The 56,194-nt window shown below is 60.9% G+C and carries 51 protein-coding genes, 4 tRNA genes and 1 pseudogene (1 of these 56 only partly in view); 37 read left to right on the forward strand and 19 right to left on the reverse strand.

Annotation, left to right across the window (positions count from 1 at the left end; translation table 11 throughout):
- Positions 1-740: the 3' portion of a 4-hydroxy-2-oxovalerate aldolase gene (gene dmpG / locus KGB07_RS15965; RefSeq protein ID WP_046042759.1), read on the forward strand. Its footprint begins 295 nt before the window's first position; the window shows 740 of its 1,035 coding nt (coding positions 296-1,035); the start codon falls outside the window, past its left edge; it ends in the stop codon at positions 738-740.
- A 62-nt stretch (positions 741-802) separates the two neighbouring features.
- Here the strand turns inward: dmpG and KGB07_RS15970 are convergent, their stop codons facing one another.
- From KGB07_RS15970 to KGB07_RS15985, 4 genes are all read right to left on the reverse strand, one after another.
- Positions 803-970: a hypothetical protein gene (locus KGB07_RS15970; RefSeq protein ID WP_185754840.1), complete on the reverse strand. Its 168-nt coding sequence runs from the start codon at positions 968-970 to the stop codon at positions 803-805.
- 135 nt (positions 971-1,105) lie between these two features.
- A complete protein-coding gene (nudE, locus tag KGB07_RS15975; protein WP_046042758.1) occupies positions 1,106-1,654 on the reverse strand; it encodes an ADP compounds hydrolase NudE in 549 nt (182 codons plus the stop codon).
- An 87-nt stretch (positions 1,655-1,741) separates the two neighbouring features.
- Positions 1,742-2,872 (reverse strand): helix-turn-helix transcriptional regulator, encoded by a 1,131-nt coding sequence (locus tag KGB07_RS15980; RefSeq protein WP_008048786.1) that lies wholly within the window; start codon positions 2,870-2,872, stop codon positions 1,742-1,744.
- 135 nt (positions 2,873-3,007) lie between these two features.
- Complete coding sequence (locus KGB07_RS15985) at positions 3,008-4,051, reverse strand: Rieske 2Fe-2S domain-containing protein (RefSeq protein WP_223465892.1); 1,044 nt, start codon at positions 4,049-4,051, stop codon at positions 3,008-3,010.
- Between the two features lie 146 nt (positions 4,052-4,197).
- On the opposite strand from KGB07_RS15985, the gene KGB07_RS15990 reads away from it, so the two are divergent.
- From KGB07_RS15990 to KGB07_RS16000, 3 genes are read left to right on the forward strand one after another with little or no spacing between them, the layout of a single operon-like run.
- Positions 4,198-5,037, forward strand: coding sequence for an SDR family NAD(P)-dependent oxidoreductase (locus KGB07_RS15990; protein WP_223465893.1), 840 nt, complete (start codon positions 4,198-4,200; stop codon positions 5,035-5,037).
- The gene (locus tag KGB07_RS15995) at positions 5,024-5,950 is read left to right on the forward strand and encodes an alpha/beta hydrolase (RefSeq protein WP_223465894.1); all 927 of its coding nucleotides are present in this window, start codon (positions 5,024-5,026) and stop codon (positions 5,948-5,950) included. Before KGB07_RS15990 ends, KGB07_RS15995 begins: the two co-directional genes overlap by 14 nt.
- Positions 5,947-7,056, forward strand: coding sequence for a 3,4-dihydroxy-2-butanone-4-phosphate synthase (locus KGB07_RS16000; protein WP_223457146.1), 1,110 nt, complete (start codon positions 5,947-5,949; stop codon positions 7,054-7,056). Before KGB07_RS15995 ends, KGB07_RS16000 begins: the two co-directional genes overlap by 4 nt.
- A 144-nt stretch (positions 7,057-7,200) precedes the next feature.
- Here KGB07_RS16000 and surE read toward each other — a convergent pair whose 3' ends face one another.
- From surE to KGB07_RS16015, 3 genes are all read right to left on the reverse strand, one after another.
- Positions 7,201-8,178: a 5'/3'-nucleotidase SurE gene (gene surE, locus KGB07_RS16005; RefSeq protein WP_223465895.1), complete on the reverse strand. Its 978-nt coding sequence runs from the start codon at positions 8,176-8,178 to the stop codon at positions 7,201-7,203.
- A 78-nt stretch (positions 8,179-8,256) separates the two neighbouring features.
- Positions 8,257-9,636: a DUF1329 domain-containing protein gene (locus KGB07_RS16010; RefSeq protein WP_223465896.1), complete on the reverse strand. Its 1,380-nt coding sequence runs from the start codon at positions 9,634-9,636 to the stop codon at positions 8,257-8,259.
- 23 nt (positions 9,637-9,659) lie between these two features.
- Positions 9,660-11,237 carry a DUF1302 domain-containing protein gene (locus tag KGB07_RS16015; RefSeq protein WP_046042749.1) on the reverse strand — a complete coding sequence of 526 codons (1,578 nt, stop codon included), beginning with the start codon at positions 11,235-11,237 and terminating at the stop codon, positions 9,660-9,662.
- Positions 11,238-11,503: 266 nt separating this feature from the next.
- Between KGB07_RS16015 and KGB07_RS16020 the strand changes: the two genes are divergently transcribed.
- Complete coding sequence (locus KGB07_RS16020; RefSeq protein ID WP_046042748.1) at positions 11,504-13,246, forward strand: FAD-binding protein; 1,743 nt, start codon at positions 11,504-11,506, stop codon at positions 13,244-13,246.
- Positions 13,243-14,121, forward strand: a complete 879-nt coding sequence (locus KGB07_RS16025) for an SDR family NAD(P)-dependent oxidoreductase (RefSeq protein ID WP_223465899.1) — start codon at positions 13,243-13,245, stop codon at positions 14,119-14,121. Before KGB07_RS16020 ends, KGB07_RS16025 begins: the two co-directional genes overlap by 4 nt.
- Before the next feature lie 249 nt (positions 14,122-14,370).
- Here KGB07_RS16025 and KGB07_RS16030 read toward each other — a convergent pair whose 3' ends face one another.
- From KGB07_RS16030 to KGB07_RS16055, 6 genes are all read right to left on the reverse strand, one after another.
- Complete coding sequence (locus KGB07_RS16030; RefSeq protein WP_046042746.1) at positions 14,371-15,951, reverse strand: FadD3 family acyl-CoA ligase; 1,581 nt, start codon at positions 15,949-15,951, stop codon at positions 14,371-14,373.
- Positions 15,952-16,023: 72 nt separating this feature from the next.
- Positions 16,024-16,770 (reverse strand): SDR family NAD(P)-dependent oxidoreductase, encoded by a 747-nt coding sequence (locus KGB07_RS16035; protein WP_046042745.1) that lies wholly within the window; start codon positions 16,768-16,770, stop codon positions 16,024-16,026.
- A 269-nt stretch (positions 16,771-17,039) separates the two neighbouring features.
- Entirely contained in the window at positions 17,040-18,122 is a 1,083-nt protein-coding gene (locus KGB07_RS16040) for a ferredoxin--NADP reductase (RefSeq protein WP_223465901.1), read from the reverse strand.
- A gap of 13 nt (positions 18,123-18,135) precedes the next feature.
- Positions 18,136-18,891, reverse strand: a complete 756-nt coding sequence (locus KGB07_RS16045) for a glucose 1-dehydrogenase (RefSeq protein WP_223465903.1) — start codon at positions 18,889-18,891, stop codon at positions 18,136-18,138.
- The gene (locus tag KGB07_RS16050; RefSeq protein WP_223465911.1) at positions 18,879-20,558 is read right to left on the reverse strand and encodes an FAD-binding protein; all 1,680 of its coding nucleotides are present in this window, start codon (positions 20,556-20,558) and stop codon (positions 18,879-18,881) included. Before KGB07_RS16050 ends, KGB07_RS16045 begins: the two co-directional genes overlap by 13 nt.
- A 9-nt stretch (positions 20,559-20,567) precedes the next feature.
- Positions 20,568-21,083, reverse strand: a complete 516-nt coding sequence (locus KGB07_RS16055) for a flavin reductase family protein (protein ID WP_046042741.1) — start codon at positions 21,081-21,083, stop codon at positions 20,568-20,570.
- A 1,194-nt stretch (positions 21,084-22,277) separates the two neighbouring features.
- Between KGB07_RS16055 and KGB07_RS16060 the strand changes: the two genes are divergently transcribed.
- Together KGB07_RS16060 and KGB07_RS16065 are read left to right on the forward strand one after the other, a co-directional pair.
- Positions 22,278-23,462, forward strand: coding sequence for a flavin-dependent monooxygenase (locus KGB07_RS16060; RefSeq protein WP_046043084.1), 1,185 nt, complete (start codon positions 22,278-22,280; stop codon positions 23,460-23,462).
- A 124-nt stretch (positions 23,463-23,586) separates the two neighbouring features.
- The gene (locus tag KGB07_RS16065) at positions 23,587-24,708 is read left to right on the forward strand and encodes an LLM class flavin-dependent oxidoreductase (RefSeq protein ID WP_046043082.1); all 1,122 of its coding nucleotides are present in this window, start codon (positions 23,587-23,589) and stop codon (positions 24,706-24,708) included.
- 8 nt (positions 24,709-24,716) lie between these two features.
- Here KGB07_RS16065 and KGB07_RS16070 read toward each other — a convergent pair.
- Positions 24,717-24,827 (reverse strand): annotated as a pseudogene (locus KGB07_RS16070) (outer membrane lipoprotein carrier protein LolA); the annotation flags it as partial.
- Positions 24,828-25,407: 580 nt separating this feature from the next.
- Between KGB07_RS16070 and KGB07_RS16075 the strand changes: the two are divergent.
- The 12 genes from KGB07_RS16075 to KGB07_RS16130 all read left to right on the forward strand — a co-directional run bounded on the left by KGB07_RS16075 (position 25,408) and on the right by KGB07_RS16130 (position 36,484).
- Positions 25,408-25,767, forward strand: a complete 360-nt coding sequence (locus KGB07_RS16075) for a DUF6124 family protein (protein WP_046043080.1) — start codon at positions 25,408-25,410, stop codon at positions 25,765-25,767.
- A gap of 272 nt (positions 25,768-26,039) precedes the next feature.
- The gene (locus KGB07_RS16080; protein WP_046043078.1) at positions 26,040-26,930 is read left to right on the forward strand and encodes a VOC family protein; all 891 of its coding nucleotides are present in this window, start codon (positions 26,040-26,042) and stop codon (positions 26,928-26,930) included.
- Positions 26,931-26,941: 11 nt separating this feature from the next.
- On the forward strand, positions 26,942-27,823 hold the full coding sequence (locus KGB07_RS16085; protein WP_102672752.1) for a CoA transferase subunit A: 882 nt from the start codon (positions 26,942-26,944) through the stop codon (positions 27,821-27,823).
- Positions 27,824-27,834: 11 nt separating this feature from the next.
- Positions 27,835-28,623 (forward strand): CoA-transferase subunit beta, encoded by a 789-nt coding sequence (locus tag KGB07_RS16090; protein WP_223465912.1) that lies wholly within the window; start codon positions 27,835-27,837, stop codon positions 28,621-28,623.
- Positions 28,624-28,646: 23 nt separating this feature from the next.
- Complete coding sequence (locus KGB07_RS16095; RefSeq protein ID WP_223465913.1) at positions 28,647-29,519, forward strand: enoyl-CoA hydratase; 873 nt, start codon at positions 28,647-28,649, stop codon at positions 29,517-29,519.
- A 2-nt stretch (positions 29,520-29,521) separates the two neighbouring features.
- The gene (locus tag KGB07_RS16100) at positions 29,522-30,589 is read left to right on the forward strand and encodes an NAD(P)H-dependent flavin oxidoreductase (protein ID WP_223465914.1); all 1,068 of its coding nucleotides are present in this window, start codon (positions 29,522-29,524) and stop codon (positions 30,587-30,589) included.
- Between the two features lie 29 nt (positions 30,590-30,618).
- Positions 30,619-31,374 carry an enoyl-CoA hydratase family protein gene (locus KGB07_RS16105; RefSeq protein WP_223465915.1) on the forward strand — a complete coding sequence of 252 codons (756 nt, stop codon included), beginning with the start codon at positions 30,619-30,621 and terminating at the stop codon, positions 31,372-31,374.
- A gap of 10 nt (positions 31,375-31,384) precedes the next feature.
- Positions 31,385-32,551 carry an acyl-CoA dehydrogenase family protein gene (locus KGB07_RS16110; RefSeq protein ID WP_046043068.1) on the forward strand — a complete coding sequence of 389 codons (1,167 nt, stop codon included), beginning with the start codon at positions 31,385-31,387 and terminating at the stop codon, positions 32,549-32,551.
- A 10-nt stretch (positions 32,552-32,561) separates the two neighbouring features.
- A complete protein-coding gene (locus KGB07_RS16115) occupies positions 32,562-33,617 on the forward strand; it encodes an acyl-CoA dehydrogenase family protein (RefSeq protein ID WP_223465916.1) in 1,056 nt (351 codons plus the stop codon).
- Positions 33,618-33,723: 106 nt separating this feature from the next.
- Entirely contained in the window at positions 33,724-34,872 is a 1,149-nt protein-coding gene (locus KGB07_RS16120; protein ID WP_223465923.1) for an acetyl-CoA C-acetyltransferase, read from the forward strand.
- A gap of 150 nt (positions 34,873-35,022) precedes the next feature.
- Complete coding sequence (locus tag KGB07_RS16125) at positions 35,023-35,898, forward strand: SDR family oxidoreductase (protein WP_223465925.1); 876 nt, start codon at positions 35,023-35,025, stop codon at positions 35,896-35,898.
- A 76-nt stretch (positions 35,899-35,974) separates the two neighbouring features.
- Positions 35,975-36,484 carry a DUF1993 family protein gene (locus tag KGB07_RS16130; RefSeq protein WP_046043063.1) on the forward strand — a complete coding sequence of 170 codons (510 nt, stop codon included), beginning with the start codon at positions 35,975-35,977 and terminating at the stop codon, positions 36,482-36,484.
- 186 nt (positions 36,485-36,670) lie between these two features.
- Here the strand turns inward: KGB07_RS16130 and sstT are convergent, their stop codons facing one another.
- Positions 36,671-37,903 carry a serine/threonine transporter SstT gene (sstT, locus tag KGB07_RS16135; RefSeq protein WP_223465926.1) on the reverse strand — a complete coding sequence of 411 codons (1,233 nt, stop codon included), beginning with the start codon at positions 37,901-37,903 and terminating at the stop codon, positions 36,671-36,673.
- A 345-nt stretch (positions 37,904-38,248) separates the two neighbouring features.
- Here sstT and KGB07_RS16140 point away from each other — a divergent pair, with 345 nt between their 5' ends.
- Complete coding sequence (locus KGB07_RS16140) at positions 38,249-39,409, forward strand: MFS transporter (protein WP_223465928.1); 1,161 nt, start codon at positions 38,249-38,251, stop codon at positions 39,407-39,409.
- Here KGB07_RS16140 and nhaR read toward each other — a convergent pair.
- Complete coding sequence (nhaR, locus tag KGB07_RS16145; protein ID WP_046043060.1) at positions 39,396-40,295, reverse strand: transcriptional activator NhaR; 900 nt, start codon at positions 40,293-40,295, stop codon at positions 39,396-39,398. The two genes, KGB07_RS16140 and nhaR, sit on opposite strands and share 14 nt — an antisense overlap.
- Before the next feature lie 135 nt (positions 40,296-40,430).
- Here nhaR and KGB07_RS16150 point away from each other — a divergent pair, with 135 nt between their 5' ends.
- On the forward strand, positions 40,431-40,673 hold the full coding sequence (locus KGB07_RS16150) for a hypothetical protein (RefSeq protein WP_008048837.1): 243 nt from the start codon (positions 40,431-40,433) through the stop codon (positions 40,671-40,673).
- A 29-nt stretch (positions 40,674-40,702) separates the two neighbouring features.
- On the forward strand, positions 40,703-41,452 hold the full coding sequence (locus KGB07_RS16155) for a TerC family protein (protein ID WP_223465930.1): 750 nt from the start codon (positions 40,703-40,705) through the stop codon (positions 41,450-41,452).
- A gap of 78 nt (positions 41,453-41,530) precedes the next feature.
- Here the strand turns inward: KGB07_RS16155 and KGB07_RS16160 are convergent, their stop codons facing one another.
- On the reverse strand, positions 41,531-41,698 hold the full coding sequence (locus KGB07_RS16160; RefSeq protein ID WP_185754846.1) for a hypothetical protein: 168 nt from the start codon (positions 41,696-41,698) through the stop codon (positions 41,531-41,533).
- 179 nt (positions 41,699-41,877) lie between these two features.
- On the opposite strand from KGB07_RS16160, the gene KGB07_RS16165 reads away from it, so the two are divergent.
- The 3 genes from KGB07_RS16165 (at position 41,878) to KGB07_RS16175 (ending at position 43,146) form a co-directional block, all read left to right on the forward strand.
- Entirely contained in the window at positions 41,878-42,612 is a 735-nt protein-coding gene (locus tag KGB07_RS16165; protein ID WP_223465935.1) for a peptidase C39 family protein, read from the forward strand.
- A gap of 94 nt (positions 42,613-42,706) precedes the next feature.
- Positions 42,707-42,913, forward strand: coding sequence for a DUF6021 family protein (locus tag KGB07_RS16170; protein WP_223465936.1), 207 nt, complete (start codon positions 42,707-42,709; stop codon positions 42,911-42,913).
- A gap of 17 nt (positions 42,914-42,930) precedes the next feature.
- Complete coding sequence (locus tag KGB07_RS16175) at positions 42,931-43,146, forward strand: hypothetical protein (protein ID WP_007977127.1); 216 nt, start codon at positions 42,931-42,933, stop codon at positions 43,144-43,146.
- 56 nt (positions 43,147-43,202) lie between these two features.
- Here KGB07_RS16175 and pbpG read toward each other — a convergent pair whose 3' ends face one another.
- Positions 43,203-44,141, reverse strand: a complete 939-nt coding sequence (gene pbpG, locus KGB07_RS16180; RefSeq protein WP_046043053.1) for a D-alanyl-D-alanine endopeptidase — start codon at positions 44,139-44,141, stop codon at positions 43,203-43,205.
- 238 nt (positions 44,142-44,379) lie between these two features.
- Positions 44,380-45,234, reverse strand: coding sequence for a bifunctional methylenetetrahydrofolate dehydrogenase/methenyltetrahydrofolate cyclohydrolase FolD (gene folD, locus KGB07_RS16185; protein WP_046043051.1), 855 nt, complete (start codon positions 45,232-45,234; stop codon positions 44,380-44,382).
- A 274-nt stretch (positions 45,235-45,508) separates the two neighbouring features.
- On the opposite strand from folD, the gene KGB07_RS16190 reads away from it, so the two are divergent.
- The 11 genes from KGB07_RS16190 (at position 45,509) to KGB07_RS16240 (ending at position 55,944) form a co-directional block, all read left to right on the forward strand.
- Positions 45,509-45,585 (forward strand) — tRNA-Arg (locus tag KGB07_RS16190).
- 32 nt (positions 45,586-45,617) lie between these two features.
- Positions 45,618-45,693 (forward strand) — tRNA-His (locus KGB07_RS16195).
- A gap of 56 nt (positions 45,694-45,749) precedes the next feature.
- Positions 45,750-45,834, forward strand: a tRNA-Leu gene (locus KGB07_RS16200).
- Positions 45,835-45,912: 78 nt separating this feature from the next.
- Positions 45,913-45,988 (forward strand) — tRNA-His (locus tag KGB07_RS16205).
- A 386-nt stretch (positions 45,989-46,374) separates the two neighbouring features.
- Complete coding sequence (tig, locus tag KGB07_RS16210; RefSeq protein ID WP_046043049.1) at positions 46,375-47,685, forward strand: trigger factor; 1,311 nt, start codon at positions 46,375-46,377, stop codon at positions 47,683-47,685.
- A 93-nt stretch (positions 47,686-47,778) separates the two neighbouring features.
- Positions 47,779-48,414: an ATP-dependent Clp endopeptidase proteolytic subunit ClpP gene (gene clpP, locus KGB07_RS16215; protein ID WP_015094302.1), complete on the forward strand. Its 636-nt coding sequence runs from the start codon at positions 47,779-47,781 to the stop codon at positions 48,412-48,414.
- Between the two features lie 112 nt (positions 48,415-48,526).
- Positions 48,527-49,810 carry an ATP-dependent Clp protease ATP-binding subunit ClpX gene (clpX, locus tag KGB07_RS16220; RefSeq protein WP_007982210.1) on the forward strand — a complete coding sequence of 428 codons (1,284 nt, stop codon included), beginning with the start codon at positions 48,527-48,529 and terminating at the stop codon, positions 49,808-49,810.
- A 160-nt stretch (positions 49,811-49,970) separates the two neighbouring features.
- The gene (gene lon / locus KGB07_RS16225; protein WP_046043048.1) at positions 49,971-52,367 is read left to right on the forward strand and encodes an endopeptidase La; all 2,397 of its coding nucleotides are present in this window, start codon (positions 49,971-49,973) and stop codon (positions 52,365-52,367) included.
- 150 nt (positions 52,368-52,517) lie between these two features.
- Complete coding sequence (locus KGB07_RS16230) at positions 52,518-52,790, forward strand: HU family DNA-binding protein (protein WP_002552737.1); 273 nt, start codon at positions 52,518-52,520, stop codon at positions 52,788-52,790.
- 233 nt (positions 52,791-53,023) lie between these two features.
- Positions 53,024-54,895, forward strand: a complete 1,872-nt coding sequence (locus tag KGB07_RS16235) for a SurA N-terminal domain-containing protein (RefSeq protein WP_223465937.1) — start codon at positions 53,024-53,026, stop codon at positions 54,893-54,895.
- A gap of 203 nt (positions 54,896-55,098) precedes the next feature.
- Positions 55,099-55,944, forward strand: coding sequence for a DUF2242 domain-containing protein (locus tag KGB07_RS16240; RefSeq protein WP_223465938.1), 846 nt, complete (start codon positions 55,099-55,101; stop codon positions 55,942-55,944).
- The last annotated feature ends 250 nt before the right edge of the window (positions 55,945-56,194 follow it).

The raw sequence follows: 56,194 nt of genomic DNA on the forward strand, positions 1-56,194 counted from the left end.
AAATGGCCCATGAACACGGCGTGTCGACCATTCGTGTGGCGACCCACTGCACCGAAGCGGACGTGTCCGGCCAGCACATCGGCATGTCGGCGAAGATGGGCCTGGACACCGTCGGCTTCCTGATGATGGCGCACATGGTCAGCCCGGAGAAGCTGCTGGAGCAGGCGCGTCTGATGGAAAGCTACGGCGCCAATTGCATCTACTGCACCGACTCGGCCGGCTACATGCTGCCCGATGAAGTGACGCAAAAGATCGGGGCCCTGCGTGCCGGCCTGAACGCCGGGACCGAAGTCGGTTTCCACGGCCACCACAACATGGGTATGGCCATCGCCAACTCCCTGGCCGCCATCGAGGCCGGTGCTGCGCGCATCGACGGCTCGGTTGCGGGTCTTGGCGCGGGGGCGGGCAATACGCCGCTGGAAGTGTTTGTCGCGGTGCTGGAGCGCATGGGCGTCAACAGCGGTGTTGACCTGTACAAGATCATGGACGTGGCCGAAGACCTGGTGGTGCCGATGATGGACCAGCCGATCCGCCTCGACCGCGATGCACTGACCCTCGGTTACGCCGGGGTCTACAGCTCGTTCCTGCTGTTCGCCAAACGTGCCGAGCAGAAGTACGGCATCGCTGCTCGCGAGCTGCTGGTGGAGCTGGGCCGACGCGGAACCGTGGGTGGCCAGGAGGACATGATCGAAGACCTGGCGCTGACCCTGTCGCGGGCCAGGGGTGTACTGCCTACCTGATTATTGCGGCCATAAAAAAACCACCGATCCGGTGGTTTTTTTATGGCCGGTGGAAACTGTGCTCAAGGCAGCAGGTTGCGCACCACGGGCGGATAGCAATTGATCGCCGTGCTCGAACAGCTGAAGTAGGCGGTGGTCGGTCGGTAGGCTTCGTTCTTGAACAGCTGGCACAGACTGGTGGAAGCACCCGCACAGAGGATGATGAACAGAGCACAAGTAGTTTTGCGCATGATGAGTCTCGACACGGTTTTATTGTTGTAGAAACAGGTTATGGCGGCGGTTCGCGACTGACTTCGTCCGAATGGACTAGCTGATGACATTCCATTGTTCTGTGATCAATTGTGGCGAGTCATTCGAGACTGGCATCAGTCGCGGCGGGCGAGGGCGCCCATGGCCATGAACAGCGCCGCAATCGCCCGGGCTTCATGCAGTTCACCACGGGCCACCAGTTCGGGGATCTGTGCCAGAGGCACGCGCAGGCATTCCAGGGGTTCGGGTTCGTCGCCTTGCAGTTGGCAGGGGCTCAGCTCTTCGGCCAGCACCACTCGGTAGCGATGGCACAAGTGCCCGGGTGCCAGTGTCAGCTCGCCCAGCTCGGTGAGGCGTGCTGCGCGCATTCCGACTTCTTCGCTCAGTTCGCGCTGCGCCGCCTGCAAATAGTCTTCATCGGGCTCGGCGCCGCCCTTGGGCAGGCCGAGAATGGTTTTTTCCACACCGACCGCGTATTCGCGCACCAGCAGCACATGCGCAGGATCAGGCATCGCCACCAGCATCACCGAGCGATAACCGGTGCCGCGCAGGCGTTCGTAGACCCGCTGTTGGCCGTTGCTGAATTGCAGGTGCAGGGCTTCGATCTGAAAGTGGCCGCTTTGCGCCAGCAGTTCAGTCTTGAGGATGGTTGGGCAGTTGCGCATGGGGCAGTCCCCTCTTTGGGATAAAGACACTGTGCGCTGTACAACGGGAGCCGCCATCGTCCGAGCGGACGAGGGCGGCACTGAGGGTTAACCGAGGGTCGCCACGCTGCGCAGGATCAGGCGCACGAGCATGGTCTGGCGGGTCACGCCGGTCTTGGAGAAGGTCGAGCGCAGGTGTGCCCGCGAGGTGTTGCGGCTGATCCCCAGCTCTTCCGACGCTTCGTCGAGGGTCAAGCCGTTGGCCAGCAGCATCGCCAGCTGGGTTTCCGCCGGGGTGAAGTCGAACAGTGCGCGGACGATTTCCTGCGGTGCGGTGGACTGTTGCTCCGGATCGCTGATGAAAATCACCACGGTCGGGCACTGTTTGCCTTCGCTCCAGTCGGTCAATGGCACCGAGCGCACGATGATCCCCAGGTCCGCTTTGCCGGACGGCCGCTGCACGCGCAGGGCTTCGACCACCGACGGGTTGCTGCTCTTTTGCGACAGCAGCGACTGTTTGACCAGGCGTCGGAACTCTTGGGTGTCCCGGGCCGTACCGACCTGCAGGCCATCGTTGACCAGTTTGATGCCGTCCTTTTCCTGGATCAGCCGGTCGGCGACCTGGTTGGTCTGCAGGACCTTGCCGGACTCGTCGAGGATGATCGTGCCGACCGCCATCTGGTTCACCGCGCCGGCGTACAGATTGCGTTCGGCTTCGATGCGGTTGAGTTGCATGTGGATCTTGATCGAACGTTCCAGGTGCGCAATGAAATGCGTGAGCATGGCCTTTTCTTCATTGCCGAAAGGCTTGTCGTCACGTCCGCGACTGATACGAATGCGGCACTGGGCGCCGTCGACGGTGTTGATGTCGGCACCGAGGATGTGGAACACGTCCACCGGTTCAAGGAAGTTCTTGTAGAACTCGGAATTCTGCCAGTCGTCGTTGGAGACGAACTCGGCGAGGGTCACGACCTGGCGGTTGGGCAGGTCGACGAACGGGTCAAGGCTGAAAAAGTGTTTGTTGTACGACGCGGTCGCCTCGGTCGAAGTGCCGGTGGTGTTGACCATCAGACCGTCCACGTGGGCGCTGGGCGGACGCAGGATGAAGGTCACGTACTTGCTGTTCAGATGCACATTGAGCTGATTGAGAAAAGTCGCCCAGGGAATGGTTTCCAGCGGACCCTGATAGAGGTTGCCGATCAAATCACTGAACGTATCGAGGCTGAGGCTCTGCTGCATAGGGAAAACCGTTTTTATTATTAGCATTGGCGGTGGCCGAGAATAAGCGCCGGTATCGACTCCTTGCAACGCTTGGGCTCAGGGCCTGACAGGCGGCTGCCGATCAGGCCCGGGGCGGGCGAAAAGCCGCTGGCGTCAGACCCGTTCGCTGGCGCGCACGACAAACTTCTTGTGTTCGGCAACGTCGGCCGACAGCGCTTCCACATCGGTATAGAACTGCTCGTACCAACGACGCAACTGGTAGACCGGACCGTCGCCGTCACACAGCAGCGGGTTATCGACGCGGGTCTTGCTGTGCCAGATGGCCACGTCCTCGTAGAAGGCTGCCTGGGCCTGCGCGACGTAGGCCTTGGCCATCGCCTGGTTCTGCTCTTCGCTGAGCCCCGGGATCTTTTTCACCAGCACGCCGTAGCGCAGGGTGAAGCTGTCCAGATCGATCGGCACGTGGCAGTTGAGCAGGATCGAGTGAATCGGCTGGCCGTTCATGGCGCCGTTCATTTCGGTGATCTGATAGGCCGGGCCGAAGTAGGTGGCTTCGGTGGTCAACACGCTGTCGCCGGACAGGCGCTCACTGCGGGCGCGCATGATCTGGGTGGCCAGGTGGCCCTGGAAAATGTTGATGAACTCTTCGACCGGCGCACCGTGCACAGTGCCGAAGTGCGCCATGTCGGCGATGTTGTCGATCAGTTCGCGGCAGTTGGTGCCAATCTGCAGCTCGGCGACTTCCCACGCCGCCCATTCGTCGTTGTAGCAGGCGTCGATGCGCGGAATGCGTTGTTCCGGCAGTGGCGGGTTGCCTTCGGGATCATTCCAGACGAACAGCAGCTGGTTTTCTTCCATGATCGGCCAGCTTTTGATCTTGGCCCGTGGCGGGATGCGCTTGGCATAAGGGATGTCATCGCATACGCCATCGGCGCCCCAGCGCCAGGCGTGGAACGGGCAGCGGATCGAGTTGCCTTCAACGCAACCGGTGCTCAGGTCGGCGCCCATGTGCGGGCAGTAGCCATCAAGAATATGCAGATCGCCGTCTTCACCCTGGAACGCCACCAGACGGGTGCCGAACACCTCCAGGCGATGGGCCTTGCCGTCGCGGTATTGCGCGGCCAGGCCCAGGCAATGCCAGCCGCGGGCGTAGCGGTCTTCCAGCAGTTTGGCTTCGATGCGGTGCAGGGTACTCATCTTATTATTCTCCCAAGGGATCACGGGTTTGGCGCATGTAAGGGATTCTGCCGCCCCTGTAAAAGCGGGCATCGTCTGAATGGACGATGGCCGCTTCAAGTAGGCCCGCTCTACTGGCGCCATTGGACCCATGGCAGGAGTTGGCGATGAGTAATGAACAAGGGCCGGTAGCGCTGATTACCGGGGCCGCCAGTGGTATTGGCCGCGGCCTGGCCGAACACGCGGCGACGCTGGGCATTCGCCTGGTGCTGGCGGATCGGGATGCAGCGGGCCTGCAAGCCCTGTGCGACGAATTGCAGGCCAGCGGTGTGCAAGCGATTGCCTGCGTTACCGATGTCGGTGATGTAACGCAGGTCGAGCGCTTGCGTGACCGGGCTGTGGAGCACTTTGGCGGGGTCGACCTGCTGTTCAACAACGCCGGGGTGATGCAAACCGGCTTCAGCTGGGAAATCACCGAGGCGCAATGGCAGCGCATGCTGGACGTCAACCTCAATGGCGTGATCAACGGCATTCGCACCTTTGTGCCGCTGTTGCTCAGCCAGGGCCGGGCCGCCCATGTGATCAACACGGCGTCCCTTGCCGGGCTGGTCAGCAGCCCGCTGATGGCGCCGTACAACGTGACCAAGCAGGCCGTGGTTGCGCTCTCGGAAACCCTGCATTACGAACTCGCCATGATCGGTGCGCCGGTATCGGTTTCGGTGCTGTGCCCGGGGCCGGTGGCCAGTGAAATCATGGCGTCGAACCAGGTGGTGGACACCGCCGGATCCGACTTCAGCCAACTGCTCGACAGCACCATTCGCCAGGGCATGACCCCGGCGGAACTGGCCGCGCAAGTGTTCGCCGCCGTCGCGCAAAAACGCTTCTGGATCCTGCCCCACAAGGGTTTCAAGCCGGCCCTTGAGCGCCGGGTACAAAGCATCCTGGGCGAGACCAATCCGCAGTTTCAAATGGCCGACGTAGAGGACGATGCCCATGCCGCTCGATAAGCAGATCGCTGGGGTTCTCCAGCAGTTTCGCGACATCCCGGAGCCCGATTTCAGTCAGGTCGATGCCGCTCAGTACCGGCAGTTCTCCGACAATATGCTGCCGGCCATCCCCGGCGAACCGATGAGCGAGGTGCGCGACCTACGGGTGGCCGGCGCGGACGGTGAACTGGACGCACGGCTGTACCGGCCATCGGAAGAACCCGACCTGCCGTTGCTGGTGTTTTTCCATGGCGGCGGCTTTGTCATGGGCAATCTCGATACCCACGACAATCTCTGCCGCTCATTGGCTCGCCAGACCGAAGCGGCGGTGGTGTCGGTCGCGTACCGACTGGCCCCGGAAAACCCGTTCCCGGCGGCACCCCTCGATTGTTATGCGGCGACCTGCTGGCTGGTCGAGCACGCGGCTGAACTGCGCGTCGATGGCAGTCGACTGGCTGTGGCCGGGGACAGCGCCGGAGGCAATCTGGCGCTGGCGGTCAGTCAGTTGGCGGTACAGCGCGGGGGGCCGAAGATCAGTTATCAGTGCCTGTTTTACCCGGTCACCGATGCGGGTTGCGACAGTCAGTCCTTCGAAGACTTCGCCGAGAGCTATCTGCTTTCCGCCGGGATGATGCGCTGGTTCTGGCAGCAGTACCTGCAAGATGTCGGGCAGGCGGATGATCCTTTGGCCTCGCCATTGCGCGCCGAGAGCCTGGCAGGCTTGCCGCCGACCACATTGTTCACCGCCGGGTTCGATCCGCTGCGGGACGAGGGCGAGGCATTGGCCGAGTACCTGCGCGAAGCCGGTGTGGCGGTGCGCGTGCAGCGTTACGAAGGCATGATTCACGGCTTTATCAGCATGGCGCCGTTTGTTGAAGCAGCAGCACAAGCGTTGACAGAAGCTTGCGCCGATTTGCGCGGGGCACTCAAATGAGCGGCCTGGTTTTCAACACGGTGCCGCAACTGATCGAGGCCATCGGCGCCGGTCGGATGGTGGTGATCACCGACGACGAGCACAACGGCGAAGGCTCGCTACTGATGGCCGCCGAACAGGCCGGGGCCGAGGCTGTCACCTTCATGGCAGTGCAGGCACGCGGGCTGATTTGCCTGGCCCTGACCGAGCAGCGCTGCCGCGCGCTGGGCCTGGACCTGATGGTGCCCAACTCCCGGGCGCAACATGGCGTGGGTTTTACCCGCTCGATCGAAGCCGCCACCGGGGTGTCCACCGGCATCTCGGCGGCGGACCGGGCGCGGTCGATCCAGGTGGCGGTCGACCCGGCCAGCGTTCCGACGGACCTGGTGCAACCGGGGCATATCTTCCCGGTGCAGGCCTTGCCCGGTGGCGTGATGCAGCGGGCCGGCCATGTCGAGGCCGCTTGCGACCTGACACGACTGGCGGGGCTGCAACCGGCGGCAACCCTGGTGGGCATTCTCAACGAGGACGGTGAACTGGCCCGTGGTGCCGAGCTGCATGAATTCGCCCAGCGCCATGGCTTGCGGATCGGCACCATTGCCGACCTGATTCACTACCGCATCCTGCATGAAGGCACGATCGAGCGCGGCGGCGAATATCCGTTGCAAACCCGTCACGGCGAGTTCCAGGTGACCACCTATCAGGACACCTACCAGGGCTCGTTGCACCTGGCGCTGGTCAAGGGCCGGATCGACAGCACGCAACCGGCGCTGGTGCGGGTGCAAAGCATCGAGACGTTGCGTGACGTACTGGGCTGTGAAAGCGAAGGCGGGCCGCAACAGTGGACCCTGGAACGTTCGCTGGCCAGTATCGCGGCGGCCGGTAGCGGTGTGCTGGTGCTGCTGGCGCAAAAGGAATCGGCCGAGGGCGTGCTCGAACAACTGCGTCAGCGCAGTGGAGGCAAACACCGGGCGCCACAGTTTCCGCAACGGACTTTGGGCATCGGCGCGCAGATCCTGCGGGACCAGAACGTGCGCAAAATGCGCCTGATGAGTTCGCCGGTGCCGTACACCGCCGTTTCCGGGTTTGACCTGGAAGTGACGGAATTCGTGCCGTTTCAACCGTGACTTGAATTGACATACACCTGTGGCGAGGGAGCTTGCTCCCGTTCGGCTGCGCAGCAGTCGTAAAAATCTTACGGCCGCTTCGCGCCCGAGCGGGAGCAAGCTCCCTCGCCACATGTTTGTATTTTCCACAGGTTCCGTGTTGGCTTAAGGCTTGATCCCGCGCAACATCTTCTTCGCCTGATCCTGCACCGCCTGCGGCGCGGTCATGTTGCCGTCGATCACGGTGATCACCGCGTGGCCTTGCCACAGTTGATAGGCATCGGCCTTTTGCTGGGCTTCGGTCGGTGTCGACGGCGGGGCCAGGTTGACGTGGACCACGCCATCGGCGCCGCGCTGTGAGGTGAAGTTCACGCGGTCCCAGTTGCCGATAGGCGCAAAGCTCACGCCTTTGACTTCATCGGGTTTCAGGGGCGGGTAGTTGAGGTTCAGGCCGCTGGCACCCGGCAGGCCGAGCACGTTCAAATCACACTGATGTTTGTTCCTGGCGCAGGCCTGTCTGGCTTCTGTACCGGCCAGGCTCGCCTGTTCGATGACCTTCACGGCAAAGCGCGCCGTGTCGTCCATGGCGCCGAGGGTCTTGCGGTAGCCGGCCTGCTGGTCGCGGATGATCAGGTCCATGTCGATGGCCGTGGACACCGCCACCGCCGGAATCCCCTTGAACATGGCGCGCACGGCGGCGTTGAGGGTGCCGGACATCTGCGTCAGCGGGCCGACGTTTTCACCGAAGTTGCTGCCGGACACCACCAGGTCTGGCGGCGAATCCTTGAGGATCACATCGAGGCCGACATTGACCGCATCCACAGGCGTGCCAATGGCGGAGGTCTTGCCGGCAGGTGGGCTGTAGCCCTCTGGCGGCCCGACGCAAAACCGGCCCGGCGCCAGTTCGGTCACCGCCAGGGCCTGGCCGGGTACGACCACGCTGGCGGCGCTGATGCCGCTGCTGTCGTTCAACGGGCCGACCAGGGTGACCTTGTGCCCGGCAGTGGTCAGGGCGCGGTACATCGCATCGATGCCGGGTGCGCGGCAGCCATCGTCGTTGGTCAGCAGGATGTTCAGGGCGTTGGCTTGCATCGACAGGCCAACGCTGGCCATGGCGATGATGCCGGTGAGGAATTTGTTCATGGGGAGTCTTCCGTGGGAGGCGCGGATTTTACAAAGCACAACGCCCCGACCGAATGATTCGGTCGGGGCGCGGTGAGTTTAGCGGGTGCCGAGTTTGCGCAGGTTGCCAGGGGTGAATTCGTCTTCGGTGAAGGCGGTGGCATTGAGCTTGGCCGGTTTCTGATCGATCAGCATGCGGTCAACCAGGTAGGAGCCGGCGATCAGGTCGTGGTAGATCCCGAGGCGAGCGTGGTAGCGCTGTATCTCGTAGGCGTAGATCGAGGTCTGCATGTTGGTGCGCCACAACTGGCCACGGCTGTCGTAGTTGTCGGCCATGGTCGCGGACCAGGTGTCCTCGTCGAGGTACAGCACGCGCTTGGCGTACACGTGGCGGGCACCTTCCTTGAGGTTGGCCTGCAACACCCAGACGCGGTGTTTCTCGTAGCGCATGTACTGCGGATCGACGTGACCGGTGGTGGCCAGGATCTGGTCGGAGGTCACGCTCGGGTCGTCGATCTTGTAGTTGTGGTACGGAATGTAGATCTCTTTTTTACCGACGATGGTCCAGTTGTAGCGGTCTGGCGCACCGTTGAACAAACGGTCTTCGTCGTACACACGAAAACCTCCCGCACCGGTCGGCGAGTCATAGCCCACGGTCGGCGCGCGACGTACCCGGCGTTGGCCCGGGCTGTACTGCCAGGCCTGGCGCGGAGAGGCGGTCGGGTTGATGAATTCGTGACCGACCACGATCTCGCCTTTCTTGCGCACCGGTTCCAGGGTGGTGATCAGGAAGTTGGTGAGCACGCCGTCAGCGGTCTCCAGGGTCTTGTCCGGGCTCGACCAGATCGAGAAGATCTTGTAGTTGACCTCTTCGAGTACCTTTTCCTTGTTGGAGTAGATCACCGCCTGGCCGTAGTTGGCTTCTTCGGTGTTGGCACGCCCCTGCAAGGTGTGGTTGAACATCAACTCGCTGCCGTTCTTCGGGATCGGGAACGGCGAGGCACCCCAGGCGTTTTTCGTGTCGTTGTTGTCATTGTCGAGTTCGGCAGTGACGGCGTTTTTCTTGATCAGGTCTTCCAGCTTCTGATCAAGGCGGAAGTCGCGATGGCTTGGGTACACCGGGATCTTGAAGGTGTCAGGGTAACGCTTGAGCAGCGCTTTCTGGCCATCGGTCAGGTTGTCGGCGTACTTGTCCATGTTCTTCGAATCAATCACGAACAGCGGTTTTTCCGCCGCGTACGGATCCGGGTACGGCGTGCCGGGACCGGCGTATTTGAGACCAGGTGGCAGACCGCGCCATTTGCCGGACCAGGCCGGGATGCTGCCGTCGGCGTTGCCGGCTTTTTCGGCGCCCATCGGGGTCAGGTCCTGGCCAAGGCGGTTGGCTTCTTCGGGGCTGACCTTGGCGTAGGCCAGGCCACTGCCGAGCAGGCCGACGGTCAGCGCCGTGCTCAATATGGTTTGGGTGAATCTGGACATGCTGTGCTCCTCCGACAGGGGAATCAGAACCGGTACTTGAAGTTGAGCGCGACGTTGTCGCGGTCGGCCAACGGGCTGTTGTTGGCATTGCCGAGGTAGGCGTTGTAGCGGGCCTCGACGGTGAAGTTGCCCAGGTAGCGCCACGAACTGCCGATGCTGGCGCGGTTATCGTTCTGGCCGGCGTTGATCGAGCCGACCATCGAGCTGTCGCCGTGAGCGGCGGCGCTGAAAGTGACAGGCACCGACATGTCCCATCCGCTGAACACGTCGTTGTAGTCAAAGTTCGCCTGCACCGTGTAGCCCCAGGCATCGCGGTCATAGACCAGGCTGTCGGTTCCCGGCAGCGCGAAGCCCGGCGCCAGGGTCACCGGTTGCGACTTGTCGTTGCTGACCACGGTGTTGTAGACCACCTCGCCAGTCAGGCTGGTGTTGTCGGCGAAGGCGGTCGGGCCGAGCACATAGATCATCGACGTCTGCGCTTGTACGGTCTTGCCACGCACGGGGCTGGAGAAACCGTTGTTGACCATCACCGGCGTGCCGTCGCGGTAGCTGACTTCACCAGCCCAACTGACGTCGCCCAGCACGGTGGCGAAGCTCGCGCCGAACAGGTCGATGTTGTCGAAGTAGCGCACCTGGTAGCGGCCCAGGTTTGTCGCGAAATCCAGCGACGGCGTCTTGTCGTGATAGCGCGAGTAGAAGAGGCCGAACTCGGTGTTGTTCAGCGACTCGGCGGCGTAGGTGAAGGCGACACCGTACTGGCCGCTGTCGCTCGGTTTGTCGTCCTTCAGACGGGTGACGAAACCGGAGGCGTCGTTGAAGCCGCCCTCATCGATGAAGTCGGTGGTGGAGAAGTAGCTACCCACGCCGAACAGCTCGGTCTTTTCCCACTTGTATTGGTAGTAGGCCTGGATACCCAGGCTTTCGGTCAGGGCAAACTGGGTGAACAGTTGGCCGACCGGCAGCAGAATTTCCTTGACCTCGACGCCGGGGGTGGTCGCCTTGGTCGCGTCCACCGGGCTCTGGGCCGCGGAAATACCCGGATAGAACAGGCTCTCACCCCAGCTCACCACCTGGTTACCCAGGCGCGCGTTGAAGGCATGGCCGCCCACGTCCCAGGTGCCATAGGCATAGTAATCGAGCATGCGCAGTTCATTGCGGTGCTGGTCGATGGTGTCCTGGGAGAAGCGGTCAGGCTGACTGCAATGGCCGCCGGCGAAGCAGTTGGAAGTGCCGGTGGTGTTGTCGTTGTCCTGATCGTAGACGTTGTCGTAGAAGCCCGTCGCCCGGACAAACACGCCGTAGTCGTCTTGCCACTTGATGTTGGCTTCGGTGAGAAAGCCGCTGCGGTTGTTGATCAGGCTGCCTTTGTCGAACGCGTTGTCGCCGTCGTTGCCGTTGGCATTGGCGGTCAGTTTGTGATCGCGTGACTCGGTCCGCCAGGCGAGGCTGTACGTCAGTGTGGTGTCCCAGTCGATGCTCAAGTCTTCGCTTGGCTGAAAGCTCATGGCGTTAACGTGAGCGCTAAGTCCGCCAGCCAGCATCAATAGAACAAGCTGTGTGCGAGGGTGCTGTGTTGGTGGGGCGATTATTGTTTTTATCATGTCGTCCTCATGGCCCAGGTCAGACCTGCCCGACCTGCATTTCAGGGGGGTGATTGGTGCTGTGGGCGACTATGGAGTCACGACTTGCGCGCAACATCGTCCAAGCGGACTAAGCGATTTGTACAGGGCGGCAGCCGTCCTGGCCTTAGTCTTATCGGACGATGAACACCCGGCGCGCGCGGCGAACAATCCCGAGACCGACTGCACCGGGCGAAGATCCGGCGGTGGCGGTTTCTGCCTGATGGGCGCTGAACAAGGGTGATCGCATGAACGCTGCCGGGATCAAATGGGACGAGTGCTGTGATGTGTTGGTGATTGGCTCGGGAGCCGGGGGCATGACCGCTGCGCTGCGCGCCCACGACCTGGGCCTGAATGCGCTGTTGATCGAAAAGAGCGGCGAGTACGGCGGCACCTCGGCAGTGTCCGGCGGCGGCATCTGGATCCCCAACAACCACCGGATCAATGCGATAGGCGGCAGTGATTCTGCGGCCGAAGCGATTGCCTACATCCGCGCCGTGACCCATGGCGAGATCGACGACGGGCGCATCGAAGCCTATGTCGAGCACGGCCGGGAGATGGTCGAGTACCTGGAACAACACACCCGCGTGCGCTTCGAAGCGCAACCGCGCTACGCCGATTACTATCCGGAGGTCGAGGGTGGAAAACCGGGCTATCGCTCGATGGATCCACAACCGTTCGATGCCGCTGAACTCGGTGAAGAATTTTTGCGCATGCGCGCTCCGTCCCCCGGCACCCTGATGATGGGGCGCATGGCGATGACCATGAAAGAGGCGCAGGTGCTGCTGTGCCGTGGCCCCGGCTGGTTGCGCCTGACCTTGCGGGTGATGTGGCGCTACTGGCGTGATCGCGAGGGGCGGCGCTTGTCCCGTCGCGACCGTTTCCTGACCCTGGGCAATGCCTTGATCGGTGCCTTGCGCTGTTCGTTGCAGGATCGCGGCAAGTCGCTGTGGCTCAACTGTGCGCTCGAAGAGCTGCTGCTGGTCGGCGACCGGGTCGGCGGGGCGCGGGTCAATCGCAACGGTCAGTTGCTCAACGTCAAGGCGCGCTACGGGGTGATCATCGCCGCCGGTGGTTTCGAGCGTAACCAGGCGATGCGCGAGCAGTACCTGCCGCAGCCGTCCCGGGCCAACTGGAGCGCCACGCCGCCCAACAATACCGGCGACGGCATCCGCGCCGGCCAGGCCCTTGGCGCGCGGACCGCGCTGATGGAGCACAGCTGGTGGGCGCCGACCACCTACGTCAAGGGCGAAGAAAAACAGCGCGCGCTGTTCGTTGAACGCACCCTGCCGGGGTGTGTGATGGTCAACGCGGCGGGGGAGCGTTTCGTCAACGAGGCCGCGCCCTATACCGATATCGTTTACGCGATGTACGCCAACAACCGCGAAGGCGCCGCGAGCGTGCCGTGCTGGATGGTGTTCGACGCCGAGTTCCGCCGCAAATACCCTTGCGGCGCCTTGCTGCCGGGTTATGCCCAGCGCGATTGGCAATTGCCCGAGCACCTGCGCGACTACTTCCACAAGGCGTCGAGCCTGGAAGAACTGGCGACGAAAATCGGCGTCGACGCCGACGGGCTGGTGCGCACCGTGCAGCGCTTCAACGGCATGGCCGTGCAGGGTGTCGACGAGGATTTCCACAAGGGTGAATCGCTGTTCGATCGCTACTACGGCGACCCGAACGTGCAACCCAATCCGTGCCTGGCGCCGTTGCTCAAGGGGCCGTTCTACGCCGTGCGCATCGACGCTGGCGACATCGGCACCAAGGGTGGCCTGCTGACCGACGTGCACGCCCGCGTGCTGCATGAAGACGGCGAACCGATCAACGGCCTGTACGCCATCGGCAACAGCGCGGCCTCGATGATGGGCCGCACCTATCCGGGCGCCGGTTCGACCATCGGCCCGGCCATGACCTTCGGTTACCTGGCCGCCAATCACATCAAGCGCCAGAGCGAAACCGCTTCGGCGAAAACCTTGTTCGGGAGTGTCGAATGAACAACCAGCATCCACAGTTCGCCGTAGTGACCGGCGCCAGTCGCGGAGTCGGGCAGGGTATTGCCCTGGCCCTCGGGGCGGCGGGCATGACGGTGTATGTCACCGGTCGCGCCCCGACGCAGGGCGGATCGAATTTGTACGGGCATGCCTTGCGCGGCTCGCTGGAGGACACCGCCGCCGCGATCACCGCTGCCGGTGGGCGTGGTATCGCGGTGGTTTGTGATCACGCCGATGACGCGCAGGTTCAGGCGCTGTTTGCCCGAGTAGAAGCAGAGTGCGGGCATCTGGATCTGCTGGTGAACAACGCTGCGTTCATCCATGACCAGTTGATCGAACCGGGGCCGTTCTGGGCCAAACCGCTGGACCTGGTGCGCATTCTTGACGTCGGTCTGCGCTCGGCCTACATCGCCAGCTTCTACGCCGCGCCGCTGTTGCTGAAGAGTGCCCAGGGGCTGATTTGCTTCACCTCGTCGTTCGGTGCCGGCTGCTACATGCATGGCCCGGCGTACGGCGCGCAAAAGGCCGGCGTCGACAAGCTGGCGGCGGACATGGCGATCGATTTCGAAGGGCAGGGCGTGGCGGCGTTGTCGCTGTGGCTTGGCCCGCAACTGACCGAACGCACGAAGATTGCCGGTGAGCAGCATGGCGAGCAGTACCAGGCGTTTCTCGCCCACGCCGAAACCCCGCAATTCAACGGGCGGGTGATCCATGCCTTGCTCAATGATCCGCAGTTGATGGCGTTGTCCGGGCAGACCCTGATCACCGCCGAAATCGCCCCAGGCTACGGCATCAGCGAAGCCGAAGGTCGCCAGCCACCATCCCACCGCGCCATGCTCGGCGACCCGCGCCAGCAGCATCCGGCGCGGGTGGTCTGACTCGTCGGTAAAACTCAAAACCTGTGGGAGCGAGCTTGCTCGCGATTGGGCCAGATCAGACAACAGTGATGTTGAATGTTCTACCGCTATCGCGAGCAGGCTCACTCCTACAGTTGAACTGTGTCGGGCGGGAAATTTTTGTGCACCCCCGAACCCTGTAGGAGCGAGCCTGCTCGCGATGGTCTATCAGTTGCATTGATGTCGACTGACACACCATCGCGAGCAGGCTCGCTCCTACAGGGATTGCGTTTAGTCGGCGGGCTGCAATGCCCACTCGCGCAACACATTCTTCGTCACTTTCCCCGCTGCATTGATCGGCATCTTCTGCAGCACCTGCACCCGGCGCGGAACCTTGTAGTTGGCCATCTGCTCACGGCACCAGGCGAGGAACCGTGCCTGTTCGATTTCCATCCCCGGCGCGGGCAGCAGGAACGCCATCGCCACCTCACCCATGCGCTCATCGGGAATCCCGATCACCGCTGCCTGGGCCACACCCGGATAGGTCAGCAGACACTGTTCGATCTCCGCCGGGTACACATTGAAGCCGCCAGTGATGAACATGTCCTTGAGGCGGTCGGTGATGCGCAGGTAACCCTGTTCGTCGAGCATGCCGATGTCGCCGGTATGCAGCCAGCCATCGGCGTCGAGAATCTCCTCGCTGGCTTCGGGGTTGTTGAGATAACCCTGCATCAGGTTGTAGCCACGAATCTGCACTTCACCGGGAATGTTCGCTGGCTGGCTGCGGCCGTTGTTGCCGACACAGCGTACTTCTACCCCCGGCATCGCCCGGCCACTGGTGTTGGCGACCAGTTCCGCGGAGTCGCCGGCGCGGCAGATCGTGGCGAAACCGCAGACTTCCGTCAGGCCATACGCGGTGACGATGGTGGCGAAGCCGAGTTCGTCGCGCATGCGGTGGATCATCTCCACCGGGATCGCCGCCGCCCCGGTCACCGCCACACGCAGGGAACTCAGGTCGAAGTCACTGCGTTGCGGATGGGCCAGCAGTGACTGATACAACGTGGGTGGCCCCGGTAACACGGTGATGCGTTCCCGTTGCACGCATTCGAGCACGGCCTGCACATCGAACACTTGCTGGGGCAGGAGGGTGCAGCCACGCATCAAGGCGGCCAGCCAACCGGCCTTGTAGCCGAAAGAGTGGAAGAACGGATTGACGATCAGGTAGCGATCGCTTTCGCGCAAGCCGACGATATCGCTCCAGTCCCGAACGATTCGCAGGTTCTGGCCGTGGCTGGTCATCACGCCTTTGGGCTTGCCGGTGGTGCCCGAGGTGAACAGCACGTCGGAGAGGGCCTGCGGAGTTACGCTTTGTTCGCGGGTGCGCAAGGCCAGGTGCGGCACGTCGACGCCCAGGTCCATAAACCGTTCCCAGGCCAGGGTGCCCGAATTGGCGCCACGCACGCTGACGATGTGACGCAGCTCAGGCAGGTCTTCCGACGCCAGCATGCCGGGGTAGTCCGTGCCGAGGAATTCGCCGATGGCAAACAGTACGCAGGTGCCGCTTTCGCGCAGGATGTAGCCGGCCTCGCTGCCCTTCATCCGGGTATTGAGCGGTACCAGAGCGGCGCCGACACTTTGCAGGGCGCCGGCGGCAACGATCCATTCCCACACGTTGGGCGCCCAGATTGCCACGCGGTCCCCGACCTGTACGTCGAGGGCCAGCAGTGCGCGGGCAGCCTGGCGACGCAGTTGGTCCAGTTGTCGATAGCTGATGACGTGGCCCGCGTCCTCGATGGCCGGGCGGTCGCCGTAGGCCTGGGCAGCGTTGGCGAACAGTTGAGCGATGGTCAGTGCGGTGGCGACAGGCGGCATGGGGCCTCCCCGGTTAGAAGACAAGTACGAAAAAGGGAGTAGGCCGGGCAGGGCGCCCGGCCGGATTGCGAATTACTGGGCGGGCGGGGCGAAACGGCGACCGGCGGAGAAACCACCGTCCACGGCGATCATCTGGCCGCTGACAAAGGACGCTTCGTCCGAGGCCAGGAACAGCGCGACGTTGGCCACTTCTTCCGGTTGCCCGGAGCGGCTGAGCATGTGCTGCGAGGCGAAAAACGCGTGGAACGCGTCATTGTCACGGACCATGCTGGTCATCGGCGTTTCGATCAGGCCCGGGCACAGGCCGTTGACGCGAACGTTAGCGTAGCCGTAGTCGATGGCCATCGAGCGGGTCAGCTGATTGATGCCGCCCTTGGACACGTTGTACGCCACGTTGCCGTCGCAGCCTTGCAGGCCGAAGATCGAACCGACGTTGATGATCGAGCCTCCGCGTTGCGACACCATCGATTCCAGCGCGTATTTGCTGGTGAGCATGCTGCCGGTCAGGTTGATGTCCATCACCCGTTGCCAGTTGGCGGTGGTGGTCTGGGTCACGCTGCCCTGGTCGGCGACACCGGCGGCATTGACCAGTACATCGATGCGCCCGAAGCGGCTGATGACTTCTTGCATGACCTGCTGCACCTGCGCCTCGTCGCGCACGTCCAGGGTCATGAACAGGCCGGGAAAGTCTGCCGGTGCACTGCCGATGTCGAGCCCGACCACTTGCGCACCTTCGGCAGCGAAACGGCGCACACAGGCCAGACCGATACCCGAAGCGCCGCCGGTGACCACCGCGACCTTATTCTGCAAACGAGCCATAACTGCACCTCTTTTATTGTTGTGGGCTAATGCTGGGGCCGAGTCTAACCGCAGACCGGGCCCGAGTGATCGTCCGTTGAGACTAAGGCGACAAAGCCCCGGCCACGCAATGTTGGCCAGTCAAAAGCGACCTGTGGCGAGGGGGCTTGCCCCCGTTGGGCTGCGAAGCGGCCCCAAAATCTTAAAGCGACGACTGCTTCGCAGCCGAACGGGGTGGTGCGGCATTCCGACAAGCCCCCTCGCCACAGGTACAGTGTTTGTCCTGAATATCAGTCAGGGAATTTCAGGTGTACCCGGGCACCCGTCGGTCGGCTCTGGCAGGCCAGCGTCCAACCGTCGGCGAGTTCCTTGGGCGTCAGCACATCGTTGCGCGCCAACTGAACCTCTCCTTCCTTGACCACGCACATGCAGGCCCCGCAGAAACCTTCTTCACAGGACGAAGGCACGTCGAGGCCGGCGGCCTTGCAACTTTGCAGCAGGGTGTCGCCGGGCTGGCAGGCGATTTCGTGTTGTTCGCCATCGAGCTCGACGATCATCGCTTCGCACTGCGACCCCATCGCTGCCTCGCGGGCGTGGGCTTCTTCGGCCAACAGTTTGTCGGGGTCCGGTGGCGAGACGAAACGTTCGACATGGATCCGCTCGGCCGCTTCGCCCAGTGCCAGCAGGGTGCGCTCCACGGTGTCCATGAACGGTCCCGGCCCGCAGATGAAGTAGTCGCCGCCGGCCGATCCGCGCAGCAGATGACGGACCTGATGGTCCGTCAGGAAACCCTGCACCGAATCGAGGACGTGCACCACGTGCAGTTGATCAGGATGCGCCTTGATCAACTGGCACAGCTCGTCCTTGAAAATCACCGAGGCTTCATCGCGGTTGGCGTAGATCAACTTGATCGGCCGCCGACTGCTGTGCAGCACCGACTTGAGAATGGAAAACACCGGGGTGATGCCCGAACCGCCACCGAACAGGACCAGGGGCTTTTCGGTGTCCGCCTGCGGGTCCAGGCAGAAAAGTCCGGCCGGTGGCAGTACTTCCAGCCAGTCGCCGACCTGCACTTCGTTCATCCAGTTCGACACTCGGCCGCCATCGACCCGTTTCACCGTGACCTTGGGCAGCGCATCCGCGAGGGGTGAGCTGGCCATGGAGTAGCAGCGGGTCAACAGTTTGCCGGCCAAGGGCACGCGAAAACTCAGGAACTGGCCCGGTTTGTAGCGAAAGCGCTCACGCAGGGTTGGCGGTACGTCCAGCACCAGCGAGCGCGCATCGGCGGTCTCGTCGATCACCGCGCACACTTGCAATGAGACGCTTCCTGTCGTGTGTTCGGCCGGGGTCAGGTTCTGTTGTTGCGTGCCCATGTTCACCTCGACCTCAGAGCCCGCTGATCAGCTGGGCGTTGTCGACGCGGATCTCGGCACCGTTGACGAATCGCGACTCGTCGGTGGCGAGGAACAGCACCACGTTGGCAATGTCCCGTGGCGCGGCCATGCGGTTCATCGGGTCCTGGTCCAGCGCTTCCTGCGGGATTGGCTGACCACCGGCCAGGGCCTGGGTCATCGGCGTGTTCACGCCATCGGGGTGTACGCTGTTGCAGCGGATGCGGTAACCCTGCTGCTTGCAGTGCAGGGCAATGGAGCGGGTCATCGCCGCCACTGCGCCTTTGGACGCCGAGTAGGCGCAGAACATCGGCATCGCGCCCAGCGCGGCCACCGACGACATGTTGATGATTGAGCCGCCACCGCTTTCCTTCATCGCCTGGATGGCGTATTTGCAGCCGAGGAAGTAGCCGTCACCGTTGATCTTCTGCACTTTCTGCCACAGTTCCAGGGTGGTGTCTTCGATGCTGCCCAAGGCCAGGATCGCGGCGTTGTTGACCAGCACGTCGAGACGGCCGAAGTGTTCGACGGTGGTCTTGACCACGTGTTGCCAGTCGCTTTCGTTGGCGATGTCATGGCGGATGAACAGCGCGTTGGCGCCGATTTCTGCAGCCACCTGGCGACCGGCCTCTTCATTGAGGTCGGTCAGTACCACTTTGGCACCTTCACGGGCCAGCAGCAGGGCGTCTTCGCGACCGATGCCGCTGGCGGCGCCGGTGATGATGCAGACTTTGCCTTCTACACGTTGCATTGTTGTTCTCCTGATCGTGCGGTTTGAAGTGCGAATTGGTCGGCCACGTGGGCGGCAGCCCGGCGACCGGAGTAAATGCAATCGGCCAGGGACAGGCCGGAGACATACAGGTTGGAGGCGACCCCGACCGCATTGCGGCCGGCGCTGTAGAGACCGTTTATTGGCTGGCCGGCGTGGTCCAGCACACGCCCGCTGTCCTCGCAGACCTTCAGCCCGCCCAGGGTGATGACCGGGCAGGGGAAGAGTTTGCTGTCGAAAGACAGGTCGAGGGCGTACCACGGACCCTGGTCGAGGTTGGCGAGCATCGCGGCGGACTTGCCGAACTCGTCGGCGACCTCACCCCGTGCCGCACGGGAATAGCGTTCGACACTCTGGCGCAGCAGTTCGGGCGGCAGATTGCAGCGCTTGGCCAAGCCGGCCAGGCTGGTGCTGCGTTTGGCGTTGAATACCAGATTGAGCAGTACCGGCAGGCGCTGGAAATTCCACACCTTGCCGGGACCGACCTGACTGAGTGCTTCTCGAACCAGCGCCCGATTGAGAATCAGAATGGCGCGACCATCCTGTTCTTCGACCATGGCGTGGCCGAGGGTTGCGCCGTAGATTTCTTCGTTGGCATAACGTTGTCCGCGGGCATTGACGATTAGCCCGCGCGCCCAGGCCAGTGGCGGATTGATGAAACGCCAGGCGCTGACCTTGTCCATCCGCGCCACGCTGCCACCGACGCTCTGGCCCAGGGCGATGCCGCTGCCGTTGCACCCGGTAGCGCCTAGTGGCAGGCCGGCCAGATACTGCGGCGCGTGTTGGCGCACCAGATCGCGATTGAAGATAAAACCACCGCTGCTCAGCAACACCGCCTGTTCGGCGCGAATCAATTGCCGAATGGCGCTGGTCTGTTCGATGCGGCGCTGACGGGCGCGCAAGCGATCGGCCAACGCCGGAGCGTACATATGAATGGCAGCGGCCCAGCGTGACAGACGCGCATGTTGTTTGGCAGCGCGGCTACCCGACGGCAACTGCCAGGCTTCGACGCCAATGACCTTGTCGTCGAGGTCGAGCACCAGTCGCCGCACTTCGCACTGGCTGCGCAGGCGTGCGCCATGACGCAAGGCGCTGGCCTTGAGCGGGGCGAACAGACTGGCGCCGGACATGCCCGGACCTTTGGTGCGATGACCGCGGGGCGCCGGTTTGGCGCTGGCGGCATAGGCCGGCACGGCTTCGTTGCCGGAGTAATAGAGGTAGTACTGGTCACTCGGGTACGAGGTTTTGTGCGGTGGCACGCTGGCCTCGAAGGCCGCGCCTTGTCGCTCCAGCCAGGCCAGTTGCTCGCGGCTGTCGTCGCAGAAATTGCGCAATGTCTCGTGGCTGACGGCTTCGCCGACTTCCTGACGCAGGTAATTGAACATGGCTTCGCTGCTGTCTTCATAGCCAGCCTGACGCTGATACGGCGTACCACCGCCGGCATACACCACGCCACCGCTGAGCGCCGTGGCGCCGCCGCCTTCGAAGCGATCCAGTGCGAGCACCGACAGGCCGCGAGTGCTGGCTTCGATGGCGGCACAGGCGCCGGCACCGCCAAACCCGATGATCAGCAAATCGCAGCGGTCATCCCATGGCAACTGGTCGGCGCTGTTCACTCGCAACGCCGTCAACCGGTTCAGGCTGTCCATGTTCGGGCCTCAGCCAGCAGCAGCGAGAGAAGGTGCGGGTTTGGCGGTGGTGGTGTAGCTGCCGTCGAGGTAGACCAGCGGGGTGATGGCGTCGGTGGTGTGAATCTGCAGGATGCGCCCGATGAACACGGTGTGGGTGCCGTAGCTGAAGTGGCCGTCCTGGCGGCAGAGGATCGCCGACTGCGCGTCACCCAGGTAAGGAATGCCGCCGGGGCTGGTCAGCCAGTTGCCCCGGTCGAAGCGTGCTTCGCCCTTGATCGCGCCGCTGCACAGGTTGGCGAGGTCTTGTTGTTCGACGCCGAGGATGTTGACGCAGAAGTCGGCGCCGGTTGCCAGTGCGGCGTGGGGCGAGGCGGTCTTGTTCACGCAGATCAGCAGCGATGGCGGCTCGGTGCTCAGCGAGTCGACGGCCGTGGCGGCCATGGCGAAGCGTTCGGAGCCGTTGCTGGTGCTGATAATGGTGACTGACTTGGCCAGGCGGCGCATGGCCTGGAGCATGTCGGCTTTGAGATTGACGTCGTTCATCGCACTGGGCCTTTTTGTTGGTTGGGGAGTGCGATGGATTCTTGCTCTGACGTCCAGTCGTCACATCGTCCGAGGGGACTAGGCCTTGGCGGCCTCTGGGCCGACCAGGCTGGTGGTTTGGGTTGAGTACATATCCATTTCTGCGGTAATGGCGGCTTACGGTTCCGCTCTTACAGCGGGTCACTTTTGGCAAACGCCCCAAAAGTAACCAAAAGGTCTCGCCCCTTACGTACGGCCCCTCGCTAAGGCTCGGCGTTCCTTCGCTGCGGTATTCATCCGGGGGCATTGCCCTCCGGTCGGCTTCGCTTCGACCTACATGCAATGAGTTCGACTGCGTCGAACGGCGCTGCGCGCCAATCCCCGGATGAACACCTCCACTCAGCCTGCCGAGGGGGCGGGTGGATCAAGATCAAGAGCTGCAGGCGAGCTAACGCTCGGCCTGATGAGTGGTGAAAAGCGGCGCAGTGTGGGCTGCTCTGCCTTTGCTCTTCTGTGGGAGCGAGCTTGCTCGTGAAGGCGGCCTGACAGCCGACCTGGTATTTGCAGATGTCCGCAATCCCTGTGGGAGCTGGCTTGCCTGCGATGGCGGCCTGTCAGCCGACCAATTTCTTTCGAATGTACCCAGCTCAACTGTAGGAGCGAGCCTGCTCGCGATGACGGCCTGCCAGCCAACCAATTGCTTGCAGATGTACTCAGTACCTGTGGGAGCGAGCTTGCTCGCGATGGCGGCGGGCCCACGGAGCAGGACCGGAGCGAGGGCATGCCGAGCCACAGCGAGGCACCGAATGTCAGGGGCAAGAGCCCTTGGTTACTTGGGGCTTTTCCAAGTGACCCGCTGTAAGAGCGGAACCCTAAGCGGCCGTTACCGCAGAAACGGATATGTACACCCTCAAAAATCCATGCCGCCTGACACAAAGCCATCGCGAGCAAGCTCGCTCCCACAGGGATCTTCAGTGGCCATAAGTCCCGAGTAAAACCGGGGGACCAATGTGGGCCTGCCTGCGAAGACGGCCTGCCAGCCAACACATCACTTTCTGATACACCCCCCAGATACCTGTTCCCCCAATCCCACATGGTCCGTTTGAGGGATGTCCCCTGCGTTGTGCATTGCTTGAATGCGAGTGTAGGGGCGCTACACCCGCCCCGTTGCACGCGCGCCCCGGCGGATGGGGTGAACAAAGGAGAACAATAAAAATGCTCAACCAAGACCTGATTCGCCAGCGTCTGAGCCAACGTGCCCGCGAGTTGGTGCCGATCCTGCGTGAACGCGCCCTGAATGCCGCGCAAGCAGGCCAGTTGCCTGAAGAAACCCTGAAGGATTTCCAGGACGCCGGGTTCTTCCGCATCCTTCAGCCATCCCGTTGGGAAGGCTATGAACTGGAGCCCAAGGATTTCTTCGACGTACAGATGACCCTCGCCGAAGGCTGCATGTCCTCGGCCTGGGTGCTAGGGGTGGTGGCGATCCACAACTGGCAACTGGCGCTGTTCGATGACCGCGCGGCCCAGGATGTCTGGGGCAGCGACTCCAGCGTGCTGATCTCGTCTTCCTATATGCCGGTAGGCAAGGTCGAGCGGGTCGACGGTGGCTTCAAGTTGAGCGGCCGCTGGGGCTTTTCTTCCGGCAGCAAGCATTGCGACTGGGCGTTCCTCGGTGCGCTGGTGCCGCCGGCAGAGGCGGGCGGGGCGCCGGATTACCGGACGTTCCTGGTGCCGCGCAGCGACTACCAGATTATCGACAACTGGAACGTCATGGGCCTGGAAGCCACCGGTTCCCACGACATTCTGGTCGAGAACGCTTTCGTTCCAGAGTACCGCACTCATCGCTCCCTGGACGGTTTCATGCAGAACAGTCCGGGTAACGCGGTGAACACTGCACCGTTGTTCCGCCTGCCATTCGGGCAGATTTTCGTGCGTGCGGTTTCGTCGTCCGCTATCGGTGCCCTGCAAGGCGCGGTGGATCAGTTTGTCGAGCACAACCGCGCCCGGGTCGGGGTCAATGACGGTCGCAAAATGGTCCAGGACCCGGCCGCGCAAGCGGCTCTGGCCAATGCCATGGTCTGCGTCGACGAGTGCAAGACCGCGCTGCATCGCAACTTCGCCCTGATGCTGGAGCGTGCGCAAAAAGGCGAGCCGTTGAGCATGCCGGAGCGGGTGAAGATGCGTTACGACTCGGCGCTGGTGGCCGACAAGTGCGCCAAGGCCGTTGGCGACCTGATGTTCAACAGCGGTGCTTCGACGATCTTCCGCAGCCATCCGATCAACCGTGCGTTCCGCGACATTCACACCGGTCGCGCCCACGTCGCCAACAGCCCGGCCAAGTACGCCTGGAACCTGGGTGGCGTGAGCATGGGTCAGGACAGCAGCGACTTTTTCCTCTAACGCTGGCGTACAAATCGGCTAGTCCGTTTGCGTGATTCGAGCGCCCCGTCGATGCACGAGCATTGACGGTAAGGCGAAGGTCTACGGCGCCGACTGCGCATCCAAATAAGCACAAGGATCAACCATGAAATTTTCCCTGATTTACGAAGCACAGACGGTGGATTCCAGCCGTGAAGGCGACCGCAAGATTTTTGAAGACACCGTCGAACAAGCTGTGCTGGCCGACAAGCTGGGCTTCGACACCTTCTGGTGCGTGGAACACACCGCGCTGAGTAACTACTCGCACATGTCCGCGCCGGAAACCATGCTGGCGTTCGTTGCCGGTAAAACCGAACGCATCGGCATCGGCCACGGTGTGGTCTGCCTGCCGCCGGCGATGAACCACCCGGTGAAGGTCGCCGAGCGCATCGCCACCCTCGACCTGTTGTCCAAGGGCCGTGTGCACTTTGGCGTGGGCAAAGGCGGCACCCAGCAGGAAGCCGGCACCTTCGGCTACGACTTGGCGACCTTGCAGCCGCAGATCGACGAGATGATGTACCTGATCCCGAAAATGTTCGTGCAGGACGAGATCGAGCACAACGGCGACTTCGTGCAGATCCCCAAGCGCCCGATCCATCCAAAGCCTTACCAGGATCCGCACCCGCCGATGTACCTGGCGTGCACCAACACCGAGTCGCTGAAGAATGCCGGCGGTCGTGGCATGGGCGCTCTGGTGCTGGGCTTCGGTGGCCCGGAAGAAATCGCCAAGAAGGTCGAGGTGTATCACACGGCCTACGACAACCGCGATGAGAAGAAGCAAGTGGGCTTCCGTCCTAACCGCCACATTGCCGCGCTGTGCCCGGCCATCGTGCTGGATGACAACGAAGAAGCGCGCCGCATCGGTATCCGTGGTCAGCGTTACTTCATGGAATCCCTGGGCTACTGGTACGGCGGTGGTGAGCGTCCGGACCCGGAGAAGTGGAAAGACGACACCTTCGTCGACGGCAACGGCCAAAGCGTGATCAAGTCGCGCTTCGCCTCCGAAGAAGTCAGCGTCGACTTCTCCGACCCGACCATGGCGATGATGAACCCGAACCACGCCTACGGCACCGTCGAGGATTGCATCGGCTACGTGCAGCGCCTGATCGATGCCGGCGCCGACGAAATCCTGTTCATCTGCCAGATGGGCACCGTGCCGCAGTGGGCGCAGCTGGAGACCTTGAAGAACATTGGCGAGAAAGTGATTCCGCATTTTCGCAAGGCGTGATGCCCCGCTGTAGGAGCGAGCTTGCTCGCGATAAACCGAAGAGCGCCGCGTGGCGTCAGGCTTGCAGCGTTATCGTTGACGACCATCGCGAGCAGGCTCGCTCCTACAGGTGATCGCATTTCAGGCCTGGCATGGACGTCAGGCCACCTTTCCAACGGGTCCCCAAGGCCCGTTTTTTTATGCCTGCCAGATAAGATTGAACACCGCCTACCCCTTGTAGGAGCGAGCCTGCTCGCGATAAACCGGAGAACGCCGCGGGGTGTCAGGTTTTCTGCGTTATCGTTGACGACCATCGCGAGCAGGCTCGCTCCTACAGGTTATTGCGCTAGTTCGCGCCACCGATTTGGCCTTTGAATAGAGCCTGTTTAACGGCTGTCAGCGTTACTTGATGAAAGCTACAACGCCTTGCGTCGTTGCCTACAGGTACGCCAGAATCCGCCGGCTTGTGCGCCTTGGGGCCCCTCGGTAACTTGATTCGCATCACTGCTCATCAGTGATCGGGTTTAGCAGCTCGGGTATAACCTAAGTCGTACGACGCTTCTATCAGTCAGGTTTTGTGCCTGTATTTTGATGGTGGCTGTACGCAGGGCGCCCTTGGGCGCGCCGGCTTCTTAGGTTCCCCGGTCTGCTAACCTGCGTGCAGCTGCCACCCTCTTCGTTTAGCAGCAGGAGGTTGGCACATCATTAGGAACCTGAGATATGTTCAAGGTCACACCAAACCCGCCGGACACCGATCCAGCATCCCCGTACGAACCCGATTCAAAAAAACTCAACGAGGCCGCCGAGCGTGCCCTCGCTTACCACTTCCCCTCGACAGCCGACATCAAAGCCACCCCTCGAACAATCAGCACACTGTTTACCGTCGACCCTGAGGCCACGACCGAAACCCTGGTGGTCTATCTGGTCGAGACCCTGGCCTCGGTGGATGTGATGGTGCATCAACTGGTGGATCATCTGGAGGGCGGTGATCGCAATGCCCTGCTGGGTATTTCCAATAGCGTCATGCTGGCCGAAATCACCGCGAACCGCGTGCTCGATCAAATCGACCCGCCTGCATAAACCCGCAACACCACATCCCCCCTGTAGGAGTGAGCCTGCTCGCGATAGCGGTCTTACATTCAATATCAATGTTGACTGTAAGGCCCTCATCGCGAGCAGGCTCACTCCTACAGTTTTTAATGCGTGTACCCCGTCATTTCCGCTAGTCCCATTGGACGATGTTGCCCCTCCCCGAACCCGTTTGAATAGCTCCTACATATAGCCCCTACATAAAGTCTCCCCCGGCACCAGCCGAAGGGCGGCACGGCCTGAGTAAAACGAGGAGTGCATCCATGGATATCCGTGGTCTGGGTTACGTCACCCTGTTATCCAGCGACCTGGCGCAATGGCGCCACTACGCAAGCCAGGTGTTGGGCATGATGGTCAGCGGCGACGATGAGCTGCTGTACCTGAAAATGGACGAGCGTCATTACCGCATCCTGGTACAGAAGCACGCCGAGAACGGATTCGGTGCCTGCGGCTGGGAAGTCGCCGGCAAGGCGGCGCTGGAACAGGCGGTCAGCGAACTGCAACAGGCTGACGTGCAAGTGACCCGTGGCACCGCCGCTGAAGCGGAGCTGCGCAAGGTCCAGGAACTGGTGCACTTCAGCGACCCGGATGGCAATCGCCACGAACTGTTCTGGGGCCCGTTGCAGGACTTCGCCCGTTTCGTCTCGCCGGTGGGCGTCAAAGGTTTTGTCACCAACGACCTCGGCATGGGCCACGTCGTGCTGCCGGCGCCGGCCTTCGAACGCTGCCGCGATTTCTACGAACAGGTGATGGGTTTCGGCCTGTCGGACCTGATGAAAGTCCGTTTCACCCCGGACCCGGCCGAGCCGCAAAAGCGCATTCACTTCCTGCACTGCAACAACGGCCGGCACCACTCGCTGGCGATTTTCGAGTGCCCGATGCCCCACGGTTGCGTGCACATGATGGTCGAGGTCAACGCGCTGGACGAAGTCGGCCGTGCGCTCGACCGCGTTCACGCCAACGGCGTGAAGCTGTCGGCCACCCTCGGCCAGCACACCAACGACCAGATGATTTCTTTCTATATCAAGACCCCGTCCGGGTTTGACCTGGAGTACGGCTGCGATGGCCTGGTGGTCGACTGGGACCGCCACACGCCGTTCGAAAGCACCGTGGTCAGCCACTGGGGCCACGACTTCAGTGTCGGTCGCCAATGAGGAACAAGACGATGGACAAGCAAATGACCACTGCCGAGATTGTCGGCCAACTGCGTGACGGCATGACCATCGGTATCGGTGGCTGGGGCCCGCGCCGCAAGCCGATGGCGCTGGTGCGCGAGATTCTGCGTTCGGACCTCAAGGACCTGACCGTGGTCGCCTACGGTGGCGCTGATGTCGGCATGCTCTGCGCGGCCGGCAAGATCAAGAAACTGGTGTTCGCCTTCGTTTCCCTGGACTTCATTCCGCTGGAGCCGTATTTCCGCAAGGCGCGCCAGGAAGCGGCGCTGGAAGTGATGGAAATCGACGAAGGTATGCTGCTGCTCGGTCTGCGGGCGGCGGCGATGAATGTGCCGTTCATTCCGACCGCCGTGGGTCTGGGCACCGATGTGCTACGCCACAACCGCCAGATCAAGTTGATTGCCTCGCCCTATGCCGATGGCAAGGACTGGGTGGCCATGCCGGCGCTCAAGCTCGACGCGGCGCTGGTCCACGTCGACCGCGCCGACAAACGCGGTGTGTGCCAGATCAGCGGTCCGGATCACTACATGGACGACCTGTTCGTGCGGGCCGCGACCCACAGCTACGTGACCTGCGATGAGTTGGTCGACAGCGAGTATTTCCATCAGGACAGCGCCCACGCCCATCAAGTGTTCTGGGAGCGCAACCTGACCACCGCCGTGGCCCACGTACCGGGCGGGGCGCATCCGTCTTCGTGCGCGCCGCTGTACGGTTTCGACGTCGCGCATTTCAAGGCCTACAACGCCACGGTCCAGGTGGCCGACGGCTGGCAGGGCTATGTCCGCGACTATGTCGACTGCACCCACGAACAGTATCTGGAAAAGGTCGGCGGCCTGGCTGCGATCCGTGAACTGCCGTTGCCGATTTTCTAAGGAGCCTTTCGATGAGCACTACTGATTACAGCCTCGCCGAGTTGATGATCTGCGCGGCCTCCGAAGCCTGGCGCGAAGACGGCGAGGTTCTGGCCTCCGGCATCGGCGTGATCCCGCGTCTGGCGGCATCGCTGGCCATGTTGACCAGCAACCCGCAACTGCTGATGACCGACTCCGAAGCCTACATGGTTGCCGAACCGGTGCCGTTGGGCGCGCGCAAAGGCTATGAACCCAAGCGTGACAGCTGGATGGGTTTCTCGCGGATTTTCGACAACGTCTGGGGTGGCAAGCGTCATGCCCTGGTCGGCCCGACCCAGATCGACCGTTACGGTCAGGCGAACATTTCCTGCATCGGCGACTACGCCAAACCCAAGGCGCAGATGCTTGGCGTACGCGGTTTCCCCGGCAACTCGATCAGCCACGCCAACTCGTTTTGCGTGCCGAGCCATAACCGCCGAGTGTTCGTCGAAGGCGAGGTCGATATGGTCGCCTCGGTCGGCTACAACCCGGCTCGCCTGGCGCGGGGCTGGTCGCTGGACGACATTGACATCCGCCTGATCATCACCGACCTCTGCATCCTGGACTTCCAGGGCCCGCAGCGGCAGATGCGCATCCGTTCGCTGCACCCCGGCGTGACGGCGGCGCAAGTCCAGGACAACACCGGCTTCGAGCTGCACGTGCCGGACGATTGCCCGACCACGGCAGCACCGACGGCCGAGCAGTTGCAGCTGATTCAGCGTCTGGACCCGCACAACCTGCGCGCCCTGCAACTCAAAGACAACCCGCCAGGCCAACGCTGAGCAACGCGTTGCGGAGAAAAGTGATGGCTGAACATAACGATAACAATCAGGCCGAGGTGGTGCTGTACGAGGTGCGTGGCGCGGTGGCCCTGGTCACCATGAACCGCCCCGAGTTCCACAACGCGCAGAACTCGCAGATGACCTATGCGCTGGACGCGGCGTTTCGCCGGGCCTGCGATGACGATGAAGTGAAGGTCATTGTGCTGCGTGGCGCCGGCAAGCATTTCTCCGCCGGGCATGACATCGGCACGCCCGGCCGCGACGTCGACAAGAGCTTCGACCGCGCCAGCCTGTGGTACGACCATGTGAACAAACCGGGTGGCGAGTTTCTCTATGCCCGGGAGCAGGAAGTCTATCTGGGCATGTGCCGTCGCTGGCGCGAGATGCCCAAGCCGACCATCGCGATGGTCCAGGGCGCGTGCATTGCCGGTGGCTTGATGCTGGCCTGGGTCTGCGACCTGATCGTCGCCAGCGAGGATGCTTACTTTGCCGATCCGGTGGTGCGCATGGGCATTCCGGGGGTGGAGTATTTCGCCCACGTGCATGAACTGAACCCACGCATCGCCAAGGAGTTCCTGTTCCTCGGCGAGCGCATGCCGGCACCGCGTGCCTATCAGATGGGCATGCTCAATCGGGTGGTTGCTCGCGACGAGCTGGAGCAACAAACCCTCGACATCGCCGGGCGCATCGCGCAGATGCCGCGCCTGGGCCTGCAGCTGAGCAAGCAAGCGGTGAACAACGCCGAAGATTTGATGGGCAAGCGCGCGACCATGGACATGGTGTTCGGCCTGCATCACTTCGCCCATGCCCACAATGAACTGGTGTCCGGCGACCGCCTCGGCGGTTACGACGCCAAGGCCATGGCCAGTTCCCAGCGCAAAACGGGCGAGGCGTGAGCATGGCGATCTCGTTGAATACCCGTTTGACTGAACTGCTCGGTTGCCGCTACCCGATCATCCAGACCGCGATGGGCTGGGTCACCGACCCGAAACTGGTGGCCGCCACGGGCAATGCCGGTGGTTTCGGTTTTCTCGCCGGGGCGACCATCGAACCGCAGCAGATGGAAGCGGCGATTATCGAAACCCGGCGCCTGACCGATCAGCCGTTTGGGGTGAATTTCCATATGTACCAAGCCAATGCCAGCGAGATCGTCGAGCTGGTGTTGCGCCATAAAGTCCGGGCGGTCAGCTACAGCCGTTCGCCGGGCAAGCAAATGATCAGCCGCCTGAAGGATGCCGGCGTGGTGTGCATTCCCACAGTGGGCGCGCTCAAGCATGCGCAGAAAGCCGTGGAAATGGGCGCCGATGCGGTGACCGTACAGGGCGGCGAGGGCGGGGGACATACCGGTTCCGTACCGACCTCGATGCTGCTTGATCAAGTGGTCAATGCCGTGTCGGTGCCCGTGGTGGCGGCCGGTGGTTTCAAGGACGGCAAGGGCCTGGTTTCGGCCTTGGCCTACGGTGCTGAAGGCATCGCCATGGGCACGCGGTTCCTGATGTGCGCCGACAGCCCGGTGCCGCAGGAAACACTGGCCCGTTACCTGGCGGTCAAGGACCCGGCGGCGATCATCATCAGCCGCGCCATCGACGGCATGCCGCAACGGATGATCCGCAACGAATTGCTCAATCAGCTGGAAAACAGCGGCGGCCTCAAGCGCCTGTTGCTGGCCTTGCAGAGTGGCCTGGCCTACCGCCGCCACACCGGCATGAGCCTGACCCAGTTGTTCACCAGCGCGCTGAAGATGCGCGGCAGTGGAGAGTTGACCGCCGCGCAAAGCATCATGGCCGCCAACGCGCCGATGGTGATCCAGAAAGCCATGGTCGACGGGCAACCGGCCGCGGGCGTGTTGCCCGCCGGGCAGATCGCCGCATCCATCGACAGCTTGCCCAGCTGCGCCCAATTGATTGAACAGATCGTCCGCGACGCCGAAGCGCGCCTGGGCGAGCTGTGCCGCCGTGTGTCGTAAGGGGCCATGCATTGTGAAGGAAGGAAACCATGAAACCATTTAGCGTCAGTATCGATAACGGCATTGCCGAACTGGTCTTCAACCGACCACCGGTCAACGCCTTCAATTGCCAGGGCTGGGCCGATATCGCCAGCGAGATCGAGGGCCTGGGTCGCAACAGCGATGTGCGGGTGATCGTGATCCGTGCCGAAGGCCGCGGCTTCTGCGCCGGGGTCGATATCAAGGAACTGGCCGCCGACGGCAACCTGATCGTCGCGGTGAACAAGGGCAACTACGACAGCTTCAAGGCCATCCACCGCAACCCGAAACCGGTGATCGTGGCCGTGCACGGCTTCGTGCTGGGCGGCGGCATCGGTATCTGCGGCGCCGCCGACATCATCGTCGCGTCCGAGTGCGCCACCTTCGGCGTGCCGGAAGTGGATCGCGGGGCCATGGGCGGCGGTGCGCATTTGCAGCGCCTGTTCCCGGTGCAGAAAGTCCGCCACATGTACTTCACCGGCGAGGCCATCGACGCCGCAGAAGCCTACCGCCTGGGCGCGGTGGAGCGGGTGGTCAAGCGCGAAGACTTGCGCGAAGCCGCGTTGCAGATCGCCCGCACCATCGCCGCCAAGAGCCCCGGCATGATCAGCCTGGCCAAGGAAGCGCTGAGCGGCATCGAAGACGGCAATCTGGAAGACAAATACCGCTGGGAGCAAGGCTTCACCCTCGAAGCCTATCGCTCACTGGACTCTCAGGAAGCACGCGACTCGTTCGTCGAGAAACGCGATGCCCGATTCAACGGCTGAAGGCATATCCATGGACCTGACTTATACCCCGGCCCAGCAGGCCTTTCGCGCCGAGGCGCGGACCTGGCTGGCGGCCAATGTACCGAGTGAACCGCTGCAATCGTTCGACACCGAGTCTGGCTTTGCCCAGCACCGGGCCTGGGAAGCCAAGCTCAATGAAGGCCGTTGGGGCATGGTCACCTGGCCGACCGAACTCGGCGGGCGCGGCTGCGACCTGATCGAGTGGCTGATTTTCGAAGAGGAATACTACCGTTCCGGGGCACCGGCACGGGTCAACCAGAACGGTATCTTCCTGCTCGGCCCGACCCTGATGGAGTACGGCAGCGCAGAGCAGAAAGCGCGATTCCTGCCGCGCATGGCCACAGGCGAAGACATCTGGGCCCAGGCCTGGTCCGAGCCGGGTGCCGGTTCCGACATGGCGGCGATCCGTTCCAAGGCTGAACGGGTGGGTGACCACTACGTGATCAACGGCCAGAAAACCTGGTCGACCCGTGCGGTGTGGGCGGATTGGGCGTTCGGTATTTTCCGTACCGACTCGCAGTCCCAGCGACATCACGGCCTGACCTTCATCCTGCTGCCGCTGGACACGCCTGGCATCACCGTGCGGCCGATTCCGCAGCTCAACGGTTTGCCGGGTTTCGCCGAGATCTTCTTCGACGACGTCAAGGTGCCGGTGGAGAACGCCCTCGGTGGCGAAGGCATGGGCTGGCATGTGGCGATGTCCACCGCCGGTTTCGAGCGCGGCTTGTTGCTGCGTTCACCGGCGCGCTTCCAGGAAACCGCCAAGCGCCTGGTGCAGCTGTACCTGGCCAATCGTGAGCACGCCGACCGCGATCCGGCCATTGGTGAGGCCGTGATGCGCGCCTGGCTGGATGCCGAGGCCTACACCCTGAGCACCTACATGACTGCTTCGCAACTTGTGCAGGGCGGCAAGATCGGGCCGGAGTCGTCGACCAACAAGATCTTCTGGTCCGAACTTGACCAGCGCATGCACGACACCGCCATGAGCATTCTCGGCTTGCGTGGCGAACTGCTGCCCGATGCCCCGGCGGCCGGTGACGTCGGCCATTGGCTGGAAGGTTTCCTGTTTGCCCAGGCCGGGCCGATCTACGCCGGCACCAACGAGATCCAGCGCAACATCATTGCCGAACGCATGCTCGGCATGCCGCGTGCCTGAGGAATAGACCATGGACTTTAGTTTCAGCCGCGACCAACTGCTGTTTCAGGACAACGTCCGCAGCTTCTTGATCAACGAAGTCACTCCGGAACGCATTCGCGAACTGTGGCAGAGCGACAGCGGGCGCAGTGATCAGCTCTGGGCACAACTGGTGGAGCTGGGCCTGACCGCCCTGACCGTGCCCGAGGCGCAGGACGGCATGGGCATGAATGAGCTGGACTTCGTGCTGATTGCCCAGGAATGCGGTTACGCCGGGCTGCCCGAACCGCTGGTGGACACCATGCTGGTCGGCGTTCCGCTGCTCGCCGCACTGGATGAGCAACAAGCGCCACTCAAACAAAAATGGTTGTCGCGAGTGGCCGAGGGCCGAGCGCGTCTCGCGGTTTCCGAGCCAGGTAATCCGCTGGTCAGCGATGCCCACGTTGCCGATCTACTGTTGCTGGCCAATGGTGACGAAGTGCATGCCCTGGAGCGTGATGCCGTGCGCTTGACCCGCAACGAGTCGGTTGATCCGAGCCGGCAGTTGTTCCAGGTCGAGTGGACGCCAACACCTGCCACGTGCGTGGCCAGCGGTGAACAAGGACGGCAACTGTGGGCGGCCACCTTCAACCGTGGCGCCCTCGCCAGTGCTGCGCAATTGCTGGGGCTGGCCAAGCGCATGGTCGACCTGGCAGTGGACTACACCTTCGAGCGCAAGCAGTTCGGTAAACCGGTGGGCTCGTTCCAGGCGGTCAAGCACTTGATGGCCAACGTCGCGGTGCAGATCGAGTTCGCAAAAGGCCCGCTCTACCGTGCCGCTTATGCGCTGGCCGAGCAGCAGCCGGGGCACGACGTGCTGGTGTCCCACGCCAAGCTGGCAACGGCGGAAGCGGCAATGCTTGCGGCGAAGAACACCATCCAGGCCCATGGCGCCATGGGTTACACCTGGGAAGTCGACCTGCATCTGTTCATGAAACGCGCCTGGGCGCTGGACAAGGTCTGGGGCGACCGTGGTCATCACAAGGGGCGGATACGCGCGGCCCTGTTTGACGGTAACCCAGAGCTGGGTGCGGGCAATACGTTCTAACCAGTCAGTAAGGGGGACGCCCCCCTTGTGGGAGCGAGCAAGCTCGCTCCCACAGGTTTTTCGGCGCTCTCAATACCAGATTTCAATTTTTTCACCGAGGTAGACCATGCCTGAAGCTTATATCGTCGACGCCCTGCGTACGCCTACCGGGCGGCGCAAGGGTGGTCTGAGCCAGATCCACGCCGCCGACCTGGGCGCCCATGTGTTGCGTGCGCTGGTCGAGCGCAACGCCATTCCCGACGAGGATTACGACGACGTGATTTTCGGCTGTGTCGACACCATCGGCCCGCTGGCCGGTGACATCGCCCGCACCAGTTGGCTGGCGGCCGGCCTGTCGCAATCGGTGCCGGGTACCACCATCGATCGCCAGTGCGGTTCGTCTCAGCAAGCGGTGCACTTCGCGGCGCAAGCAGTGATGAGCGGCACTCAGGACGTGGTCGTCGCCGGTGGCGTGCAGACCATGACCCAGATCCCGATTTCCTCGGCGATGATCGCCGCCGAGCCCTTGGGCTTCACCGATCCGTTCAGCGGTTCCGAAGGCTGGGTGCGGCGCTATGGCGCGCAACCGCCAACGCAGTTCCGTTCGGCGCAGATGATCGCGGAAAAGTGGGACCTGTCCCGGGCCCAGCTTGAAGCCTATTCGCTTGAGTCCCATCGACGTGCCTTGCAGGCCATCGAGCAAGGCCGCTTCAATCGCGAAATCGTGCCACTGGCCGGCGTGCTGCATGACGAAACGCCACGCCAGACCAGCCTGGAAAAAATGGCCGAGCTGGAAGTCCTGTTCGGCTGCGACCGGGTGACCGCCGCGGTGTCGAGCCAGACCTGTGACGCGGCCAGCGCGATGCTGATTGTCTCGGAGGCGGCGCTCAAGCGTTACGGCCTGACGCCACGGGCACGCATCCATCACCTGAGCGTGCGCGCCGAAGACCCTATCTGGATGCTCACTGCGCCGATCCCGGCCACCGCCTACGCACTCAAGCGTGCCGGGATGAAGCTGGAAGATATCGACCGGGTGGAGATCAACGAAGCCTTCGCGTCGGTGGCCATGGCCTGGTTGAAAGAGACCGGTTATCCCCATGAACAGACCAACGTCAACGGCGGCGCGATTGCCCTCGGTCATCCATTGGGCGCCACCGGCACCCGCTTGATGTGCACCTTGCTGCATGAACTGGAACGCAGCGGCGGTCGCTTCGGCATGCAGACCATGTGCGAAGGCGGCGGCCAGGCCAACGTAACGATCATCGAACGCTTGTAAACCAGGATGCACACCGATCCTGTAGGAGCGAGCCTGCTCGCGAAGACGTAGTGTCAGCTACATCAATGTTGGCTGACCCACCACTATCGCGAGCAGGTTCGCTCCTACAGGGATTGTGTTGACCCGTGATGAATTTGAAGGATGTAGAACATGAAGATCTGTGAAAACCGTGTGGTGATCATCACCGGTGCCGGCGGTGGCCTGGGCCGCTCCTACGCGCTGGCCTTCGCTGCCGAAGGCGCGAAAGTGGTGGTCAACGACATCAACCGCGAAGCGGCGCTGGCCGTGGTCGGCGAAATCCTCGGCCAGGGTGGCAGCGCCGTGGCCAACAGCGACGACATCACCCGCTATGACTCGGCGGGGCTGATCGTGCGCCAGGCCATCGAAACCTTCGGCGACCTGAACGTGGTGGTCAACAACGCCGGCATCTGCCGCGACCGCATGTTCGCCAGCCTCAGCGAAGCCGACTGGGATGCCGTGGTGGCCGTGCACCTCAAAGGCCACTTCTGCATTTCCAGTCACGCCGTGAAGTACTGGCGCGAGCAGGCCAAGGGTGGCGCCAAGGTCGATGCGCGGATCATCAACACCAGTTCCGGCGCCGGTTTGCAGGGCTCCATTGGCCAGTCCAACTACGCGGCGGCCAAGGGCGGTATTGCCTCGCTGACGCTGGTGCAGGCGGCTGAACTGCGCCGCTACGGGATCACCGCCAACGCCTTGGCCCCGGCCGCTCGCACCGGGATGACCGAGCAAGTGTTCGCCGACACCATGAAAAAACCGGAAGAAGGCTTCGATTACTTCGCCCCGGAAAACGTCGCGCCGTTGGTGGTGTGGCTCGGCTCCGAGGCTTCCGCCGAGGTGACCGGGCAGATGTTCGAGGTCGAGGGCGGCAAGTTGTCCATCGCCGACGGCTGGCGCCGTGGTCCGCAACTGGATCGCCAGGGCCGTTGGGCGGTCGGCGAGATGGGCGACGCCGTTGCACAGTTGGTGGCTCAGGCCGTTCCGGCGGCCAAAGTGTACGGCAGCTGAAAAAGTCCGGTCTCGGGAGGGCGGCGCGCGGCTATAATCGGCCGACGTTTCCCTCTGTCACCACACGAGACCTGCCATGACCATTTCCCTGTACGACGCTTCCGTGCCTGTTTTCCAGCAAATGCTCAACGCTCTGAGCGATGTACTGAAAAAAGCCGAAGCTCACGCCACCGAAAAAAACATCGACCCTAACGCCTTCCTGCAAGCGCGCCTGTTCCCGGACATGTTCCCGCTGGTGCGTCAGGTGCAGATCGCCGTTGATTTCAGCAAGGGCGTTACCGGTCGCCTGGCCGAAGTCGAATTGCCGAAGTACGACGACACAGAAACCACCTTCGCGGATTTGCAAGCGCTGATCGCCAAGGCCCTGGCTTTCATCGGCAGCATTACGCCTGCGCAGATCAACGGCAAGGAAGGCATCGAGATCGTCACCCGTCCGGGCACGCCTAAAGAGAAGCGCTTCAGCGGCCAGTCCTACCTGCTGACCTACGGCCTGCCGCAGTTCTTCTTCCACGTCACCACCACTTACGCACTGCTGCGCCACAACGGCGTGGAAGTGGGCAAGCGCGACTACATGGGCGCGTTCTAAACCGTCCAGGCACAAAAAAGCCCCCGCAACCTCAGGTTGCGGGGGCTTTTTCATGTGTACGCATTTATCAGCTACACCACGGTTCCTGTAGGAGTGAGCCTGCTCGCGATGGCGGAGTATCAGGCGACATCTATGTTGAATGATTAAACGCTATCGCGAGCAGGCTCACTCCTACAAGGATTTGTGTCAGGCCAGGCGTTCTGCTTTTGCCTCTTCACCCAGGCAAGCCGCGGCGGTGAACAACACATCGGTGGAGGAGTTCAGCGCAGTCTCCGCCGAGTCCTGCAACACGCCGATGATGAAGCCGACCGCGACCACCTGCATGGCGATTTCGCTCGGGATGCCGAACAGGCTGCAGGCCAGTGGAATCAGCAACAGCGAACCACCGGCCACACCCGAAGCACCGCAGGCGCAGATTGCCGCGACGACGCTCAGCAGGATCGCGGTGGGAATGTCCACGGCGATGCCCTGCGTGTGCACGGCCGCCAGGGTCAGCACGGTGATGGTGATTGCCGCGCCGGCCATGTTGATGGTCGCGCCCAGCGGGATCGATACCGAGTAGGTGTCTTCGTGCAGGCCCAGTCGCTTGCTCAACTCCAGGTTGACCGGAATGTTCGCCGCCGAACTACGGGTGAAGAACGCCGTGATGCCGCTTTCGCGCAGGCAGGTCAGCACCAGCGGGTACGGGTTGCGACGCAGTTTCCAGAACACGATGAGCGGGTTCATCACCAGCGCCACGAACAGCATGCAGCCCAGCAGCACAGCCAGCAGGTGCGCATAGCCGATCAAGGCGCCGAAACCGGAAGTGGCCAGGGTCGATGCCACCAGGCCGAAGATGCCCAGCGGGGCGAAGCTGATCACCAGACGCACGATCACCGTCACGCCGTTGGACAGGTCGCCCAGCACTTCACGGGTGGTGTCGCCGGCGTGGCGGATGGCAATGCCCATACCGATGGCCCACGCCAGGATGCCGATGAAATTGGCATTCATCAGGGCGCTGACCGGATTATCGACCACGCTCAGCAACAGGCTTTGCAACACTTCGCCAATCCCGCCTGGCGCAGTCACCGCGACGTCCTGGGTCGACAGCACCAGGCTCGACGGGAACGTCATGCTGGCAACCACCGCGACCACGGCCGCGGCGAAAGTGCCCAGCAGATACAAGAACAGAATCGGCCGGATGTGGGTTTCCTGACCGTGTTTGTGGTTGGCAATCGACGCCATGACCAGCACGAACACCAGAATCGGCGCGACGGCTTTCAGCGCCGAGACAAACACTTTGCCGATGAACGCCGTGGACTTCGCCAGGTCGGGGGCAATCAGCGCCAGGGCAATACCGGCGATCAGGCCAATCACGATCTGTGTGACCAGGCTCAAGCGTTTAAGGCGTTGCAATAGAGAAGGGGATGAAGCAGTCATAAAACGGCATCTCTGGTTTTTTATAAGTGCATGGTTTCGCCGCAGTTGCAGCAACAAGCAGGGCAGGCCGCAGGCGGGAAACCGAGAGGGGAACACGGGGCTAATGCCAGCGCTGATTCCTGTGGCGAGGGAGCAAGCTCCCTCGCCACAAAGGGCGCGGACTTTATCACAGCGTAGGAGCTATCTTTCAGACCTGTGACGAACTGCCACCCTGGCATTCAACGAGATAGGCAGGTTCGAGCAACCGCATCCGAAAACACTCTGTTAAGATTCGCCATCCTCATTTTCATGTCTGCCAGTGGGCCTTCGGGCTATCGCTGGTGTTTTCGTTTTCTGGAGTTTTGCATGCTGTTGCCCATTCTTCTGTTGTCCGCCGCCGGCTTCACGGTGCTGACCACGGAATTCATCATCGTTGGCCTGTTGCCAGCTATCGCCCGGGACCTGGAGGTCAGCATCCCGCAGGCCGGTTTGCTGGTGACCCTGTTTGCTTTCACCGTGGCCGCGTTCGGGCCGTTCCTGACGGCGTATTTCGCTCGCTTCGAGCGCCGCAAGCTGTTCATCTCGGTGCTGATCATGTTCGGCCTGGCCAACACGCTCGCGGCGCTGGCGCCGAATATCTGGGTGATGGCGTTTGCCCGCTTGATCCCGGCGCTGGGGCTGCCGGTGTTCTGGGCCTTGGCCAGCGAAACGGCGGTGGACATCGTCGGGCCGGATTACGCCGGTCGCGCCATCGCCAAGATCGGCTTCGGCATCGTTTGCGCTACGGTATTCGGCATTCCCGTGGGCACGCTGATTTCCGATGCGTTTGGCTGGCGCAGTGCCTTCGCGATTCTGGCGGTCATCGCCTTTGCCAAGGCGTTGCTGCTGTTTATCTATCTGCCCAAGACCAACCTGCACCAGCATCAGGTGAGCTTTCGCTCGCAGTTCAAGATCCTGCGCAGCCCGCTGATGCTCGGTCACGTGCTGCTGTCAGTGATTGTGTTCAGCGGCATGTTCACCGCGTACACCTATCTGGCGGACATCCTTGAACGACTGGCCGGGTTCAACGGCACCGTGGTTGGCTGGTGCCTGATGGGCTTCGGCGCGGTCGGGCTGATCGGTAACTCCCTGGGTGGCCGGGCGGTGGATCGTCATCCGCTGATGGCGTCGATGATGTTCTGTGCATTCATGATTGCCGGCCTGGTGGCGCTGGTGCCGAACATCCATTCGCCGCTCGGTCTGGCGGCGGCGATGGGCATCTGGGGCGTGACCCAGGCGGCGTTGTTCCTGGTCAGCCATGTGCGCCTGATGAAAGCTGCGCCCGAAGCACCGGCGTTTGCCGCGTCGTTGAACATCGCCGGGGGCAACCTCGGTATCGGTCTGGGCGCGATGATCGGTGGCCGGGTGATCGACAGTGTTGGCCTGCAAGGCCTTGGCTTTGCGGCCGCCGCTTTCATTCTGGCTTCGATACTGCTGGCCATCGCCCTGATGACCTTCAAGCCGCGCGAAGAGGTTACAGCGCTGTAAACAGCTCGCGTCGGGCACCTTCGGTAATGGCGACAATGCCGGGGTGCTTGACCTTGCGTTCCACTGAGATGGCATAGAACGACTCGCTCACCGCGTCGGTCTGGCCAATCACCTCCACGCCATACTGGCGTTGCACTTCATCGGCAATCACGCTCGGGCCAATGAAGATTCCGCTGCCGGATTGGCCGAAGGCCTGCATCAGGGCGCTGTCGTCGAACTCACCGACAATTTTTGGCTGGATCTGCTGCTCGGCGAACCAGCGTTGCAAGCGGCTGCGCACCACGGTTTCCGGCCCGGGAATCAGCAGCGGCGCACCGTGCAGATTGCGCGGAAAGTCGTGTCCATAACGTGCCGCCAGTTCCGGGGTGGCGAAGAAGCTGATCCCGCACTCACCAAGTTTCTGGCTGTAGCCCTTGATGTCCAGGTGCGACGGCATCGGGCTGTCGGAGATCACCAGGTCCAGGCGCTGGATCGCCAGGTCGGCCAACAAACGTTCAAGCTTGTCTTCGCGGCACGTGATGCGTAGCGGTTCGCTCAGTTCCATGGTCGGTGCAATCAGGCGATAGACGATGGACTTGGGCACCACGTCGGCCACGCCGACGCGAAACAGGATCTGCTGTTCATTGGGTTGTGCCCGCAGCATCAGTTCCAGTTCGCCACCGAGCTGGAACATTTGTTCAGCGTAGGGCAGGGCCTGGCGGCCGGCCTCGGTCAGTTCGAGTTGCCGTCCGACGCGCCGGAACAATTCAATGCCAAAGGTCTGTTCCAGTAATGAAATCTGCCCGCTGATGGTTTGTGGCGTGAGATTGAGCTGCTCGCAGGCACGCACGATGCTGCCGGTCTTGGCCACCACCCAGAAGTAATGCAATTGCCGATAGTTGAGCATGGTGTCTAACACTTCGTAAAAATCGAAGTATAACCGCTGAAAATACGAATTTTCCTGAAGTATTCATTTCCCTAGAATGCATCGCTATCAACGGGCCATCGTTTAGGTCCCGTTCGTTCTATCGAGGAAAGCATCATGAAGCTTAAAGCCACGGCACTGTTGATCACGTCTTTACTGGTACTGGCCGGTTGCGACCAGGCCGAGAAAAGCGCGCAACAATTGATGGGCAAGGCTGCCGAAAGCGCCAAACAGGCGATTGACGATACCCACAAGGCCGCCGAGCAAGCACTCAGTGACGCCACCAGCGGGTTGATCAGCAAAAAAGAATCATCGGAAAAAGAATCGGAAAAAACCGAATCTTCCTCCCAGGAAATCTAAACCGTATTACAACGAGTCAGGACTGACCCATGGACTACCTTTTACAACTTGCCGCCAGCCCCACCGCCTGGGTCGCCCTTGCCACCCTGATTGTGATGGAGATCGTGCTCGGCATCGATAACCTGATCTTCATCTCGATCCTGACCAACAAGCTGCCCTTGCACAATCGACAGCGGGCTCGGCGCATTGGTATCGGCATGGCGTTGATCCTGCGTCTGGGCTTGCTGAGCACCATCGCGTTCATCGTCCAGTTGACCGCACCGGTGATCGAGATTCTCGGCCACGCGCTCTCCTGGAAAGACATGATCCTGATTGCCGGTGGCCTGTTCCTGTTGTGGAAGGCAACCACCGAGATCCATCACAGCATGGACCCGGCACCGGAAGATCCGAAGTCGGCGACCTCGACCGTGACCCTGGGCTTCGCTGCCGCGATCGGTCAGATCCTGATGCTGGACATGGTGTTCTCCATCGACAGCATCATTACCGCTGTCGGCATGACCGAGCATTTGCCTATCATGGTCATCGCGGTGGTGGTGTCGGTACTGGTGATGTTGCTGGCGGCTGATCCGCTGGCCAAGTTCATCAACGACAATCCGACGGTGGTGATGCTGGCCCTGGGCTTCCTGATCATGATCGGCATGACGCTGATCGCCGAAGGCTTCGGCGCCCATGTACCGAAAGGCTACGTCTATGCGGCCATGGCATTCTCGGCTTCGATCGAGGTGTTGAACATGATGTCCCGCCGGGCCAGGCAGAAGCAGGTGGCCACTGAGGCTTAACCCACGCTAATAGAAACGGCCGCCTGGACTCCAAGGAGTGCAGGCGGCCGTTTTTGTTGGTATCGGATAAAGGTGGTGTCAGTGAGCGTTGGCGTGTTGGTTCGACGTCTCGTCCGCTTCTGGCGCAGGGGCTGGCTGGACAGGGTGATGGTGGCGGCGAGTAATGCGCAGCACGCCCCACAGCATGGCGGCGGCTACCGCCAGCCAGCCGCAAACCAACATTACTATGATCATGGTCAGGCTCATCTGTGCCTCCTCTTTGCCCTTCTTTGGGCACTCACGCTTCGCTGTCATCTCTTCAGGGAACAGTCTAGCCGTTGCTGCATTTCAGGCTATTGACCGAAAGTCGTCTGTCACCAACCAGTTCGCTCTATCGAATTCACTCCACTACCGTTTAGAGCTATACCGTAGCGGCGCGGCGACCTATGATCGACGACCAAGCCGGGAATGGGATTGCCTGGCGTCTGAACCTGAACAAGAGAGAGATGATGGTGCGGGTATTTTCTCGAATTTTGTCGGCCATGCTGATCGCCGGTTGCGTGGCAAGCCTGGCGGGCTGTGCCGGGAGCGTTGCGCCCGAGATCAAGCGCTTGCCGGAGCGAGTCGAACTCAGCGGCCGGTTCTACCGGGGCGATGCATACCAAAGCGGGCCGCAAGTGCTGGCCAGCATGCTGTCCCAGCAGGGCATCGTGATTACCCCGGGGCTGCTCGACAAACCCTTGCATTTGCCGGGGGGCGAAGCCCAGTTACAACAGAACATGCAGAACCTGGCCCGCGAGTACGGGATGGTCGTTTATCCCCTGGACAGCAACCTTGCGGCCTTGTTGACCCAAGTCGCCGCCGGTTATCCGGTGATGGTGCGCTTTACCGAAGGCTCGGCCATGTGGGCCGAACCGCGTTACGCCATTCTGGCCGGCTACAACCGCCAGAAGCAGACGGTCCTGTTGCGGGCCGGGATGAATCACCGCGAGCTGATGAGCTTCAGCTCCTTCGAGTCGGCGTTCAAGGACGCCGGAGGGTGGGCCGTGCTGATCCAGAATCCGACGCAAATCCCGGCCCAGGTCGATCAGCAGCGTTGGCTCAAGGCCGCCAACGATCTGGCCCAGGCCGGTCAGGAGCAGGCCGCCGCCAGGGCGAAAAAAGCCCTGGCCAGCCAGTAAGTCCGTTGGTCACCCGCCGGGCACCATCGCCCATCGCCAGCCTCTGATCTTAAGGGCCCGAAACATTACTTCGGGCCGAGATCAGGAGGCACCCATGGCTCATTCCAAAGCGCCCGTCGGTCCGCACTTGGCTGAACACTCGTCTGGCAATGAGCTGGGTTTCGATCCCGATTCCCCGGACCTTGCCGATCCTCAGGTCGACCCGATCGGGCCCGCCAAGGCACCGAGGGACGTGAAACCGGGTGACAACCCCAAGGCTCCGGCCAAGCCCTATGATCCACTGGGTAATCTGAAGCCTTAGGTCCAATGGAGGTGCGTATGTCTACCGATTCCAGTTTCGACGACAAACGTCCGGAAACTGTCCCCACAACCCCCGAGCAAAGCACCGATCCAGTGATGGATCCCGACAGCCCGTTGAGGGACCCTCTGGCGCGGCCAACGGTGGTGCCCACTGAAAAGCCGAAGGGTTGGAGAGATCCAAGCACCGGCGACGGTATCCCGGATGACGACCAGATGCCGTTGCCCAACGACTGAATGTCGGGCGAAAAAAAGCCCCGAATGATCGGGGCTTTTCGTGCGTTGCCGATTTGTTACTTCGAGGCTTCAACCACGCCGCTTTGGCGTTGCTTGAGGTTCTTGTCCGATTTGTACTGCAGGGCCACAGAGGGCACGTCAGCACTGTGCCCGGTTTCGACCCAGTTGCGAATTCGCGTGGCATCGGCAAAGTGGGTGTACTTGCCGTAGGCGTCGAGGATCACCAGCGTAACCGGGCGATTCGCCATATGTGTCACCAGCACCAGGCAGTGACCAGCCTCGTTGGTGAAACCGGTCTTGGTCAGCTCGATGTTCCAGTTCGCTTTGTTGACCAGATGGTCGGTGTTGCGGAAACCCAGGCTGTAGTTGGGCTTGCGGAACGACACGGTTTTTTCCTTGGTGGTACTCAGCTCGGTCAACAATGGGTACCTGTGTGCAGCGACCAGCAGTTTGCTCAGGTCGCGGGCGGTGGATACGTTGCGCGGCGACAGGCCGGTGGGCTCGACGAAGTGGGTGTTGGTCATGCCCAGCGCCTTGGCCTTGGCGTTCATCGCGGCGATAAACGCGGCGTAGCCACCTGGATAGTGGTGCGCCAGGCTCGCGGCGGCGCGGTTTTCCGATGACATCAAGGCGATCAGCAGCATTTCCCGGCGCGGCATTTCGCTGTTGAGCTTGACCCGCGAGTACACACCTTTCATTTCCGGCGTGTCGCTGATGTTGATATTGATGTATTCGTCCATGTTCTGGCGGGCTTCAACCACCACCAGGCCCGTCATCAGCTTGCTGACTGAAGCGATGGGGACGACCACGTCAGGATTGCTGGCGTAGATGACTTTATTGGTCTGCATATCCACGAGCAGGGCGCTGCCGGAAGCGATCTTGAGATGTGAAGTATCTCGCGGGGCTGCGGTGGTTTCGCCAGCGTTGGCGATTGGCGTGATGAAAGTCCCTGTAACTGCAAAAAATAGGCTCAGGATGGAAAGACGGATTTTCACGCTGGCAGACTCATAAGGTGTTGATAAGCCGTTTTGTAACGGGCTATTTCGTAAAAAGCGCGACATTCTGGAGTATGGCTGAATAACTGTCGATGGTTGATCAAGTAACAGGTGAAAGTCCTGAGAAACATGAAAAAAAAGTCATTTTCCGTCGGGTGGTCGAGGTCGTTTTGCAGGCAAAAAAAACCCCGCCAGGGGGCGGGGTTCATCGTCACGCTGTCAGTGTCCGCGTTGAAACTCAGCTGTGCAGGGTTTCAGCGGCGTAAAGGGTGTTTTCCAGCAGGCAGGCACGGGTCATCGGGCCTACGCCGCCCGGTACCGGAGTGATCCAGCCGGCGCGGGGCAGGGCGGTTTCGTAGATCACGTCACCGACCAGCTTGCCGTCGTCCTGACGGTTGATGCCGACATCGATCACGATTGCGCCTTCCTTTATCCATTCGCCCTTGACCAGGCCCGGCTTGCCAGCGGCGACAACAACCAGGTCCGCACGGCCGACATGACCGGCCAGGTCCTTGGTAAAGCGGTGGGTGACGGTCACGGTGCAACCGGCCAGCAGCAATTCCATGGCCATCGGGCGGCCAACGATATTGGACGCGCCGACAACCACGGCATCCATCCCGTAAAGGTCGACACCGGTGCTTTCCAGCAGGGTCATGATGCCTTTGGGGGTGCAGGGGCGCAGCAGCGGGATACGCTGGGCCAGGCGACCGACGTTATAAGGATGGAAACCGTCGACGTCTTTATCCGGACGAATGCGTTCCAGCAGCCTGGAGGCGTCAAGGTGTTCGGGAAGCGGAAGCTGAAGCAGAACGCCGTCGATTGCAGGATCGTCGTTCAGGCGATCGATCAGCTCGGTCAGCGCTTCTTGAGTGGTTTCGGAAGGCAGGTCATAGGCTTGGGATAGAAAGCCGACCTCTTCACAGTCTTTACGCTTGTGCGAGACATAAACCTGAGAGGCAGGATCGCTGCCGACCAGGATCACCGCAAGGCCGGGCGTGCGCAGGCCTTGCTGGCGACGCTCGGTGACACGTTGGGCGATCTGCTGGCGCAGGCTGGCGGCGATCGATTTGCCGTCGATAAGTTGTGCAGTCATTGCGCGTGATTAACCATCGAGAGGGGAAAAAAAGAGAACGCATTCTCGCATGTCGTGCGGTGAGGGCAAAGGCGCTTGGTCTGCAAATTCCCCTAACTCCTTTAATTAAATGAATTTTTTTTAAAAAGGATTTGACGACCTTCGGGTGGCTCTATACTATTCGTCGCACTTGTCGGGCACAGCCTAGCACTGGTTAGGAAGGTTGAGCGGGATTACGATTCTGCGAGACTGGAAAGCACTTAGTTTGTAGTCCTCCAAGGTTACAGCTAACAAGGCGCCCGTAGCTCAGCTGGATAGAGCATCCGCCTTCTAAGCGGATGGTCGCAGGTTCGAGTCCTGCCGGGTGCGCCATTAGGCAGCTTTGGCACAAGTAGCGCGATATGGTGGGCGTAGCTCAGTTGGTAGAGCACGGGATTGTGACTCCCGTTGTCGTGGGTTCGATCCCCATCGTCCACCCCATATTTCGAAAGGCGCCAGATTAACAGTCTGGCGCCTTTGCTTTAAAGGCTTCACCCGCGGATGTGGTGGAATTGGTAGACACACTGGATTTAGGTTCCAGCGCCGCGAGGCGTAAGAGTTCGAGTCTCTTCATCCGCACCAATTAAAGCTTCACTCAGGCGTTTGACCTGGCTGGAGCTTGATAAAGAAGTTTGTTTGGCTTCTTTAACAGGCAATATGGTGGGCGTAGCTCAGTTGGTAGAGCACGGGATTGTGACTCCCGTTGTCGTGGGTTCGATCCCCATCGTCCACCCCATATTTCGAAAGGCGCCAGATTGAAAAGTCTGGCGCCTTTTTTGTTTCAGCGGCCGCAGGTTCCGGGTCGCAGGGGTAGGGCGTTTCGTCGTATTTATGTTTCTCGATGATGCAGTCCTGCCCGCCGGCCTTGCTTGCGAGATCGGCTGTCAGGGAGATGATTGGCGACCTTGTCTATATATAGAAAGGTTGGCGCAGAGCCCTGGCGTGATTGGTTGTATTTGCTATCGGGGCGAGGTGCATTCGTGCATTCGCACCTATAAATTGCCTGCTGCGTTTTTACCCGTTTTCAGTAGGGTGACTTCTTGAGTTTGACCCACTAGAATGCATGCCCTTGATTCTGGGGTCGGAAACGGCCGGCTAACGTCTGTGCAACGAGGAATATCCATGCAAGTTTCTGTTGAAAATACTACTGCTCTTGAGCGCCGCATGAGCGTCACCGTGCCGGCTGAGCGCATCGAGAGCCAGGTCAACAAGCGTCTGCAGCAGACCGCCCAAAAGGCCAAGATTGCTGGCTTCCGTCCAGGCAAAGTGCCAATGAGCGAAATCAAGCGCCGTTTCGGTGCTGACGCTCGCCAGGAAGCTGTAGGCGACGTGATCCAGTCTTCCTTCTACGAAGCTGTGGTTGAGCAGAAGCTGAACCCGGCTGGTCAGCCTTCGATCGAGCCAAAATCCCTGGAAGCGGGCAAGGACCTGGAATACGTAGCCGTATTCGAAGTGTTCCCTGAGTTCACCGTTGCCGGTTTCGAAGGTATCACTGTAGAGCGCCTGAGCGCTGACGTGTCTGATGCCGATCTGGACAAGATGCTGGACATCCTGCGCAAGCAGAACACCCGTTTCGAAGTGGCCGATCGCGCCGCTCAAAACGAAGACCAACTGAACATTGACTTCGTCGGCAAGGTTGACGGTGAAGTGTTCGCTGGCGGTTCCGCCAAGGGTACTCAGCTGGTTCTGGGTTCCGGCCGCATGATCCCTGGTTTCGAAGATGGCCTGGTTGGCGCAAAAGCCGGTGAAGAACGCGTTCTGAACCTGACTTTCCCAGAGGACTATCAGAACCTGGACCTGGCTGGCAAAGCCGCCGAGTTCACCGTGACCGTCAACACTGTTTCCGAGCCAAAGCTGCCAGAACTGACCGAAGAGTTCTTCGCTCAATTCGGCATCAAGGAAACCGGTCTGGAAGGCTTCCGCGCCGAAGTTCGCAAGAACATGGAGCGTGAGCTGCGTCAGGCGATCAAATCCAAGGTCAAGAATCAGGTGATGGACGGTCTGCTGGCCACCAACCCGATCGAAGTGCCAAAGGCTCTGCTGTCCAACGAAGTTGACCGTCTGCGCGTGCAGGCTGTTCAGCAGTTCGGTGGCAACATCAAGCCTGACCAGCTGCCGGCCGAGCTGTTCGAAGAGCAGGCCAAGCGCCGTGTAGTGCTGGGCCTGATCGTGGCTGAAGTGGTCAAGCAATTCGACCTGAAGCCTGACGAAGCCCGCGTTCGCGAGATGATTCAGGAAATGGCTTCGGCCTACCAGGAGCCTGAGCAAGTTGTGTCCTGGTACTACAAGAACGACCAGCAACTGAACGAAGTTCGCTCGGTTGTGCTGGAAGAGCAAGTTGTGGATACTGTTCTGCAGAAAGCTAGCGTGACCGACAAATCGGTCTCTTACGAAGAAGCGGTCAAGCCGGTAGAAGCACCACAAGCCGACTGATCACTTTTGCGGTAAGAAGCAAACACCATAAGCCAGCTTTCGAGCTGGCTTATGCGTATTCAAGACATAACTATTTGGGAGTGACTGCAGAGCATGTTCCGTAATTCGTATATTCAGCAGAACTCTGATATCCAGGCCGCAGGCGGCCTGGTCCCGATGGTTGTCGAGCAGTCCGCTCGTGGCGAGCGCGCCTACGACATCTACTCGCGTCTCCTCAAGGAGCGGGTGATCTTTCTGGTTGGTCCGGTAGAGGACTACATGGCCAACCTGATCTGTGCGCAATTGCTGTTCCTTGAAGCGGAAAACCCGGACAAGGACATCCATCTCTATATCAACTCCCCGGGCGGTTCGGTGACGGCTGGCATGTCGATCTACGACACCATGCAGTTCATCAAACCCAACGTGTCGACCACTTGTATCGGTCAGGCGTGCAGCATGGGCGCGTTCCTGCTGACTGCCGGTGCACAAGGCAAGCGTTACTGCCTGCCGAACTCGCGTGTGATGATTCACCAGCCACTGGGTGGTTTCCAGGGCCAGGCGTCGGATATCGAAATCCATGCCAAGGAAATCCTCTTCATTCGCGAGCGTCTCAACACGCTGATGGCCAAGCACAGCGGGCGCACTCTCGAAGAAATCGAGCGCGATACCAACCGCGACAACTTCATGAGTGCAGATGCCGCGCGTGAGTACGGGTTGATCGATGAAGTGATCAGCCAGCGTCCTGCTTAAACCAAGCAGCTCAAAATAAGGTTGGTCGGCGGGTCCGATCACCAGCGGGCTTGAAAAAGCCCGCAATAGCCTTCATCTTGTGTTGCAAGCCTATCGGATTTGGATCGAACGAATGACTGACACCCGCAACGGCGAGGACAACGGCAAGCTGCTCTATTGCTCCTTCTGTGGCAAAAGCCAGCATGAAGTGCGCAAATTGATTGCCGGCCCCTCGGTCTTTATCTGCGACGAGTGCGTCGACTTGTGCAACGACATCATCCGCGAGGAGGTGCAGGAAGCACAGGCCGAAAGCAGCGCGCATAAATTGCCTTCGCCTAAAGAAATCAGCGGCATCCTTGATCAGTATGTGATTGGTCAGGAGCGTGCGAAAAAGGTTCTGGCCGTAGCGGTGTACAACCACTACAAACGCCTGAATCAGCGTGACAAAAAGAATGACGACGTCGAACTCGGCAAGAGCAACATCCTGCTGATCGGCCCGACAGGCTCGGGTAAGACCCTGCTTGCCGAAACACTGGCCCGCTTGCTGAACGTTCCGTTCACCATCGCCGACGCAACCACCCTCACCGAGGCGGGTTACGTGGGTGAAGATGTCGAGAACATCATTCAGAAGCTGTTGCAGAAGTGCGATTACGACGTGGAAAAAGCCCAGATGGGCATTGTCTACATCGATGAGATCGACAAGATTTCGCGCAAGTCTGACAACCCGTCGATCACCCGGGACGTTTCTGGTGAAGGCGTGCAACAAGCCCTGCTCAAGTTGATCGAAGGCACGGTCGCTTCCGTTCCACCACAAGGTGGTCGCAAGCATCCGCAGCAGGAATTCCTGCAGGTCGACACCCGTAACATCCTGTTTATCTGCGGTGGCGCGTTCTCTGGTCTTGAGAAGGTCATTCAAAACCGTTCCACCAAAGGTGGCATCGGTTTCAACGCAGAAGTGCGCAGCAAGGAAGAAGGCAAGAAAGTCGGTGAGTCCCTGCGTGAAGTCGAGCCTGACGATCTGGTCAAGTTCGGTCTGATCCCGGAATTCGTCGGTCGTCTGCCGGTACTTGCCACGCTGGACGAGCTTGACGAGGCTGCACTGATGCAGATCCTCACCGAGCCGAAAAATGCCCTGACCAAGCAGTATGCCAAGCTGTTCGAGATGGAAGGCGTTGATCTGGAATTCCGTTCCGACGCTCTGAAGTCGGTCGCCAAGCGTGCCCTGGAACGTAAAACCGGTGCCCGTGGCCTGCGTTCGATTCTCGAAGGTGTGTTGCTCGACACTATGTATGAAATCCCCTCGCAATCCGAGGTGAGCAAAGTAGTGATCGATGAAAGCGTGATAGAAGGCAAGTCCAAGCCACTGTACATCTACGAAAACAGTGAGCCGACCGCCAAGGCCGCGCCAGACGCTTAAGCGTCACGCAGCCGGTACAAAGAAGGGGCCTTCGGGCCCCTTTGCTTTTTGCGCGTTTTACACAGTCTTTGTGCTTGTTTTTTTTGAAGGCTGCCCCCATCTTGGTTTCAAGCTTACTTCCATCTGTTTCCGGCCTTACGGCCGCCGTAGAGGCGAAATCATGAAGACAACCATCGAATTGCCTCTCCTGCCATTGCGTGATGTCGTGGTTTATCCGCACATGGTTATCCCGCTGTTCGTGGGGCGCGAGAAATCCATCGAAGCCCTCGAGGCTGCGATGACGGGTGACAAGCAGATTCTTCTGCTGGCCCAGAGAAACCCGGCTGACGACGATCCCGGTGAAGAGGCCCTGTACCGCGTTGGTACGATTGCCACCGTTCTGCAGCTGCTGAAGCTGCCTGACGGAACGGTCAAGGTTCTGGTCGAAGGCGAGCAGCGGGGCGCCGTTGAGCGCTTCAGTGAAGTGGATGGCCACTGTCGTGCCGAAGTCTCCCTGATCGACGAAGTTGAAGCACCAGAGCGCGAGTCGGAAGTGTTCGTTCGCAGCCTGCTGTCTCAGTTCGAGCAATATGTGCAGTTGGGCAAGAAAGTCCCGGCTGAAGTCCTGTCGTCGCTCAACAGCATCGATGAGCCAGGCCGCCTGGTAGACACCATGGCCGCGCACATGGCCCTGAAGATCGAACAGAAGCAGGAAATCCTCGAAATCATCGATTTGTCGGCCCGGGTCGAGCATGTTCTGGCGCTGCTGGATGCCGAGATCGATCTGCTGCAAGTCGAAAAACGCATTCGCGGCCGCGTCAAAAAACAAATGGAGCGCAGTCAGCGCGAGTACTACCTGAATGAGCAGATGAAGGCCATTCAGAAAGAGCTCGGCGACAGCGACGAAGGTCACAACGAAGTCGAAGAGCTGAAAAAGCGTATCGATGCCGCCGGCCTGCCGAAAGAAGCGCTGGCCAAGGCGACGGCCGAACTGAACAAGCTCAAGCAGATGTCACCGATGTCCGCGGAAGCGACCGTGGTGCGCTCGTACATCGACTGGCTGGTTCAGGTGCCGTGGAAGGCCCAGAGCAAGGTGCGCCTGGACCTGGCGCGTGCAGAAGACATTCTGGATGCCGACCACTATGGCCTCGAAGAGGTCAAGGAACGCATCCTCGAATACCTCGCCGTGCAAAAGCGCGTGAAGAAAATTCGTGGTCCGGTGTTGTGCCTGGTCGGTCCTCCAGGGGTGGGTAAAACATCCCTGGCGGAGTCGATTGCTCACGCCACCAACCGCAAATTCGTGCGCATGGCCCTCGGTGGCGTGCGTGACGAGGCGGAAATTCGTGGCCATCGCCGTACTTACATCGGTTCGATGCCAGGAAGATTGATTCAAAAGATGACAAAAGTGGGTGTCCGCAACCCGCTGTTCCTGCTCGATGAAATCGACAAGATGGGCAGCGACATGCGTGGCGATCCGGCATCGGCGTTGCTGGAAGTGCTCGATCCGGAGCAGAACCACAACTTCAACGATCACTATCTGGAAGTCGATTACGACCTGTCCGATGTGATGTTCCTGTGCACCTCGAACTCGATGAACATCCCGCCGGCGTTGCTGGACCGGATGGAAGTGATCCGTCTGCCGGGCTACACCGAAGACGAGAAGATCAACATCGCCGTCAAATACCTTTCGCCAAAGCAGATTACGGCCAACGGCCTGAAGAAAGGCGAGCTGGAGTTTGACGCAGAAGCGATCCGCGACATCATCCGCTACTACACCCGTGAAGCCGGTGTGCGTGGGCTGGAGCGCCAGATTGCCAAGGTCTGCCGAAAGGCGGTCAAGGAACATGCGCTGGAAAAACGCTTCTCGGTGAAGGTCACCGCAGACATGCTGGAACACTTCCTGGGCGTGCGTAAATTCCGCTACGGCCTGGCCGAGCAGCAGGATCAGATCGGTCAGGTGACCGGGCTGGCGTGGACTCAGGTAGGTGGCGAACTGCTGACTATCGAAGCGGCCGTCGTACCGGGCAAGGGCCAGTTGATCAAGACCGGTTCCCTGGGTGACGTGATGGTCGAATCGATCACTGCGGCCTTGACCGTTGTCCGCAGCCGGGCGAAGAGCCTGGGGATCCCCCTGGACTTCCATGAGAAGCGCGACACGCACATCCATATGCCAGAAGGGGCAACTCCCAAGGACGGCCCTAGCGCTGGTGTAGGCATGTGTACGGCCCTTGTATCGGCATTGACCGGCATTCCGGTGCGCGCGGATGTCGCCATGACCGGCGAAATCACGTTGCGTGGCCAGGTATTGGCCATTGGCGGCTTGAAAGAAAAACTGCTGGCGGCCCATCGCGGTGGAATCAAGACCGTGATCATTCCTGAAGAGAATGTGCGCGATCTCAAAGAGATTCCGGACAATATCAAGCAGGATCTACAGATTAAACCGGTTAAATGGATTGACGAGGTCCTGCAAATTGCGCTGCAATACGCGCCGGAGCCCTTGCCGGATGTGGCTCCGGAGATAGTCGCGAAGGATGAGAAACGCGACGCAGATTCTAAGGAAAGAATTAGCACGCATTAAGTACGTATTTGCCTGGGGGGCTTTCTTGACAGCTTTTTAGAGCCCTTGTTATAAAGCGGCTCTTAAGTGTCTGTAGGCCATTCAGCACTCGTTTTTGCTTTCACCAAAAAAACTTAGAATCATACTCAAATAGATATAAGGGGACTTAGAGTGAACAAGTCGGAACTGATTGATGCTATCGCTGCATCCGCTGATATCCCGAAAGCTGCTGCTGGCCGTGCGCTGGACGCTGTAATCGAATCCGTCACTGGCGCTCTCAAGGCTGGCGACTCTGTTGTTCTGGTTGGTTTCGGTACCTTCTCCGTAACTGATCGTCCGGCTCGCATTGGTCGTAACCCACAGACCGGTAAGACGCTGGAAATCGCAGCAGCCAAAAAACCAGGTTTCAAAGCCGGTAAAGCACTGAAAGAAGCTGTCAACTAAGTTCGATTCAGGTTTTTACCCATCCGGGTCGGGGTCATGCCTGACTTGGCAGCGGAGCGGCAGTCCTGACAGCAGGTCGCCGGTTCAAGACACCGAGGGTCGCCAGTTCGAGCCCTCGATCCGCTCCGCCAGTTACGAGAAGGCGCATCCTCGGATGCGCCTTTCTTCTATCCGGACTCTACCCACGCTCCACGGTTGCCTAATTTTGAAGTTCAACCGTTTCTGGGGGACGCATGCTGCAGAATATCAGGGACAATTCACAAGGCTGGATTGCCAAGACTATTATCGGGGTCATCGTTGTTCTGATGGCTTTGACCGGTTTCGATGCCATCTTCAAGGCTACGTCGCACAGTAATGATGCGGCCAAGGTCAACGGCGATGAAATCAGCCAGAACGAACTGAGCCAGGCGGTCGATATGCAACGCCGCCAGCTCATGCAACAGCTGGGCAAGGATTTTGATGCTTCCTTGCTGGATGAAAAAATGTTGCGCGACTCGGCTCTGAAGGGCCTGATCGATCGCAAGCTGCTGCTGCAAGGCGCAGAAAACTCGAAATTCGCTTTTTCCGAAGCGGCGCTTGATCAGGTCATCCTGCAAACACCTGAGTTTCAGGTTGATGGCAAGTTCAGTTCCGATCGTTTCGACCAAGTGATTCGCCAACTCGGCTATACCCGCATGCAATTCCGCCAGATGCTGGCTCAGGAAATGCTGATTGGTCAGCTGCGTGCCGGTCTGGCCGGTAGCGGTTTCGTGACCGATGCACAGGTGCTGGCGTTTGCCCGTCTGGAAAAACAGACCCGCGATTTCGCTTCCCTGAACATCAAGGCCGACCCGGCAGCGGTGAAACTGACCGACGATGAGGTCAAGGCTTACTACGACGAGCACGCCAAGGAATTCATGACGCCGGATCAGGTGATCATCGATTACCTCGAGCTGAAGAAGGCTTCCTTCTTCGATCAGGTCAGCGTTAATGACGAAGACCTGCAGGTGGCCTATCAGAAAGAAATTGCGAACCTGTCCGAGCAACGCCAGGCGGCGCACATTCTGATTGAAGTGAACGACAAGACCACCGAGGCTCAAGCCAAGGCGAAGATCGAAGAGATTCAGGCCCGTCTGGCCAAGGGCGAGAAGTTCGAGGCCCTGGCCAAGGAGTTCTCCCAGGATCCGGGTTCGGCGAACAACGGCGGTGACCTGGGTTATGCCGGTCCTGGCGTCTACGACCCGGCGTTCGAGAAAGCCTTGTATTCGTTGGCCAAGGACCAGGTTTCCGCGCCGGTTCGCACCGATTTCGGGTATCACCTGATCAAGCTGTTGGGCGTGGAAGCGCCTGAAGTACCGACATTCGCCAGCCTGAAAGACAAGCTGACCCGTGGTCTGAAGACCCAGCAGGTCGAGCAGCGTTTCGTCGAAGCGAGCAAGCAACTGGAAGACGCCTCGTTCGAAGCCTCTGACTTGGCTCAGCCAGCGCAGGACCTGAAACTGACCGTCCACACGTCCAAGCCGTTCGGCCGTGAAGGCGGTGAGGGTATTGCGGCCAACCGTGCCGTGATCACTGCCGCGTTCAGCCCGGAAGTGCTGGATGAGGGTGCGAACAGCACCGCCATCGAGCTCGATCCGGAAACCGTGGTCGTGTTGCGTGCCAAGGAGCACCTGAAGCCTTCGCAATTGCCGCTGGAAAGCGTCTCTGCCGCGATCCGTGTGCAATTGGCCAAGGAACACGCCAGCGCCGATGCCAAGACCAAGGCTGAAGCCCTGATTGCCAGCCTGCGCGATGGCAAGACCCCGCTGGATCAGGCGGTCGACGGCCAGGCCTGGAAAGTCACCGAGGCGGCTACTCGCGCTCAGGAAGGTGTCGACCCAGCGGTGCTGCAAGCGCTGTTCCGCATGGCGAAGCCTGCGGCCAAGGACAAACCGACCTTCACCAGCGTGACGCTGGCTGATGGCAGCCTGATGATCGTGCGCCTCAATGGCGTGAACGAAGCCGCGGCGCCGACTGAAGAAGAGAAATCGCAGTATCGTCGCTACCTCGCTTCGCGCATCGGCCAGCAAGACTTTGCAGCTTATCGCAAGCAGTTGGAAAGCCAGGCAGACATCAAGCGTTACTGATGCCTGACCAGGTTTGACGCTGCACAGGAGACCCCGGCCGAAAGGCCGGGGTCTTTTTGTTTGGCCGTACGTCATTTGCCGCGGTGACTTTTGCGCAAAACCGGGGTCAATCAGCCTGTAACCGTTTTAAGACACGATCGATGCTCCGCTAAGCATCGATCTGTTGCACAATACGCCCCGAACCGTTTTCCTCAGGATGTTCAATGTTTAAATCACTTCCCATGCGGGTTGTCGGGCTGGCAGCCGTGCTTGCCACCGCGGCCGGTTGTTCATCGAACAAGGCCGCCATCTATGAGCATGAGAATTTCGACGACTCCGGTACCTTTTCCCGAAACTATCCGGTCAGCGATACCCAGAGCTGTGAAGCCGCCCGTCGCGCCTTGCTCAGCCAGGGTTACATCATCACCAGCAACGATCCGAAGCTGGTCAGCGGCCACAAGAGCTTCCAGCAGACCGGCGAGAATCACATGGAGATCAGCTTCAGTGTGGTCTGCGCCGATGACGGCAGCGAAGGGCACCACGCGACCGTATTCGCCAATGCCCTGCAGGATCGTTATGCGCTGAAGAAGACCAACAACTCCGCCAGTCTCGGTGTGGGTGTGTTGGGCTCGGTGTCGATGCCGATCGGCTCCTCCGATGACTCGATGGTCAAGGTCGCCAGCGAAACCGTATCGTCTGCCAAGTTCTACGAGCGTTTCTTTGCACTGGTCGAGCTGTTCCTGCCACCGGAAGCGAAAAAGGCTGCGCACATCCCCGAAAAGCCGAAAACGGACCTGGGCATGCCTGAAGCCAAGGTAGCACCGGCACCGCTGGCACCTGCCCCGGCTGCGGCTCCCGCTGTACAGCCTGCTGCACCTGCACCTGCACCCGTAGAAGCGGTTCCAGCGGCCTCCGAGCCGGTTGCCCCGCCTCCTGAAGCGGCGCCGATTACCCCGGTTCAGAACACAGAACCGGCACCTTCGGCAGAAACCATCACGCCACCGACAAACCCGACGGACATACCACCGCCGAGCGAGCCGATTCAGGCGATTCCCGTTTCTGGCCAGTGATCCATCGCGTTACGGGATCGGCCAGCGAGTAACGATCCCGTAGCGGGCGCAAAGATTGACCCTCATCAACAAGGTCCGCTGTTCTGCGGCCTTGCGCGAAAAAACCAATGATAAATTCCTGACCAGCTGCTACGTTTTATTCAGTAGCGACAGAGTGTCGTGTCCGCGTCATTTTTCTTTCACGCGGGCACTTTATGCTCAAGGGATTGGTCATTTATTCAGGCGTTTTTCAATACGGGTTGGGGGATTC

The sequence above is a fragment of the Pseudomonas sp. GL-RE-26 genome, assembly GCF_019956275.1.
GTDB lineage: Bacteria > Pseudomonadota > Gammaproteobacteria > Pseudomonadales > Pseudomonadaceae > Aquipseudomonas > Aquipseudomonas grandcourensis.

Bases quoted from the DNA above. Each gene is read 5' to 3' on its own strand.
- KGB07_RS16055 (WP_046042741.1), bottom strand. From the start codon at position 21,083: ATGAACGACGTCAATCTCAAAGCCGACATGCTCCAGGCCATGCGCCGC.
- KGB07_RS16050 (WP_223465911.1), bottom strand. From the start codon at position 20,558: ATGGACAGCCTGAACCGGTTGACGGCGTTGCGAGTGAACAGCGCCGAC.
- tig (WP_046043049.1), top strand. From the start codon at position 46,375: ATGCAAGTTTCTGTTGAAAATACTACTGCTCTTGAGCGCCGCATGAGC.
- KGB07_RS16170 (WP_223465936.1), top strand. From the start codon at position 42,707: ATGGCTCATTCCAAAGCGCCCGTCGGTCCGCACTTGGCTGAACACTCG.
- KGB07_RS16150 (WP_008048837.1), top strand. From the start codon at position 40,431: ATGAAGCTTAAAGCCACGGCACTGTTGATCACGTCTTTACTGGTACTG.
- KGB07_RS16035 (WP_046042745.1), bottom strand. From the start codon at position 16,770: ATGGCTCGTTTGCAGAATAAGGTCGCGGTGGTCACCGGCGGCGCTTCG.
- KGB07_RS16025 (WP_223465899.1), top strand. From the start codon at position 13,243: ATGAACAACCAGCATCCACAGTTCGCCGTAGTGACCGGCGCCAGTCGC.
- KGB07_RS16120 (WP_223465923.1), top strand. From the start codon at position 33,724: ATGCCTGAAGCTTATATCGTCGACGCCCTGCGTACGCCTACCGGGCGG.
- sstT (WP_223465926.1), bottom strand. From the start codon at position 37,903: ATGACTGCTTCATCCCCTTCTCTATTGCAACGCCTTAAACGCTTGAGC.
- KGB07_RS16090 (WP_223465912.1), top strand. From the start codon at position 27,835: ATGAGCACTACTGATTACAGCCTCGCCGAGTTGATGATCTGCGCGGCC.
- KGB07_RS16100 (WP_223465914.1), top strand. From the start codon at position 29,522: ATGGCGATCTCGTTGAATACCCGTTTGACTGAACTGCTCGGTTGCCGC.
- KGB07_RS15970 (WP_185754840.1), bottom strand. From the start codon at position 970: ATGCGCAAAACTACTTGTGCTCTGTTCATCATCCTCTGTGCGGGTGCT.
- KGB07_RS16060 (WP_046043084.1), top strand. From the start codon at position 22,278: ATGCTCAACCAAGACCTGATTCGCCAGCGTCTGAGCCAACGTGCCCGC.
- clpP (WP_015094302.1), top strand. From the start codon at position 47,779: ATGTTCCGTAATTCGTATATTCAGCAGAACTCTGATATCCAGGCCGCA.
- KGB07_RS15990 (WP_223465893.1), top strand. From the start codon at position 4,198: ATGAGTAATGAACAAGGGCCGGTAGCGCTGATTACCGGGGCCGCCAGT.
- KGB07_RS16125 (WP_223465925.1), top strand. From the start codon at position 35,023: ATGAAGATCTGTGAAAACCGTGTGGTGATCATCACCGGTGCCGGCGGT.
- KGB07_RS16000 (WP_223457146.1), top strand. From the start codon at position 5,947: ATGAGCGGCCTGGTTTTCAACACGGTGCCGCAACTGATCGAGGCCATC.
- KGB07_RS16045 (WP_223465903.1), bottom strand. From the start codon at position 18,891: ATGCAACGTGTAGAAGGCAAAGTCTGCATCATCACCGGCGCCGCCAGC.
- KGB07_RS16030 (WP_046042746.1), bottom strand. From the start codon at position 15,951: ATGCCGCCTGTCGCCACCGCACTGACCATCGCTCAACTGTTCGCCAAC.
- KGB07_RS16160 (WP_185754846.1), bottom strand. From the start codon at position 41,698: ATGAGCCTGACCATGATCATAGTAATGTTGGTTTGCGGCTGGCTGGCG.
- KGB07_RS16085 (WP_102672752.1), top strand. From the start codon at position 26,942: ATGGACAAGCAAATGACCACTGCCGAGATTGTCGGCCAACTGCGTGAC.
- KGB07_RS16010 (WP_223465896.1), bottom strand. From the start codon at position 9,636: ATGTCCAGATTCACCCAAACCATATTGAGCACGGCGCTGACCGTCGGC.
- KGB07_RS16040 (WP_223465901.1), bottom strand. From the start codon at position 18,122: ATGGGCACGCAACAACAGAACCTGACCCCGGCCGAACACACGACAGGA.
- KGB07_RS16065 (WP_046043082.1), top strand. From the start codon at position 23,587: ATGAAATTTTCCCTGATTTACGAAGCACAGACGGTGGATTCCAGCCGT.
- folD (WP_046043051.1), bottom strand. From the start codon at position 45,234: ATGACTGCACAACTTATCGACGGCAAATCGATCGCCGCCAGCCTGCGC.
- KGB07_RS15985 (WP_223465892.1), bottom strand. From the start codon at position 4,051: ATGAGTACCCTGCACCGCATCGAAGCCAAACTGCTGGAAGACCGCTAC.
- KGB07_RS16095 (WP_223465913.1), top strand. From the start codon at position 28,647: ATGGCTGAACATAACGATAACAATCAGGCCGAGGTGGTGCTGTACGAG.
- nudE (WP_046042758.1), bottom strand. From the start codon at position 1,654: ATGCGCAACTGCCCAACCATCCTCAAGACTGAACTGCTGGCGCAAAGC.
- nhaR (WP_046043060.1), bottom strand. From the start codon at position 40,295: ATGCTCAACTATCGGCAATTGCATTACTTCTGGGTGGTGGCCAAGACC.
- KGB07_RS16240 (WP_223465938.1), top strand. From the start codon at position 55,099: ATGTTTAAATCACTTCCCATGCGGGTTGTCGGGCTGGCAGCCGTGCTT.
- KGB07_RS16015 (WP_046042749.1), bottom strand. From the start codon at position 11,237: ATGATAAAAACAATAATCGCCCCACCAACACAGCACCCTCGCACACAG.
- KGB07_RS16110 (WP_046043068.1), top strand. From the start codon at position 31,385: ATGGACCTGACTTATACCCCGGCCCAGCAGGCCTTTCGCGCCGAGGCG.
- surE (WP_223465895.1), bottom strand. From the start codon at position 8,178: ATGAACAAATTCCTCACCGGCATCATCGCCATGGCCAGCGTTGGCCTG.
- KGB07_RS16175 (WP_007977127.1), top strand. From the start codon at position 42,931: ATGTCTACCGATTCCAGTTTCGACGACAAACGTCCGGAAACTGTCCCC.
- KGB07_RS16020 (WP_046042748.1), top strand. From the start codon at position 11,504: ATGAACGCTGCCGGGATCAAATGGGACGAGTGCTGTGATGTGTTGGTG.
- KGB07_RS16105 (WP_223465915.1), top strand. From the start codon at position 30,619: ATGAAACCATTTAGCGTCAGTATCGATAACGGCATTGCCGAACTGGTC.
- KGB07_RS16155 (WP_223465930.1), top strand. From the start codon at position 40,703: ATGGACTACCTTTTACAACTTGCCGCCAGCCCCACCGCCTGGGTCGCC.
- KGB07_RS16140 (WP_223465928.1), top strand. From the start codon at position 38,249: ATGCTGTTGCCCATTCTTCTGTTGTCCGCCGCCGGCTTCACGGTGCTG.
- KGB07_RS16080 (WP_046043078.1), top strand. From the start codon at position 26,040: ATGGATATCCGTGGTCTGGGTTACGTCACCCTGTTATCCAGCGACCTG.
- KGB07_RS16115 (WP_223465916.1), top strand. From the start codon at position 32,562: ATGGACTTTAGTTTCAGCCGCGACCAACTGCTGTTTCAGGACAACGTC.
- KGB07_RS15995 (WP_223465894.1), top strand. From the start codon at position 5,024: ATGCCGCTCGATAAGCAGATCGCTGGGGTTCTCCAGCAGTTTCGCGAC.
- lon (WP_046043048.1), top strand. From the start codon at position 49,971: ATGAAGACAACCATCGAATTGCCTCTCCTGCCATTGCGTGATGTCGTG.
- KGB07_RS16165 (WP_223465935.1), top strand. From the start codon at position 41,878: ATGATCGACGACCAAGCCGGGAATGGGATTGCCTGGCGTCTGAACCTG.
- KGB07_RS15980 (WP_008048786.1), bottom strand. From the start codon at position 2,872: ATGCAGCAGAGCCTCAGCCTCGATACGTTCAGTGATTTGATCGGCAAC.
- clpX (WP_007982210.1), top strand. From the start codon at position 48,527: ATGACTGACACCCGCAACGGCGAGGACAACGGCAAGCTGCTCTATTGC.
- KGB07_RS16075 (WP_046043080.1), top strand. From the start codon at position 25,408: ATGTTCAAGGTCACACCAAACCCGCCGGACACCGATCCAGCATCCCCG.
- KGB07_RS16235 (WP_223465937.1), top strand. From the start codon at position 53,024: ATGCTGCAGAATATCAGGGACAATTCACAAGGCTGGATTGCCAAGACT.
- KGB07_RS16130 (WP_046043063.1), top strand. From the start codon at position 35,975: ATGACCATTTCCCTGTACGACGCTTCCGTGCCTGTTTTCCAGCAAATG.